This is a genomic window from Variovorax paradoxus, from assembly GCF_009755665.1.
Lineage (GTDB): Bacteria > Pseudomonadota > Gammaproteobacteria > Burkholderiales > Burkholderiaceae_C > Variovorax > Variovorax paradoxus_G.
Genome location: NZ_CP046622.1, coordinates 2,583,806 through 2,641,476, shown reverse-complemented (window position 1 = coordinate 2,641,476; position 57,671 = coordinate 2,583,806). Strand labels below are relative to the sequence as shown.

General features: G+C 65.4%; 39 protein-coding genes, 2 tRNA genes, 1 other RNA gene and 1 pseudogene (2 of these 43 running past the window's edge). 17 read left to right on the top strand and 26 right to left on the bottom strand.

All coding sequences use genetic code 11. The features are described from left to right. Positions 1-367, bottom strand: the 5' portion of a protein-coding gene (gene dnaX / locus GOQ09_RS12240) for a DNA polymerase III subunit gamma/tau (RefSeq protein ID WP_157613656.1). 1,499 nt of this gene lie to the left of the window's left edge; 367 of the gene's 1,866 nt are visible here — the first part of the coding sequence; the start codon lies at positions 365-367; its stop codon lies beyond the left edge, outside the window. A 179-nt stretch (positions 368-546) separates the two neighbouring features. Between dnaX and ffs the strand changes: the two genes are divergently transcribed. After that, an RNA gene (gene ffs / locus GOQ09_RS12235) (signal recognition particle sRNA small type) lies at positions 547-643 on the top strand. Between the two features lie 77 nt (positions 644-720). On the opposite strand, the gene GOQ09_RS12230 is transcribed toward ffs, so the two are convergent. Continuing rightward, entirely contained in the window at positions 721-1,593 is an 873-nt protein-coding gene (locus GOQ09_RS12230; RefSeq protein ID WP_157613655.1) for a class I SAM-dependent methyltransferase, read from the bottom strand. A gap of 109 nt (positions 1,594-1,702) precedes the next feature. On the opposite strand from GOQ09_RS12230, the gene GOQ09_RS12225 reads away from it, so the two are divergent. After that, the gene (locus tag GOQ09_RS12225; RefSeq protein WP_207309951.1) at positions 1,703-2,392 is read left to right on the top strand and encodes a winged helix-turn-helix transcriptional regulator; all 690 of its coding nucleotides are present in this window, start codon (positions 1,703-1,705) and stop codon (positions 2,390-2,392) included. A 30-nt stretch (positions 2,393-2,422) separates the two neighbouring features. Here the strand turns inward: GOQ09_RS12225 and GOQ09_RS12220 are convergent, their stop codons facing one another. Genes GOQ09_RS12220 through GOQ09_RS12210 form a run of 3 tightly spaced genes read right to left on the bottom strand, consistent with a single transcriptional unit; the run spans position 2,423 to position 9,518 of the window. Next, complete coding sequence (locus tag GOQ09_RS12220; protein ID WP_157613654.1) at positions 2,423-3,667, bottom strand: TIGR03862 family flavoprotein; 1,245 nt, start codon at positions 3,665-3,667, stop codon at positions 2,423-2,425. After that, on the bottom strand, positions 3,664-6,924 hold the full coding sequence (locus GOQ09_RS12215; RefSeq protein ID WP_157613653.1) for a UvrD-helicase domain-containing protein: 3,261 nt from the start codon (positions 6,922-6,924) through the stop codon (positions 3,664-3,666). The genes GOQ09_RS12220 and GOQ09_RS12215 overlap by 4 nt, the downstream gene beginning before the upstream one ends. Next, a complete protein-coding gene (locus GOQ09_RS12210) occupies positions 6,921-9,518 on the bottom strand; it encodes a PD-(D/E)XK nuclease family protein (RefSeq protein ID WP_157613652.1) in 2,598 nt (865 codons plus the stop codon). The genes GOQ09_RS12215 and GOQ09_RS12210 overlap by 4 nt, the downstream gene beginning before the upstream one ends. Before the next feature lie 157 nt (positions 9,519-9,675). Here GOQ09_RS12210 and trxA point away from each other — a divergent pair, with 157 nt between their 5' ends. Then, a complete protein-coding gene (gene trxA / locus GOQ09_RS12205; RefSeq protein ID WP_012747433.1) occupies positions 9,676-10,008 on the top strand; it encodes a thioredoxin TrxA in 333 nt (110 codons plus the stop codon). A gap of 179 nt (positions 10,009-10,187) precedes the next feature. Then, positions 10,188-11,453: a transcription termination factor Rho gene (gene rho, locus GOQ09_RS12200; protein ID WP_012747432.1), complete on the top strand. Its 1,266-nt coding sequence runs from the start codon at positions 10,188-10,190 to the stop codon at positions 11,451-11,453. A 52-nt stretch (positions 11,454-11,505) separates the two neighbouring features. On the opposite strand, the gene GOQ09_RS12195 is transcribed toward rho, so the two are convergent. Beyond that, positions 11,506-12,579, bottom strand: a complete 1,074-nt coding sequence (locus GOQ09_RS12195; RefSeq protein WP_157613651.1) for an oxidoreductase — start codon at positions 12,577-12,579, stop codon at positions 11,506-11,508. A gap of 153 nt (positions 12,580-12,732) precedes the next feature. Between GOQ09_RS12195 and GOQ09_RS12190 the strand changes: the two genes are divergently transcribed. The 3 genes from GOQ09_RS12190 (at position 12,733) to GOQ09_RS12180 (ending at position 16,167) form a co-directional block, all read left to right on the top strand. Then, positions 12,733-13,002, top strand: coding sequence for a type B 50S ribosomal protein L31 (locus GOQ09_RS12190; protein WP_019653042.1), 270 nt, complete (start codon positions 12,733-12,735; stop codon positions 13,000-13,002). Between the two features lie 81 nt (positions 13,003-13,083). Then, complete coding sequence (locus GOQ09_RS12185) at positions 13,084-14,820, top strand: hypothetical protein (protein ID WP_157613650.1); 1,737 nt, start codon at positions 13,084-13,086, stop codon at positions 14,818-14,820. Between the two features lie 3 nt (positions 14,821-14,823). Beyond that, positions 14,824-16,167 (top strand): MATE family efflux transporter, encoded by a 1,344-nt coding sequence (locus GOQ09_RS12180; protein WP_157613649.1) that lies wholly within the window; start codon positions 14,824-14,826, stop codon positions 16,165-16,167. Here GOQ09_RS12180 and phoR read toward each other — a convergent pair. The 7 genes from phoR to pstS are packed head-to-tail and all read right to left on the bottom strand — an operon-like array spanning position 16,156 to position 22,814. After that, on the bottom strand, positions 16,156-17,493 hold the full coding sequence (phoR, locus tag GOQ09_RS12175) for a phosphate regulon sensor histidine kinase PhoR (protein ID WP_157613648.1): 1,338 nt from the start codon (positions 17,491-17,493) through the stop codon (positions 16,156-16,158). The genes GOQ09_RS12180 and phoR overlap by 12 nt on opposite strands. Positions 17,494-17,537: 44 nt before the next feature. Continuing rightward, positions 17,538-18,230: a phosphate regulon transcriptional regulator PhoB gene (gene phoB / locus GOQ09_RS12170; protein ID WP_157613647.1), complete on the bottom strand. Its 693-nt coding sequence runs from the start codon at positions 18,228-18,230 to the stop codon at positions 17,538-17,540. A 27-nt stretch (positions 18,231-18,257) separates the two neighbouring features. Continuing rightward, entirely contained in the window at positions 18,258-18,959 is a 702-nt protein-coding gene (phoU, locus tag GOQ09_RS12165) for a phosphate signaling complex protein PhoU (protein WP_126746519.1), read from the bottom strand. Between the two features lie 16 nt (positions 18,960-18,975). Further along, positions 18,976-19,755: a phosphate ABC transporter ATP-binding protein PstB gene (gene pstB, locus GOQ09_RS12160; RefSeq protein ID WP_021007056.1), complete on the bottom strand. Its 780-nt coding sequence runs from the start codon at positions 19,753-19,755 to the stop codon at positions 18,976-18,978. A 20-nt stretch (positions 19,756-19,775) separates the two neighbouring features. Then, the gene (gene pstA / locus GOQ09_RS12155) at positions 19,776-20,666 is read right to left on the bottom strand and encodes a phosphate ABC transporter permease PstA (protein WP_157613646.1); all 891 of its coding nucleotides are present in this window, start codon (positions 20,664-20,666) and stop codon (positions 19,776-19,778) included. Beyond that, positions 20,663-21,742, bottom strand: coding sequence for a phosphate ABC transporter permease subunit PstC (pstC, locus tag GOQ09_RS12150; protein WP_157613645.1), 1,080 nt, complete (start codon positions 21,740-21,742; stop codon positions 20,663-20,665). The genes pstA and pstC overlap by 4 nt, the downstream gene beginning before the upstream one ends. A gap of 34 nt (positions 21,743-21,776) precedes the next feature. Beyond that, positions 21,777-22,814 (bottom strand): phosphate ABC transporter substrate-binding protein PstS, encoded by a 1,038-nt coding sequence (gene pstS / locus GOQ09_RS12145; protein ID WP_157613644.1) that lies wholly within the window; start codon positions 22,812-22,814, stop codon positions 21,777-21,779. A gap of 246 nt (positions 22,815-23,060) precedes the next feature. Between pstS and GOQ09_RS12140 the strand changes: the two genes are divergently transcribed. Continuing rightward, positions 23,061-24,581 carry a Ppx/GppA phosphatase family protein gene (locus tag GOQ09_RS12140; protein WP_157613643.1) on the top strand — a complete coding sequence of 507 codons (1,521 nt, stop codon included), beginning with the start codon at positions 23,061-23,063 and terminating at the stop codon, positions 24,579-24,581. A 6-nt stretch (positions 24,582-24,587) separates the two neighbouring features. Here the strand turns inward: GOQ09_RS12140 and GOQ09_RS12135 are convergent, their stop codons facing one another. From GOQ09_RS12135 to GOQ09_RS12120, 4 genes are all read right to left on the bottom strand, one after another. Continuing rightward, on the bottom strand, positions 24,588-25,367 hold the full coding sequence (locus GOQ09_RS12135) for a hypothetical protein (RefSeq protein ID WP_157613642.1): 780 nt from the start codon (positions 25,365-25,367) through the stop codon (positions 24,588-24,590). 227 nt (positions 25,368-25,594) lie between these two features. After that, positions 25,595-26,056: a SixA phosphatase family protein gene (locus GOQ09_RS12130; RefSeq protein ID WP_207309964.1), complete on the bottom strand. Its 462-nt coding sequence runs from the start codon at positions 26,054-26,056 to the stop codon at positions 25,595-25,597. Positions 26,057-26,075: 19 nt separating this feature from the next. Then, entirely contained in the window at positions 26,076-28,394 is a 2,319-nt protein-coding gene (gene ppk1 / locus GOQ09_RS12125) for a polyphosphate kinase 1 (RefSeq protein ID WP_157613640.1), read from the bottom strand. After that, positions 28,391-29,266 (bottom strand): GNAT family N-acetyltransferase, encoded by an 876-nt coding sequence (locus tag GOQ09_RS12120; protein WP_157613639.1) that lies wholly within the window; start codon positions 29,264-29,266, stop codon positions 28,391-28,393. Before GOQ09_RS12120 ends, ppk1 begins: the two co-directional genes overlap by 4 nt. 170 nt (positions 29,267-29,436) lie before the next feature. On the opposite strand from GOQ09_RS12120, the gene GOQ09_RS12115 reads away from it, so the two are divergent. The 3 genes from GOQ09_RS12115 (at position 29,437) to GOQ09_RS12105 (ending at position 32,063) form a co-directional block, all read left to right on the top strand. Beyond that, positions 29,437-31,116: an FAD-dependent oxidoreductase gene (locus tag GOQ09_RS12115; protein ID WP_157613638.1), complete on the top strand. Its 1,680-nt coding sequence runs from the start codon at positions 29,437-29,439 to the stop codon at positions 31,114-31,116. Between the two features lie 129 nt (positions 31,117-31,245). Continuing rightward, positions 31,246-31,950, top strand: coding sequence for a glutathione binding-like protein (locus GOQ09_RS12110; RefSeq protein ID WP_157613637.1), 705 nt, complete (start codon positions 31,246-31,248; stop codon positions 31,948-31,950). 36 nt (positions 31,951-31,986) lie between these two features. Further along, a tRNA-Pro gene (locus GOQ09_RS12105) sits at positions 31,987-32,063 on the top strand. Between the two features lie 82 nt (positions 32,064-32,145). On the opposite strand, the gene GOQ09_RS12100 is transcribed toward GOQ09_RS12105, so the two are convergent. After that, entirely contained in the window at positions 32,146-32,679 is a 534-nt protein-coding gene (locus GOQ09_RS12100) for a YybH family protein (RefSeq protein WP_157613636.1), read from the bottom strand. Between the two features lie 143 nt (positions 32,680-32,822). On the opposite strand from GOQ09_RS12100, the gene GOQ09_RS12095 reads away from it, so the two are divergent. Then, a complete protein-coding gene (locus tag GOQ09_RS12095; protein WP_207309950.1) occupies positions 32,823-33,809 on the top strand; it encodes a LysR family transcriptional regulator in 987 nt (328 codons plus the stop codon). A gap of 81 nt (positions 33,810-33,890) precedes the next feature. On the opposite strand, the gene GOQ09_RS12090 is transcribed toward GOQ09_RS12095, so the two are convergent. Continuing rightward, positions 33,891-37,163 (bottom strand): autotransporter outer membrane beta-barrel domain-containing protein, encoded by a 3,273-nt coding sequence (locus tag GOQ09_RS12090; RefSeq protein WP_157613634.1) that lies wholly within the window; start codon positions 37,161-37,163, stop codon positions 33,891-33,893. A 389-nt stretch (positions 37,164-37,552) separates the two neighbouring features. Here GOQ09_RS12090 and GOQ09_RS12085 point away from each other — a divergent pair, with 389 nt between their 5' ends. From GOQ09_RS12085 to GOQ09_RS12070, 5 genes and pseudogenes are all read left to right on the top strand, one after another. After that, positions 37,553-37,825, top strand: a complete 273-nt coding sequence (locus GOQ09_RS12085; RefSeq protein WP_157613633.1) for a hypothetical protein — start codon at positions 37,553-37,555, stop codon at positions 37,823-37,825. A gap of 79 nt (positions 37,826-37,904) precedes the next feature. Beyond that, positions 37,905-38,465, top strand: a pseudogene (locus GOQ09_RS26505) (arginase family protein); the annotation flags it as partial. Positions 38,466-38,508: 43 nt separating this feature from the next. Next, complete coding sequence (locus tag GOQ09_RS26500; protein ID WP_347563379.1) at positions 38,509-38,799, top strand: arginase family protein; 291 nt, start codon at positions 38,509-38,511, stop codon at positions 38,797-38,799. Positions 38,800-38,943: 144 nt separating this feature from the next. After that, positions 38,944-39,020 (top strand) — tRNA-Arg (locus tag GOQ09_RS12075). Positions 39,021-39,199: 179 nt separating this feature from the next. Beyond that, positions 39,200-40,441 carry a tyrosine-type recombinase/integrase gene (locus GOQ09_RS12070; protein WP_157616681.1) on the top strand — a complete coding sequence of 414 codons (1,242 nt, stop codon included), beginning with the start codon at positions 39,200-39,202 and terminating at the stop codon, positions 40,439-40,441. A gap of 138 nt (positions 40,442-40,579) precedes the next feature. Here the strand turns inward: GOQ09_RS12070 and GOQ09_RS12065 are convergent, their stop codons facing one another. The 7 genes from GOQ09_RS12065 to GOQ09_RS12035 all read right to left on the bottom strand — a co-directional run. Beyond that, on the bottom strand, positions 40,580-40,837 hold the full coding sequence (locus GOQ09_RS12065) for a helix-turn-helix transcriptional regulator (protein ID WP_157613632.1): 258 nt from the start codon (positions 40,835-40,837) through the stop codon (positions 40,580-40,582). Positions 40,838-41,174: 337 nt separating this feature from the next. Next, positions 41,175-41,828, bottom strand: a complete 654-nt coding sequence (locus GOQ09_RS12060; RefSeq protein WP_157613631.1) for a 2OG-Fe(II) oxygenase — start codon at positions 41,826-41,828, stop codon at positions 41,175-41,177. After that, complete coding sequence (locus tag GOQ09_RS12055) at positions 41,825-42,403, bottom strand: hypothetical protein (RefSeq protein ID WP_157613630.1); 579 nt, start codon at positions 42,401-42,403, stop codon at positions 41,825-41,827. The genes GOQ09_RS12060 and GOQ09_RS12055 overlap by 4 nt, the downstream gene beginning before the upstream one ends. 13 nt (positions 42,404-42,416) lie before the next feature. Continuing rightward, positions 42,417-43,007, bottom strand: coding sequence for a 2OG-Fe(II) oxygenase (locus tag GOQ09_RS12050; RefSeq protein WP_157613629.1), 591 nt, complete (start codon positions 43,005-43,007; stop codon positions 42,417-42,419). A 21-nt stretch (positions 43,008-43,028) separates the two neighbouring features. Next, positions 43,029-43,361, bottom strand: coding sequence for a hypothetical protein (locus GOQ09_RS12045; protein ID WP_157613628.1), 333 nt, complete (start codon positions 43,359-43,361; stop codon positions 43,029-43,031). A 52-nt stretch (positions 43,362-43,413) separates the two neighbouring features. Then, positions 43,414-44,421, bottom strand: a complete 1,008-nt coding sequence (locus tag GOQ09_RS12040) for a hypothetical protein (protein WP_157613627.1) — start codon at positions 44,419-44,421, stop codon at positions 43,414-43,416. Between the two features lie 825 nt (positions 44,422-45,246). Then, positions 45,247-57,671, bottom strand: partial view of an Ig-like domain repeat protein gene (locus GOQ09_RS12035; protein ID WP_157613626.1) — the 3' portion only. The gene runs 6,664 nt beyond the window's last position; the window shows 12,425 of its 19,089 coding nt (coding positions 6,665-19,089); its start codon lies off the right edge, out of view — the gene reads right to left on this strand; the stop codon is at positions 45,247-45,249.

Sequence of the window (57,671 nt, the reverse complement as noted above, 5' to 3'; positions counted from 1 at the left end):
CCTGCACCGGCTTGTAAACCGCCTGCTCGAGCAGCGACTGCACCTCGTCCACGCCGCGGTTCGAGGCCGCGTCCAGTTCGGTGTAATCAACGAAGCGGCCCGAATCGATGTCCTTGCAGGCCTGGCACACCCCGCAAGGCGTGGCCGTGATGCCGCCCTGCCCATCCGGACCCTGGCAGTTGAGCGACTTGGCCAGGATGCGCGACACCGTGGTCTTGCCCACGCCCCGCGTGCCGGTAAAAAGGTAGGCGTGATGCAGGCGCTGCGTGGTCAACGCGTTCTCGAGCGCCTGCACCACGTGCCCCTGACCGACCATCTCGCCAAAGGTTTTCGGACGGAACTTGCGAGCGAGCACGAGATAAGACATTGGGGGCATTCTAAAAGGCGCGGAGCCGGTCCCCGGCCCTCCCCCGCAATCTAAAAAGCCCTGCCTTTTTCGCGGGATACCGCGGAGCCGGCTCCGCCGGCCGCCGGTATAGCCCGCCAGCAGAGGGGTGGGCGAAGCGACACGAAGTGCGCGCAGCCTGGGGGGTTACAATAAGTGCTGACGGGCCTCCCTGCATGGTGAAGTGGCCAACCGGGTCAGGTGGGGAACCAAGCAGCCCTAACTGCGTAGTCAGTGCCAGGGGTAAGGCTCGTCAACCTAACATCAAAAAACCGCGAGTTCTCAAGACAAGAACTTGCGCGTTGCAAGAGGGGCTCTAAGCCCCACTCCCACCCTCACGCGCTTCCCGCGCCGACCAGCATTTCGCATGGCCCGACGAAGCCTTCGCTGCCTTCGAACTGGCGCAGCGCCTCTTCGATGGCATCCCAGGTGCTCGCGCGCTCGGCCTCATCGAGCCCGACCATCATCTGGTGCAGCGCTCCGAAGGACTCGCGTTCGAAGCGCACGCATTCGGCCGCACTCGCCAGCCGCACCGGCGACGGCACCCGGCGCACTTCGATGTCGCGCAAGCCGGCTTTGGCAAACGCGGCCTCGAGCGCGCCCTCGGCACCGAGCGAAAAGGGCCCGGGCTGACCCGGCAGCGGCGCAGGGAGCCGCGCGCGTTCGCGAATGATCTTCACGGGGATCGAGAAGAACGCGTTGCGCTCGGGGGTCGAGTAGACGACCGCCGACACCCGCCCGCCCGGACGCAAGGCGCGCCGCATGCCGGCAAGCGCGCGCTGCTGGTCGGGGAAGTAGATCAGGCCCACGCGGCTGATTGCCGCGTCGAAGCTGCCGGCAGGCAGCGTGTCGAGCGCCTCGCCGTCGAGTTCGAGGGTCTCGAGGTTCGACAGTCCCGCGGCCTTGGCATCCGCCGCCGCGCGCTCAAGCAAGGCCGGCGCGATGTCGGTGGCAAGCACGTAACCACTGGCGCCCGCGCGCCGCGCGGCACCGATCGACTGCTCGCCCGCGCCGGCGGCAACGTCGAGCACCCGGCTGCCGGGCCCGATGCGGGCCAGATCGAACATGGTTTCCGTCGCATCGCCCAGCCAGCGGCCGAGAAACGGTCCCCAGCGGTGCCAGGCCTCGGCGGCGGCCTGCCACTGAGCGCGCGTGGTGGTCTTGAAGGCGGCGGCGTTGAATGCCGGCGCGGCTGTGGCGGTTTCCATGATGTGTCTCCATCGAGTGAGGGAGTCTCAAGAATGGCCGCGCGGCCCAAGCTTCGCCAGTCCAGAATTTGTACTGGCCTCGGCGCGCCTCAAGGACTAAATTGACGCCATGATCGACTACGGCCAGTTTTGTACTGTGGCGCGCGGCGCCGAGGTGCTGTGCGAGCGCTGGACGCCGCTGGTCGTGCGCGAACTGCTGTGCGGCAGCACGCGCTTCAACGACATCCGGCGCGGCGTGCCGCGCATGTCGGGCTCGCTATTGGCCCAGCGCCTGCGCAAGCTGGAGGAAGTGGGCGTCGTCAAACGGGTTAATGGCGACGGAAGCACGGCCGAATACCACCTGACCGCAGCGGGCGAGGAGCTGCGCCCCATCGTGATGGCGCTGGGCCATTGGGGTGCGCGCTGGATCGGCAGCCGGCTCAAGCGCGACCAGCTGGACGCCGGCTTCCTGATGTGGGACGTCCGCCGCTTCGTGCGGATCGACGAGTGCCCGCGCGCACGCTGCATCGTGATCCACTTCCGCTTCACCGACGCGCCCGACGGCGAGCGGCGGTGGTGGCTGGTCGTCGACCAGGGCAGCGCCGACCTCTGCCGCGACAACCCTGGCGAGGAGCCGACGCTGATTGTCGAATCAACCGTGCGGACGCTGACCGAGATCTGGACCGGCGACCTCGACGCCGGGGCTGCGTTGCGCGAGCGGCGCTTGCGCGTCATTGGCACTGAATCCGATACCCGCGACCTGTGGCGCTGGCTGGGGCGCAGTGTTTTTGCCGACACCCGGGCCGCAGCGCGGCTCTGAGGCTTGCCGCGCCGCAGCCGGGATAAACCGTTAGACGTTCAGCCGTTTGATCGCTCCGCGCGCCGCGGCCGCGCCGCTGGCCATGGAGGCCGTCAGCAGGTAACCGCCGGTCGGCGCCTCCCAATCGAGCATTTCCCCCGCAAGGAACACGCCCGGCAATGCGCTTGCCATGAGCCCTTCGTCGAGTGCATCGAAGCGAACGCCGCCCGCGGTGCTGATGGCTTCATCGATGGGGCGCGCCGCAACCAGGCGCAGCGGCACGGCCTTGATGGTCGCCGCCAATTGGGCAGCGTCTTGCATGGCCTCGCGGTTCAGCACTTCGTGCAGCACACCGGTCTTGATGCCTTCCAGGCCGAGCCGGCTCTTGAGGTGGCTGCTGAGCGAGCGGGCGCCCCGCGGATGGGTGACGGCAGCCAGCACCTGCTCGGCACTTCGGTCGGGCAGCAGATCGAGCAGCAGCGTGGCGCTGCCGTGCGCGGCGATCTCGTCGCGCAGGAATGCCGATGCTGCATAGATCAGGCTACCCTCGATACCGGTGGCAGTCGCAACGAACTCGCCCTTGCGCGCAAAGCGGCGGCCTTGGCTGTCGGTGAATGAAATGGCGACCGACTTGAAGGGCTGGCCCGCAAAGCGGCTGGAGAAATGTTCACTCCACCCTGCTCCATCGAAGCCGCAATTGGCGGGCAGCAGCGGCGCGACGTCGACGCCGCGCGCCTGGAGCCACGGCGCCCAAGTGCCGTCGGAGCCCAGCCGCGCCCAGCTTGCACCACCGAGCGCGAGCACTACCGCATCGGCCTTCACGGTGGCTTCACCGCCCGGGGTGGCAAACCGCAGCGAAGCCGCAGCTATCGGCGCATCTCCGTCGACAAGCCAGCGATGGCGCATATGAAACTGCACGCCCGCTGCGCGCAGCCGCTGCAGCCACGCACGCAGCAACGGCGCGGCTTTCATGTCGGTCGGGAAGACGCGGCCCGATGTGCCCACGAAAGTCTCGATGCCCAGGCCTGCTGCCCATTGGCGCACCTGCTCCGGTCCGAACTGGGTGAGCATGGGTTCGAGCTGTGCGCGCCGGTCGCCGAACCGGCTCATGAAGATGTCAAAGGGCTCCGAGTGTGTGAGGTTCAGCCCGCCGCGGCCGGCCAGCAGGAACTTGCGGCCCACGGAGGGCATGGCGTCGTAGACGTGCACCTGCACGCCGGACGCGCTCAAGACTTCGGCCGCCATGAGGCCGGCAGGTCCGCCGCCGATCACGGCAACGGTATGGGAAAGAGTCATTCGAGATGTACCAGTTCGCCCTGCCCGGTCAGGAACGCGGCGCGCACCGTGGCACCGGGGTAGGCATGTTGCACGGCGGCGCGGTAGCGCTGCATCTGTGCGATGAGTGCCGCGTCGCGCTCGGGGCGAGCGGCAGATTTGTAGTCGAGGATCCACCAGGCGCCGGTGATGCGCTCGCGCACCAGTCGGTCGATGCGCAACGTTTCGCCTTCGTGCACCAGAGTGACTTCATTGCCGTGCCAGTCGATCATGCGCTCATTCCACGCCCATGCCCCGGCGCCGCCGCGAATGCGCTCGGCGAGCACCGCGGCGCCGCGTGCCTGCTGCGCATCGAGCAAGAACTCGCGCGCGGCGGCTCGCACGTGCGCAGCCGGCAAGGGCTCGCCCGGCTCGGCCCATTCGAGCAGACGGTGCATCGCCTGGCCGAACGCGGCAGCGCGCGCATCGACGGTAGTGTCAGCGGCTTTCTTGATAGCCACGGGTTCCTTGACCGCTGGCGCGAGCACCGGCATCTGCTTCATGGGGAAGCTGCCTGTGCCGGAAGCCACCGGCAACACGATCAGCGGCTCGTCGGCTTCGACGGGTTCGCAGATCGATTCGAGCCGCGTCCACCAGCTGCCCTCGTTCGCGCGGGCCGGCTGCACCGACGACAGCACAAGGCGCTCACGCGCCCGGGTGGTCGCCACATAAAGACCGTTGAGCTCCTCACGGTGGCGTGCGCGCTGTTCTTCTTCGAGCAATGTGGTGGCGCAGCCCGGCGGCGTTTTCTCGCTTGCCAGGAACACGAAGCGCGTGGGTGCACTGTCGCTCCCCTTCCATTCGACCAGCACACCCATGGTCTGGGCGCGCGGCGGCGGCGCGTCGCAGTCGAGCATGAGCACGGTGTCGGCCTCGAGGCCCTTGGCGCCGTGTACCGTCAGGAGTTGCACCGCATCTGGCACCGCGACGGACGGTGCCCTGACGCCCCCGGCGCGCAATACGCGCACCAGCGCATAAGGCGTGGCGTAGCGGGCGCCTTCGATCTCGAGCGATGCCGCCAGCAGCCCGCGCAGATTGGCCAAGGCACTCTGTCGCATGGCCGAGGGCATGGCGGCACCGAACCTGGCGAGCACATCGCCATCGTGAAAGATCGCATCGAGCGCATCGTGCGGGGGCAACGCAGCAAGCCAGCGCCGCCACTGCTTGAGCTTGGCGCCCGCCTCGACCAGTTCCTGCGGCAGGTCTTCGCCCTTTTGAATCAACGCGAACCAACTCGACGAAGGTTGCTCGCGCTGGCGCAGCGCCAACTGCACCAGCGCATCGTCGCCGATGCCGAACAGCGGCGACTTGAGCGCGCGTGCCAGGGAGAGGTCGTGCGCGGGCGATACCAGCGCATCGATCAGCGCGACCACGTCCTGCACTTCAGGCGCATCGTGCAGCTCGTTCTTTTCAGGTTGCTGCACGGGAATGTGCCGCTGACGCAGCGCGTCTTGCATGGCGGACAGCCGGTTGCGGCGTCGCGCCAACACCATGATCTGCCGCGGCGGCGTGCCGTCGGCAATGCGTTGCGCCACCCAGCGCGCGGCCTGTTCGCATTCCTTTTGCAGCAACTGCTCTTCGGGCAACACGCGCGGCGTAACGAGGCTGTCGCGCCAATGCAGCATGCCGTCGTCGGCAGGTGCTGCTGCGGCCGTGCTGACTGCATCGCGGTCGATGGGCGGGAGCTTGAGCAGTTCGCCCTCGTCGCTCCGCTCGGTGGTGTGTGCGCGGTAGCCGTCGAATTCTCCCGCCTCTTGCGCGGCCAGCATCGCCTGGTTGACAAGACCGACTACCGCACGCGCGTTGCGGTGGGTGTGGTCGCAGTTGAGCAGTTCGCCGCCCAAGCCTTCGCGCACGAACTTCTTGGCAGCGATGAACACCTGCGGCTCGGCACGGCGAAAGCGGTAGATGCTCTGCTTCGGGTCGCCCACAATGAAGACGCGCGGTGCCTTGCCGCCCGCGCCGGTGTAGGCGCTGAGCCACCCGTAGAGCGCCTGCCACTGCAGCGGGTTGGTGTCCTGGAACTCGTCGATCAGCAGATGGGCGATGCGTGCATCGAGCCGCTCCTGCACCCAGCCCGACAGCGCCGACTGGCCGAGCAGCAATTGCGCGGCCTGCTCGACGTCGTTCATGTCGACCCATCCGTGCGCGCGCTTCACGTCGGCAAAGGCGGAGACGAGGATGCGCGTAAGGCGCGTCATGCGCTGCTGGTAGAGCCACGCCGCGTGCTGGGCCTGCGCCATGCACAGAGTCTGGAGCTCGGCTTCGGCTTCTTGCGCGGCGGGGTATTTCTGCAGGTTCTTGGTGAGCCGGTCTTCCGTCGCGACGAAGAAGTTCTTGCGCAGGTGCGCCAGGGCGGCGGCGCGCGATTCCCGCGGCGGTTCGCCGGTGCCGAACACGTCGATGATCGCCTCGGCGGCCTTCTGCGGCGTCTTGTTGGCCTCTCGGCCGAGCGCTGCGGCGCGATCGAGCCAGCGGCGCCTGACAAGGTCTCCATTCAAGGCATCGGTCGGTTCCCCGAGCCCTGCGAGCGACGGATGCATGGCGCTGAAGTGCTGCACGGCCGACGCCGGATCGGACAGCGAAAACTCGACACGGCGCGTGAGCGCTTCGCCCAATGCCTTGGCGGTCTGCGACCGGCCGTAGGTGGCCACGACGGCGTAGTAGTCGGCCAGCGCCTCCTTGTCGGCCGTCACGGCTTCGAAGAACGGGCGCCAGGTGCGCGCGCGCGCCTCCGCATCATCTTCGAGCAGTTCGTAGTTCGCGGGGAGGCCGAGTTCGCGCAGCACCGCCAGCGGCGCGTTGCGCAAAAGCCCCGCAAACCAGGCGTGAAAGGTGCGGAACTGCACCGGCCGACCGCCTTCGAGCAACCGCCTGTAGAGGCCTTTCAGGCGCGGCACGGCGGCAAGTGCCGCCGGGGGATCGACACCGCGCATCACGAGTTCGCGCACCAGCTCTTCGGGGCTGCGCTCGGCGAACTGCTCCAGCCATTGGTCGAGCCGCTCGCGCATCTCTCCAGCAGCCTTCTTGGTGAAGGTAATGGCCAGGATCTCGTGCGGCTCGCAGGCGGATTCGCCCTCTTCGAGCAGCGCGCGCAAGATGCGGGACACCAGCATCCAGGTCTTGCCCGCACCGGCGCAGGCTTCGACCGCAACGGAGCGGCGCGGATCGCAGGCGACGGTGTAGAACGCCTCGCGCGTGACGTGCCGGCCGTTGTGTTCGTAGGCGGCGCCGTTCATCGGGCAGGCCCTCCAGCCACAGCGTCAGTCGAAGGCGGAGGTTGTTCGATTTCCCAGAAGTCTTTTCTGCAAAGCCCCCGTGCGGCGCAGTAGTCGCAGATGGCGCCCTCCCCCAACGGCGGGAGCGCCGCACCCTCGGCGATGCGGGTGAAATCATCGAGGATGCCCGCGACCAGCGCATCGCGCGCCTCCACCACCACGGGCTGTTCGACGGTCTGCGTGCCGGACGATTTTTCGCCGACGTTCACGTAGGCGGCGCGCAGCGTGTCGTCAGCCACCAGCGCGGCATAGAAGGCAAGCTGCGTGTCCTCGGTCGGATCTTTCACGCGCTCCTTGGTGACCGCGGCCGATTCGGTCTTGTAGTCAATCACGAAGGCCTGGCCGTCGGGCATGCGGTCGATGCGGTCCAGCCGGCCGACCAGCTGCAGGTTGCCCAGCGGCTGCTCCATCCACGGTTCCGATTCGGCGAAGACCGCGCCGCTTGCTTCATGGCCGGCAAGCCACTGCAGGTAACCGTCGCGTACCGCCGGCCAAGCCGCGGCGAACGGCAGGAACTCGGCGTCGGAGAGCGCGAACTCGTGCGTGGCGCGCTCGGCCGCGGCGGTGATGTACGCCACGCGTTCCGCCGTGTCGTCGGTGGGGGTTTTCTTCAGCGCCTCATGAAAGTGGCCCAGCACGGCATGCAGCCAGTTGCCGAAGTCGCGCTTGTCGACCTCGGCGTCGAGCTCGTCGGCACTGCGAAGGCCCAACTGCCGCAACGCGAAAAAGCGGTAGGGACAGCGGCGCAGGTCTTCGTAGACGCTGGTCGAAATGTTCCGCAGCGGCAAAAGCGCTCCAGAGGGCGTCGGGTACAAGGTCGGCTGCAGCGCAACATCGCGCGGCGTGCGTGGGTCCGGCGCCATTTGCAACGCATGGTCGAGTTGCAGCGACTGCACCAGCGGGCTCGGCCGCACGGGCTCGCCGCTGGCATCGGATTGGCGCCAGAGCAATTCGCAACAAGGGTTGCACAAGGCCGCGGCCCAGGCCGAACGTTGCGCGGCCTCGAGCGTTTCGCGCGCGGGCAGGCCGAGTTCTGCGCGTTGGGCGGCGCTCCAGTTGCCAGGTGGCTCGGGCGAGGCAGGCAGGCGCCGGTCGTCGCACCCGGGAATGACCACCGCGCCGAACGCCCGGCCCAACAGCTGGTGCAACGGCAACACCACCACCTGGGGCACGTCGCCGCCGGCTGGCGGCACAAAGCTGGCGTCTTCGAGCACGTCGCGCACCCAGGCGGTGAACTCGGCCAGCGTATGGCGTCCACCGGGAAATTCGTCGTCGTCGCCGTGCGCGCCGGCATCGAGCCACAGGGCACCGATCACCTTGCCACCGGCCATGTCGGCGGCGAGCGGCTCCCACTGCCCGCCGGCTTCGAGCAGCTCGCGCAAGGCGCGAAGCCAGTCTGCGAGCGGTCTGGAACGGGCCAAGGCCATGCGGCGGCCTTCCACGGCTTCGGTGAAAGGCAGCAATGCGATGTCTTGCGGCTTTTCGCTGCGAGCGGCCTGCCCGCACCAGGCCGACCACTCGCGCACGCCTTCGCGCCGCAGTCGCGCCTCGAGCGCCTGAACGGCGAGCGCATCGCCGTCGGCGCTGCTCTTGAGCCATTCGAGCACCTGGTCGCTGCCGGCGTCGTGCGCGCAGGCGCGCAGTGCACTCATCACGGTGGCGGCGGCGCGCGTGGTGGAAAGCTTCCAGCCGGTTTCGTCGTGCGCCGTGATGCCGTGCGCCTGGAGCTGTGCGCCGATGCGGCGCGTGAGCGCGCGGTCGGTGGTGATGAGCGCGACCGGCGCGCGGCCCTCTGCCAAGTGCCGCAGCACGCAGGCGGCGGCCAGTTCCGCCTCGTCCTCCAGGTCGTCGGCAACGTGCGCGCTCGCAGCCGCGGCGGGTGGCGCCGTGGGCACCAGCGAGAGATGAATCGCGCGGTCGCCCCACAGATTGCACAGCGTCTGCGTGAGCGGATCGGTCTGGAAGCCTTCGAGCACGATGAGCGCATCGACCTGCTTACGCACGTTCTCGCGCAGCAGCACATCGGTGGCATAGCCCGAGTTGGCGGCCCAGGCCACCGCAACACGGATCAGCGCGCTTTCGATGCGGAACCACTCCGACTCGCTGCCCGCTTCGGCCACGTGGGCCGCCTTCTGCGCCCATTCGCTGCCGCGCTCTTGCGGCAACGCCGCGGCCGCCAGCGGAGCCAACTGGTAGGCCAGCTCGACCACGCGGCCCGCCAGCGCAAAGCGTTCGGCGGCAAAACCGGCCTGGGAGAGCAGCGCCTGGGCCGTGACCAGGTCGCGCGCCATGTCGAAGGCAATGTCGTAGCCCGTGGGCAAGAAACCGCCCGAACTGCGCGCCCAGTTGCGCGTGGTTTCGAACCGCGGCACGAAGCCCGCGCTGCCGCAGCGCCCCCACATGCCGCGCGCGACTCCCATGAGCTGCGCATAGGGCACCAGGACCACGGTGCGCGCCGCGTGCAGCTGCCGCTGTGCAATAGCGGCGGCAATGCGCGCAACCACGCCGTCGGCGGGGTCGCACCACAGGGCCTGGACGGGGTGGCCTTCGTTCATGTTCTATCGAGAGGTTGGAGGGCGTGGGGCGCGACGCGCAACGGGCTTTTGCTATCGGCGCCATAGCGTTCCCGCACGGCACCCCACCCCTTGGTTTCTGTCACAATGACCAGCACTTTAGCTGCACCGAAACTCTCCGCGCACAAGGACACATCACATGGCCAGCGACCTGATCAAACACATCTCCGATTCTTCCTTCGAAGCCGACGTGCTCAAGTCCAGCCAGCCCGTGCTGGTCGACTACTGGGCCGAATGGTGCGGCCCCTGCAAGATGATCGCACCCATCCTGGATGAAGTGTCGACCGCCTACGAAGGCAAGCTGCAGATCGCCAAGCTCAACGTGGACGAAAACCGCGACATTCCGGCCAAGTTCGGCATCCGCGGCATCCCCACGCTCATGCTGTTCAAGGACGGCCAGCTCGCCGCCACCAAGGTCGGCGCCATGAGCAAGGCGCAACTCACGGCCTTCATCGACCAGCAGCTCGCCTGAGACATTTCAACCGGCCAGCGCGCAATGCGTTGGCCGGGCGATTTTTCCTGTCATAATCTCCCACAGATCACCGGCCCTTTCAGGCAACCGGTTCGAGTTCCCCGGTTAGTGAAGCAGTTCTCGCTTCACGTTTAACCTCCCCCCGTTTTCCGATCGATTACCCCGCGAGGGGTCATTCCATGCACTTAAACGAACTCAAGGCACTCCACGTGTCTGAAGTCCTCAAGCAGGCTGAAGCGCTTGAGATCGAAAACGTCGGCCGCATGCGCAAGCAAGAGCTGATGTTCGCGATCATCAAGAAGCGCGCCAAGGCCGGCGAGCAGGTCTTCGCCGACGGCGTGCTCGAAATCCTGCCCGACGGCTTCGGCTTTCTGCGCAGCCCGGACACCAGCTTCACGGCCAGCACCGACGACATCTACATCTCGCCGAGCCAGGTGCGCCGCTTCAACCTGCACACCGGCGACATGATCGAAGGCGAAGTGCGCACGCCCAAGGACGGCGAGCGCTACTTCGCGCTGACCAAGCTCGACAAGGTCAACGACGGTCCGCCCGAGCAGAACAAGCACAAGGTGATGTTCGAGAACCTGACGCCGCTGTTCCCCAAGGAGCAGATGAAGCTCGAGCGCGACGGCATCAAGAGCGACGAGAACATCACGGGCCGGATCATCGACATCATCGCCCCCATCGGCAAAGGCCAGCGCGCCCTGCTGGTGGCGCCGCCCAAGAGCGGCAAGACGGTGATGATGCAGCACATCGCCCACGCCATCAGCGCCAACTACCCCGAAGTGCACATGATGGTGCTGCTGGTGGACGAGCGGCCTGAAGAAGTGACCGAAATGCAGCGCACCGTGAAGGGCGAGGTCATTGCCTCGACCTTCGACGAGCCCGCCGCGCGACACGTGCACGTGGCCGAAATGGTGATCGAGCGCGCCAAGCGCCTGGTCGAGCTCAAGAAAGACGTGGTGATCCTGCTCGACTCGATCACCCGCCTCGCCCGCGCCTACAACAACGTCGTGCCCTCGTCGGGCAAGGTGCTGACCGGCGGTGTCGACTCCAACGCGCTGCAGCGCCCCAAGCGCTTCCTGGGCGCGGCGCGCAACGTGGAAGAAGGCGGCTCGCTCACCATCATCGGCACCGCGCTGATCGACACCGGCAGCCGCATGGACGAAGTGATCTTCGAAGAGTTCAAGGGCACCGGCAACTCCGAAATCCACCTGGACCGCCGCCTGTACGAAAAGCGCGTGTTCCCGTCGATCCAGCTCAACCGCAGCGGCACGCGCCGCGAAGAGCTGCTGCTCGCCCCCGAGATCCTGCAGAAGACCCGCATCCTGCGCCAGCTCATGTACAACATGGACGAGATCGAGTCGATGGAGCTGATGCTCAAGAACATGAAGGCGACGAAAACGAATGTCGAGTTCTTCGACATGATGCGTCGCGGCGGCTGAGCACCACGCTCGCCGCAAAGCGCGTTGACCCTTACAGGTCAGCGCGCTTTTTTCATGGGCGTTCGACGATGCGAATCGCCCGCCCCTCGGCCGCGCTCTGCTGGCCGATGTCGAGCAATTCCATCAGCGCGACGGCCTGCTCTGGAGGCACCGGATTCGGGCCATTGCCAAGGATCGCGTGGCGCACCGCAGCGTAGTAGTCGACGTAGTTGCCGGCCCGCGTGGGCCAGATACGGCGTTGCGGCTCGCCGCCGTCGCTGCCGGGCACCACGAGTTCGCCGTCTTGCGGGTCAGCGCCCCACCCCGCCATGGGCGGCCGCTGTCCGGCGCGCAGCGCGTCTTCCTGCGGATCGACGCCATGCTTGATGTAGCTGCCGCGCGTGCCGTGAACGATGTAGCGCGGCGCCGCATGGGCCGCCAGCGTCGTGGCGTGGAGCACCACGCGCAGCGGCGCGTGCGGACCGCTTTCGTAGCGCAGCACGGCATGAAAGTAGTCTTCGACCTGCGCCCCGTCGCGCAGCGCCGCGGTGTCGAGCTGCAGCGAGTCGGGCTTTCCAAACAGTTGGACAGCCTGGTCGACCAGATGCGCACCCAGGTCGACCCACAGGCCAGCGCCGGGCACCTTCTGCTCGCGCCAGCGGTCCCGAACCTCGGGGCGAAAGCGGTCGAAATGCGATTCGAGGTACACCGGGCGGCCCAATTCACCACTGGCCAGCACGTCCTTGAGCGTGAGGTAGTCGGCGTCGAAGCGCCGGTTCTGGTAAACCGCCAGCAACCGGTTGTTGCGCCGAGCCAACGCTTCCAGATCCCGGGCCTCGGCCACGTCGAGGGTGAAAGGCTTGTCCACCACCACGTGTTTGCCGGCTTCCAGCGCCGCCTTGGCAACCGGATAATGCAGCGCGTTCGGGGTGGCGACCACCACCAGGTCGATGTCCGGCCGGGCTACCAGTGCCTCCACATCGGGCATAACGGCTGCATTCGGCCAGTCGGCATTGACTTTTTGCGGCTGCGAGCTGGCGACGGCCCCTAGCTCAAGCCCCGGCACGGCCGAAAGCACGGGCGCATGGAAGGTCTGGCCGGCAAAGCCGTAGCCGACGAGGCCGGCGCGCAAGGTTCTGGAGGTCATCTACGGAGGCCTTTCGCTCGAAACGGCCAGTATGCGATAATCGGCGGCTCCGCGAAAAGTGCGGCTGGGCGTTTTGCCCGGCGCTTCCCCAAGGAACAGCTTGCCCCCTGCCGGCACGCTTGTGGCTCTCGCATCGACCCCAAAGGAAACACCATGGCAAAAGAAGGCATTCACCCGAATTACCGCGAAGTTCTGTTCGTCGACATGTCGAACGGCTTCAAGTTCGTGACCCGTTCGTGCGCGAACACCAAGGAAATGGGCAAGACCGACGACGGCCGCGAACTGCCGCTGTTCAAGCTCGACACCACGAGCGAATCGCACCCGTTCTACACCGGCACGCAAAAGTCGGTCGACAACATGGGTGGTCGCGTCGAGAAGTTCCGCAACCGCTTCGGCAAGACGACCGGCGCTGCTTCCAAGTAAAGCACGCGCTTTCGCACTGAGGGCAGCCCGGTTTACCGCGCTGCCCTTTTTCATTCCCAAAACTGCCGTTCGCTCATCTTTGTGAATCAACCCACTCCTGCGATCGTTGCCCAGAGCGCCGTGCGCCGGTTGCCGCGCATTGCGTTGCTGTTGCTATGCGCCGCCTACCTCCTGCCGGGCCTCGTGGGACGCGGCCCGTGGAAGAGCGCAGATATCACATCTTTCGGCTACATGGCCGAGCTGGCACGTACCACCGAAGGCATTGCGCGCTGGTTCGATCCCATGCTGCTGGGGCTGCGGCCTGAAACGCCGGCGCTGATTCCGTACTGGATCGGCGCCTGGGCCATCAAGATCGCGCCCTCGTGGCTGCACCCCGACCTGGCCGTGCGCATCGTCTTTGCGCTGATGCTCTGGGGCACGTTCACCGCCACCTGGTACGCGGTTTACTACCTCGCCCGCACCTCGCGGGCCCAGCCCGTGGCCTTTGCCTTCGGCGGCGAGGCACGCCCCACCGACTACGCCCGCGCCATCGCCGACGGCGGATTGCTGGCGCTCATCGCCTGCCTGGGCCTGGCCCAGCTCGGGCACGAAACCACGCCGGCACTGGCGCAGCTGTACTTCGCATCGCATCTCTTCTACGGCGTGGCCGCGCTGCCGTACCGACGAATCGGCCCCGTTATCGCGTTGATCGTCGGCACGGTGGGCATGACACTGAGCGGCGGTCCCACGGTCGGACTGGCGCTGGCGATCGGTAGTGCGCTCTTCATGGCCTACGAGCGGCGCACCGCCCGCAAGGCCGACACCACGACGGACGAAGGCCCCGGCTACACACGGGGCGCGCTTGCGACGATGGTTGCAGTCGCGCTGGTGGCCGCGGCGCTGGCCATCGGCCTGGGCCTGCTCGAATGGAAAATCCAGCTGCCGGGCAAGCACCCGAGCAGCACCTCCGTGCTTGGCGACGTGCGCAGCCAGGCCAAGCTGCTGGTGTGGTTCACCTGGCCGGTGTGGCCCCTCGCCATCTGGACGCTCTGGCGCTGGCGCCGGCAGCTCACTGCACGCCACGTGGCCCTGCCCTTCTGGTTTGCGCTGGTGCCGCTGGCCGCCACCTGGACCACCGACTATTCCGACCGGTCGCTGCTGCTGGCGCTGCCCGCATTCGCCACGCTGGCGGCCTTCGCGCTGCCGACCTTCCGGCGCAGCGCGGCGGCGCTGATCGACTGGTTCAACGTGCTGTTCTTCAGCGGCCTGGCCGTGCTGGGCTGGGTCTACTGGATCGCCATGCAGACCGGCGTACCGCCCAAGCCGGCGGCCAGCGTGGCACGCCTGGTGCCGGGCTTCGTGCCCGAGTTCTCGATCGTCCCGCTTGTTCTGGCGCTGGCCGCAACCATCGCCTGGTGCTGGGTAGTGCGCTGGCGCACCGGGCGGCACCAGGCCGCGCTCTGGAAAACGCTGGTGCTCCCGGCGGGCGGCACCGCGCTGTGCTGGATGCTGCTGATGACGCTCTGGCTACCTTCCATCGACTACGCGCGCAGCTACGTTCCGCAAGTTCGCGCGGTGGCCGAACGCGTCGGGCAGCCGAGCTGCGTTGCCGAACTGGCGCTCAGCCGCGCGCACATTGCGGCCCTGCAGCACCACGGCCGCTTCAACCTGCAGCCGCTGCTCCTTGGCACCAATTGCCCGTGGCTGCTGGTCAGTCCCGAAACCATCGAGCGGCTGCACACCATCATTCCCCTGGAGCAATGGCGTTTCAGCGGCACGCTGCGCCGCCCCAGCAGCGCGACCGACGACCTGCTGCTCTACCAAAAGATCGCACCGTAGCAAGTGGCTGGCGAAAGAGGTCTGATCGCGCGGCACGCCGGCACGGTGCTGGTCGGCCAACTGGCCGTGATGGCATTCGGCGTGACCGACACCATCGTGGCCGGCCGCTATGCCGAAAGCGCCCTCGCCGCGCTGTCGGTGGGCGCGGCCGTCTTCATCAGCGTGTTCGTCTCGCTGATGGGTGTGCTGCAGGCGCTGCTGCCGGTGTGGGCCGAACTGCACGGCGCCGACCGCAGGAGCGAAGTCGGCCGCTCGGTGCGGCAGTCGCTTTACCTGAGTGCCATCACCATAGCCATCGGCATGGCGGTGCTGCTGTTCCCCGGCGCCGTGTTGCGCTGGACCCAGGTGCCTCCCGAAATGCGAGCCGGCGTGGAGGCCTATCTGGCGGTGCTGGCCTTTGCGCTACCACCTGCCCTGCTCTTTCGCTTGTTCAGCACGCTGAACCAGAGCCTTGGCAAGCCGCAGGTAGTGACCTGGCTGCAGCTCGGCTCGCTGTTCGTGAAGCTGCCGCTGTCGATTTGGTTCACCTTTGGCGGCGCGGGCTTGCCGGCCATGGGCCTGGTGGGCTGCGCCTGGGCCACGCTGTGCGTGAACTGGGCCATGCTGGCATGTGCGGCATGGCTTCTGCGCAACAGTTCCTTCTACAAGGACTACCGGCTGTGGGAACGCATCGAGGCGCCCGACTGGCGGCAGATCCGCCAGTTTGCAAGCCTTGGCATTCCCGGCGGGCTGGCGGTGCTGGTGGAAGTGACCTCGTTCACCTTGATGGCGCTGTTCATCGCCCGCCTCGGCACGGCCGCGGCCGCCGCGCACCAGATTGCCTCCAACCTGCTGGCGGTGGCCTACATGGTGCCGCTTTCGCTGGCCATTGCCACGAGCGCACGTGTGAGCTTCTGGCTGGGCGCCGGCCATGCTGCCAGGGCCCGCCGCGCCTGCCGCATGGGGTTTGAACTCACCGCCCTGTGCGCGCTGTTCTTCGCTGGTGCCATGGTGGCATTGCGCTTCAAGCTGGCCCACGTTTATTCGGACAACCCGGCAGTGGTGGCAATTGCCGCGGCGTTGCTGCTGGTGGTGGCGGTCTATCACTTTGCCGATGCGCTGCAAACGCTGTGCGTCTTCGTGCTGCGCTGCTACCGCGTCACGCTGGCGCCGCTCGTCATCTATTGCACGCTGCTATGGGGCCTGGGCCTTGGCGGCAGCTATCTGCTGGCCTACCGCGGCCTGGGGCCCTGGCCCGCGATGCAGTCGCCGCTGGCGTTCTGGCTCATGGGTTCCGGCGCGCTCACGGTCACTGCCGTGCTGTTTGGCGCCCTGCTGCGGTGGACGATGCAGCGTTCACTTCGCTAGCAGCCGCGCTTCCCGCACCCGGTTCGGCGGAAAAACGAGGGCGAAGCGGGAGCCCTTGCCTACGGTGCTTTCGATGCGCAGTTCAGCCCCGTGCCGCTGCGCAATGTGCTTGACGATGGCCAGCCCCAGCCCGGTGCCGCCGGTCTCGCGCGAGCGGCTGCGGTCGATTCGGTAGAAGCGCTCCGTCAGGCGAGGAATGTGCTCGGCGGCAATGCCGGGGCCGGTGTCGCGCACCGCGTATTCACCGCGCCCGTCGGGCAGCAGCCGCCAGGTCACCGCCACTTCGCCCCCGCCGGGCGTGTAGCGAATGGCGTTGGTCAGCAGGTTCGACATGGCGCTTTGCAGTTCGGTCGGCGCACCCGAGATTTCGGATTCGGCCTCGATGGTGAAGGTAAGCCGGTGCCCCTGCGGCACCAGCCGGCCGGACAATCCGCGCCCTTCGTCTTCGCACTGCGCAAGCAGCGCGCGAATGCGGATCCACTGGCTGCCCGAAGGCGGCGCGCTGCCTTCGAGGCGCGAGAGCGTCAGCAGGTCGTTCACCAGCGTTTCCATGCGGTGCGACTGCTGGCTCATCAGCGAGAGATACCTTGTGCGCTCCTCCGCATCGAGCGGAAGGTTCTGCAGCGTTTCGACAAAGCCGGCCAGCACCGTGAGCGGCGTGCGGATTTCATGCGAAACATTGGCGACGAAATCGCGCCGCATCGCCTCCGCCTGCTCGACCGCGGTGATGTCGCGAGTGAGCAGCATGCGGCGGTTGCCGGCATAAGGGTGCACCTGCACCGAAAGCCGAACCGGATGGCTGCGCTGCTGCGCCTGGCCGTGGCCCGAGGCATCGATGACGACGTCGCGGCTGTAGTTCCACGAGGCCAGGTAGGCCACGAAGGCCGGGTCGCGCACCAGGTTGGCAAGGTGCTGCAGAAGGTCGCGCTCGGCATTGATGCCGAACTGGGCGGCCGCCGTCTGGTTGCACCATTCGATTCGGCCCTGCTCGTCGAGCAGGATCACGCCGTTGGGAGAGGCCTGGATGGCCGCCAGAAACTCCTGAAGGCGCTCTTCGGCCTGCCGGGTCTGCTGCTCGCGCTCGCGCAGCAGCTTGCGGATGCGTTCTGCGAGCTCGCCCCATACGCCGGCCCCGCGCGTCGGTAGCCCCGATGCGTTGTTGCGCAGCACCCTCAGCAGCCGCTCGGCCCGCCATGCATCCATCGCGAGCCAGAGCACCGCGCCCAGCCAGGCGCCCAGCCATCCGAACTTCCAGCCAAAAATGGCTCCAGCGCCCAAGCCAAAAGCGATGGACGCTATAAGAAAAGTAGCAATACGGAAAGGCATGGCGCGCGATTATCCGCGCCCGCGGCCGATGAACACCGCGCTCTTCAAACCGTGACTTGGGCCGTCAGGCGATAGCCGGCACCGCGCACGGTTTCGACCATGGGTGCCGCGGCACCCAGCGATTCGCGCAGGCGCTTGACGTGCACGTCGACCGTGCGTTCCTCGATGTAGACATGGTCGCCCCAAACCTTGTCGAGCAACTGCGCACGGCTGTGCACGCGCTCGGCATGCTGCATCAGGTACGCCAGCAGCTTGAATTCCGTCGGCCCGACCTTGAGCGCGTTGCCCTGCCAGGTGACGCGATGCGTGGCGGTGTCGAGCGCGAGCTCGCCGATTTCGACACGCTCGGCCACCACCTCGGGCGCGCGGCGGCGCAGCACGGCGCGGATGCGCGCGAGCATTTCCTGGGTGGAGAACGGCTTGGTGATGTAGTCGTCGGCGCCTGCGTCCAGGCCGGCCACCTTGTCGGGCTCGTCGCCGCGCGCGGTCAGCATCAGGATCGGGATTGCCTTGGTGCGCGCGTCCTTGCGCCACTGGCGGGCGAGCTGCAGGCCGCTCTGGCCCGGCAGCATCCAGTCGAGCAGGATCAGGTCCGGCAGGAAAGCGTCGATCTCGCGCTGGGCTGCGGCACCATCTTCCGACCAGATCGGCTCGAAGCCGTTGTGGCGCAGGTTGACGGCGATCAGCTCGGCGATCGACGACTCGTCTTCGACGATCAGGACTCGGGGTTTCTTCATGCTTTCTTGGGAGTCTGGCGCTCGTAGTTACTGCAGCGCCGATTCGATTTCCTGCATCGAAGTGTGCCGCACATCGGCGCCCTTGACGATGTAGATGATGAACTCGGCGATGTTCTTGGCGTGGTCGCCGATGCGTTCGATGGCCTTGGCCAGGAACAGCAGGTCGAGGCTGGCCGAGATGGTGCGCGGGTCTTCCATCATGTAGGTGACCAGCTTGCGCACGAAGCCGTCGAACTCCTTGTCGATCAGGTCGTCGTCCTTCAGGATCGACAGCGCGGCGGCCGTGTCCAGGCGCGCAAACGCGTCGAGCGCGGTGCGCAGCAGGCCCGAGGCCAGGTCGGCGGCAATGCGCAGTTCGTTCGACGGCAGCGCGCGGGCCGAGCCGCTCTCGATGATCGACTTGACCATGCGTGCGATCTTGTTGGCCTCGTCGCCCACGCGCTCCAGGTTGGCGGTGGTCTTGGAGATGGCGATCAGAAGGCGCAGGTCGCGCGCGGTCGGCTGGCGCCGCGCAATGATCGACGACAGCTCGCGGTCGATCTCGATCTCCATCGCGTTGACGCGGTGCTCGGTTTCCATCACGCGGTCGGCCGCCTCGGGGTCGAACTGCAGCAGCGCGTACACCGCCTGGTGGATTTGCGCCTCGACCATGCCGCCGAGTTCCATCACGCGCGACGAAACGCCGTTGAGTTCGCTGTCGAACTGGCTGGAGAGATGTTTTTCAGTCATGTGTGCCTCCTTGGCATCAGCCGAAACGGCCGGTAATGTAGTCCTCGGTCTCCTTGCGCTGCGGCTTGAAGAACATCTGCTCCGTCGCGCCGAACTCGATCAGGTCGCCCAGGTACATGTACGCGGTGTAGTCACTGCAGCGTGCGGCCTGCTGCATGTTGTGCGTCACGATGACCACGGTGTACTCGTTTTTCAGCTCGGCGATCAACTCTTCGATCTTCGCGGTCGAAATCGGGTCGAGGGCGGAGCACGGCTCGTCGAGCAGCAGCACTTCGGGCTTGATGGCAATGCCGCGCGCAATGCACAGGCGCTGCTGCTGGCCGCCCGAAAGGCCCGAGCCGCTTTGCTGCAGCTTGTCGCGCACTTCGGTCCAGAGGGCGGCCTTCTTCAGGGCCCACTCGACGCGGTCGTCCATTTCGCTGGCGCTCAGGTTCTCGAACAGCTTCACGCCGAAGGCGATGTTGTCGTAGATCGACATCGGGAACGGCGTGGGCTTCTGGAACACCATGCCGACCTTTGCGCGGATCAGGGCCACGTCCTGCTTGGAGGTGAGCAGGTTCTCGCCGTCCAGCGCAATGGTGCCTTCGGCGCGCTGCTCCGGGTAGAGCTCGAACATGCGGTTGAAGGTGCGCAGCAGGGTCGACTTGCCGCAGCCCGACGGACCGATGAAGGCCGTGACCTTGTTCTCGGGAATCTCGAGGTTGATGCCCTTGAGCGCGTGGAACTTGCCGTAATAGAAGTTCAGGTCCTTGACCGAGATCTTCGAGCGCGACGGTTGTGCGACGGTGTTTGGCATGGTTGCTACTTCTTCTTGAATCAGAGTTTGTTGCGCGTAAGAACGCGCGCCAGGATGTTGAGGGCAAGCACGGCCACGGTGATCAGGAACACGCCGGCCCAGGCCAGCTGTTGCCAGTTCTCGTACGGGCTCATCGCAAACTTGAAGATCGTCACCGGCAGGCTGGCCATCGGCTGGCTCAGGTCGGCGGTCCAGAACTGGTTGTTCAGCGCGGTGAAGAGCAGCGGTGCGGTTTCGCCGGCAATGCGTGCCACGGCCAGCAGCACACCCGTGACCACACCGGCACGCGCGGCGCGCAGCGTGATGCTCAGGATCACCTTCCACTTCGGCGTGCCAAGTGCATAGGCCGCTTCGCGCAGGCCCGGCGGCACCAGTTGCAGCATGTTCTCGGTGGTGCGAATCACCACCGGAATCACGATCAGGGCCAGCGAGAGCGCACCCGCCAGGCCCGAGAAGGTCTTGAAGTACGCCACTACCACGGCATACACGAAGAGGCCGATCACGATCGACGGGGCCGACAGCAGGATGTCGTTCACGAAGCGCGTGACCGACGAGAGCCAGCCCTTGGGGTTGTACTCGGCCAGGTAGATGCCGGCCATGATGCCGATCGGCGTGCCCACGAAGGTGGCCAGCGCCACCATCACGAACGAGCCGAAGATCGCGTTGGCGATGCCGCCCGCCTCGTTCGGCGGCGGGGTCATTTCGGTGAACGTGGCAAGCGCCAGGCCGCCAAGGCCCAGGCGCAGCGTTTCCCACAGGATCCAGATGAGCCAGAACACGCCGAACATCATCGCGGCGAGCGACAGCGTGAGCGCGATCTGGTTGACGCGCTTGCGCGAGGCGAATTTGGCCTGACGGGTTTCGGCGAGCGCCTTGGCGCTCAGCAGGTTTTGGGCAGTGCTCGTATTCATGACTTGGTCCCTTCGCTCTTCTTCATCTGGGCCAGCAGCACCTTGGAGAGCGTCAGCACCACGAAGGTAATGAAGAACAGCACCAGGCCCAGGTACATCAGCGCGGCTTGGTGCAGGCCGGCGCCGGCTTCGGCAAACTCGTTGGCAAGCGCCGAGGTAATGCTGTTGGCAGCCTCGAACACCGACAGCGAATTGAGCTGGTTCATGTTGCCGATCACGAAGGTGACCGCCATCGTTTCGCCCAGCGCCCGGCCAAGGCCGAGCATGATGCCGCCGATGACGCCGGCCTTTGTGTAGGGCAGCACAACCTTCGAGACCACTTCCCAGGTCGTCGAGCCGAGCCCGTAGGCCGACTCCTTGAGCAGCGGCGGCGTTACCTCGAACACATCGCGCATCACCGAGGCAATAAACGGAATGATCATGATCGCAAGGATGATGCCGGCCGACAGAATGCCGATGCCCACCGGCGGGCCCGACACCAGTGCGCCGAGGTAAGGCACGCCGGCAAGCAGCTTCTGCAGCGGCTGCTGCACCCAGGTGGAAAGAATCGGGCCGAACACGAGCAGGCCCCACATGCCGTACACGATGGACGGCACCGCGGCGAGCAGCTCGATGGCGGTGCCCAGCGGGCGCTTGAGCCAGCCGGGCGAAAGCTCGGTAAGAAACAGGGCAATGCCGAAGCTCACCGGCACCGCAATCACCAGCGCGATGATCGAGGTGGCCAGCGTGCCGTAGATCATGACCAGGCCGCCGTACTCGTTCTGCACCGGGTCCCACACGCTGCTGGTGAGAAAGCCCGGGCCGTATTTCGAAATGGCGGGCCATGCGCCGGCGATCAGCGACAGCAGGATGCCGACCAGCATTGCGAGCGTGAGCAACGCGGCGCCCTTGGCGGCCCAGCCGAACAGGCGGTCGGCCATGGGGCCGGAGCGCGGTGCCTTGGCGGGCGGTGGAGCAGTGGCGCGGCCGCGCTCGGCAGCGAGGTCGAGCGCGGATGCGGAAGCAGGAAAAGTGGATGACACGGGTCGCTCCGGCAATGACGAATGCGGCGCATCCTGGAGCGGTGTGCTGCTCATGGATGCGCCGTTCTGGGCTGGGTGGGTGGGTTGCTTACTTGAACGCGACCGGCTTGCCCGATGCGTCCTTCACCTCGCCCCATGCCTTGGCAATCGTGGCCTTCACCGTATCGGGCATCGGCACGTAGTCCAGGTCGTCGGCGGTCTTGTCGCCGTTCTTGTAGGCCCAGTCGAAGAACTTCAGCACGGTGGTGGCGTTGGCGGGCTTGTCCTGGGCCTTGTGCATCAGGATGAAGGTCGCGCCGGTGATCGGCCATGCGCCCTTGTCGGCCTGGTTGGTCAGCACCTGGTAGAAGCTCTTGCTCCAGTCGGCAGCGGCGGCAGCGGCCTTGAAGGCGGTGTCTTCCGGCGAGACGAAGTTGCCGGCCGCGTTCTGCAGCTGGGCGTAGGTCATCTTGTTCTGCTTCACGTAGGCGTATTCGACATAGCCGATCGAGTTGGGCAGGCGGTTCACGAAAGCCGCGACGCCTTCATTGCCCTTGCCGCCCGCGCCGGTCGGCCAGTTCACGGCCGTGCCTTCGCCGACCTTGGTCTTCCACTCGGCGTTGACCTTGCTCAGGTAGTTGGTGAACAGGAAGCTGGTGCCCGAACCATCGGCGCGGCGAACCGGTGCAATGGCGGCGTCCGGCAGGGCCAGCGAGCCGTTCAGCGCCTTGATGGCCGGGTCGTTCCACTTGGTGATCTTGCCCAGGTAGATGTCGCCCAGCACCTGGCCATTGAGCTTCAGCTCGCCCGGCTTGATGCCGGGGATGTTGACCACGGGAATCACGCCGCCGATGACGGTGGGGAACTGCATGAGGCCCTTGGCCTGGAGTTCTTCGTCCTTCAGGGGTGCGTCGGAAGCGCCGAAATCGACCGTCTTGGCTTCGATCTGCTTGAGGCCGGCACCCGAGCCGACCGACTGGTAGTTGATCTTGACGCCGGTGCTCTTGTTGAAATCGGAAGCCCACTTGGCGTACAGCGGTGCCGGGAAGCTGGCGCCGGCGCCGGTCACATCTTGTGCAAAAGCGGGAACATGGGCGAAAGCCGCGGCCACGAGGCCGGCAGCTGCAAACTTGAAAGTCGTTTTCATAAGGCTTCCTTTTTTAGAAGTAAGAAGTAGTCCCTTTCGGGCTTGGGACGGACTCTAGAAAGCTTGTGTGACATCGGTGTGACACCCCGCCGTAGAGGGAAAAGCCGTCTTTGCACCAAGCGCTTTTGTGACGTTGTCATGGAACCGTCATGCACTGGCCCTAGCCTTCCACCCCTCGCCGCTACGCGACCGGGGCGGCGCCAAGCCATGGCGCTACGATCACAGCCCCGCCCTCTTCACTACAAAATGCAAAACGGCACCCGCCTCGCAGCGGTCGATCTCGGTTCGAACAGCTTCAGGCTGGAAATCGGACAGGTCGACCACGGTCAGATTCACCGCACCGAATACCTCAAGGAGACGGTGCGCCAGGGCAACGGCCTGGACAGCGCCCGCAACCTCACGCCCGAGGCCATGCAGCGCGGCTGGGACGCGCTCGCCCGGTTTGGCGAGCGGCTGGCCGGCTTCAAGCGCTCGCAAGTGCGCGCCGTGGCCACCCAGACGCTGCGCGAAGCCCGCAACCGCGAAGAATTTCTATTGCGCGCGCGCACCATCCTGGGGTTTGGCATCGACGTGATCCCGGGGCGCGAAGAGGCCCGCCTTATCTACCAGGGCGTGGCGCACATGCTGCCGCACACCGACGCCTCCGACCGCGAGCGCCGTCTGGTGGTGGACATCGGCGGGCGCTCGACCGAAATGATCATCGGCCAGGCGCTCGAAGCCGAGCTCATGGAGTCTTACCGCGTCGGCAGCGTGGCCTGGTCGATGAAGCACTTTGCGGAAGGCCTCTTCACCCCCGCCGCATTCCGTGCCGCCGAAGTGGCTGCCAAGGCCGTGCTGGACGATGCGCTTTCAAGCTACACCCGCGACCAATGGGACGTGGCCTACGGCGCCTCCGGCACCATCGGCGCGGTGGGCGACGTGCTGGCCGCGGCCGGTGGCGAGCCAGGGCTGATTACCCGCGACGGGCTCGACTGGCTGCTCGACCGCCTGCTCAAGGCCGGCAGCGCCGACAAGCTGCGCATCGACGGCATGCGCGAAGACCGCAAGCCGGTGATTGGCGGCGGCGTGAGCGTGCTGCGGGCGGTGTTCGACCTGCTCGGCATCGAGGAGATGAAGGTGGCCCAAGGCGCGCTTCGCCATGGCGTGCTCTACGAGTTGCTGGAACGAGACGAAGGCGTGGCCGATTTGCGCACCGCCACCGTGGCGCGGCTGGCTACCCGCTTCTCGGTCGATGCGGCTCAGGCCAAGCGCGTGGGCGAAACGGCCGCCGCGCTCTTCGTGCAACTGGCGCCGGCGGCACGCGGCGGCAGTTCCACCAGCCGCGCCGGGCGGGCGCTGCGCAAGCTGGGCTGGGCGGCGCAACTGCATGAAATTGGCACGCTGGTGTCGCACAGCGACTATCACAAGCACGGCGCCTACATTCTCGACAACACCGACGCGCCCGGCTTTGCCGTGAACGAACTGCACGCGCTCGGCCAGCTGGTTCTGGGCCAGCGCGGCAAGCTGCGCAAGCTTGAGGCCGCACTCGACGACGAGACCTTCGTGATGCAGTTGCTGTCGCTGCGTCTGGCGGTCATCCTGTGTCACGCGCGCCGCGATCCCGATCCGCAGGCACTGCATCTTGCGGCCCTGGGCGTCCGGGCGTTCACGATTGTCTGCGCGCCCGACTGGGCCGATGCGTATCCCCAGTCCGCCCACCTGCTGCGCGAAGAAGTGCTGGCCTGGCAGAAGACCAGCAACTGGCGCGTGGAACTCAACGGCGCCTGAGCCCGTTCACTTTGCCTCGAGTCCGGCGGTGCGGGTAGCCTCCGCGCTGGCCAGGCGGGACGACTCGTCTTCGCCGAACATGCCGGCATAGGCAGGGTGGAGGATCTTCGAAAGCCCCTGCCGCAGGCCGTCCTGCGCCTTGGCGTTGTCCTGGAGCAGGCCGTCGTACGCCAGGAAGGCCGGCTCCTCCATGTCGGAAGTGTGGGTCGTCTGGTAGAGAACGGCCTGCTGCTCGTTCTTGAGCGATTGCTCGATCGCTACGAAGGGCTTGAAGCTCGACGTCATGTCGGGCGCCGAATAGATGGTGGTGACCCGCACGGTCAATGTGCTGTAGCCGGGTGTGGGCTGGAACCCGACTGCCTGCAGCTGCGCGAGCTCGCCGTCCACGCGGGACGCCGGCGTCAGCTTCACTTCGCGGCCTCCGGTACGCAGGCGCGCCGCCAGCTGCTCGGCGAATTGCCGGTTGAGCGAGGCGGCCCCGCTGTTCTTCACGGCGGCCGTGAACTCGAGGGTGCGCCGCTCCATGCGGCTGGCCTTCGTCATCCGTGTACCCACCTCGACGCCAAGGGCCACCAAGGTGCCGACAGGTCCGAACACGCCGGCCCATCCGATGATGGCGGAGCCGCCGCCATCCATGACCGTGAGCTGGTCGGGTTCGTTGTAGACGAGTTCGATCTTCGAGATCGACCGGGTGGCGTCGTGGCGAATCTGCGGTGCAGGCTCGGGCGTGCTCGTGGCGCATCCGACCAGGAGGGCTGCAGCCAGCAGGAAAACGAGCGCTCTCATAGGGCATCCGCGGTGAGAGACGGCTGCAACAGCCTTCGACACCCGTCGCCCGGAAATCCGCGGCACACAAGGCACTTGCTGCGCAATCGCCTTGTGGTTGTAAGTTATGGATGCAATTTGTGACCAAATGCATCTGGCACGGCAATTGTGCCTACATATCGCTACAGTGCGGCCCGGATTTGGCCAATTAGTTTACAGACTTGGGCAAATTTCCCGCCCTGCCGCCCTTAGAGGAGCTCGGGCGACTGAACGGTAACCACCACGGTCTGCACATCGCCATCGCGCTCGCGTGTGCGAATCCACCACAGCGCGCCCTTGCGCACGGGGCAGCTGTCCTGCTTCAGCCCCAGCAGAAGCGAAATGGCCTGCCCCACCGAGGGCTGGTGGCCGACCATCAGCACCACCGACTTTCCGTTGGGCCAGCCGGCCGCGCCCAGCATTGCCTCGGCCGTGGTGTCGGGCGCAAGTTCGGAACGCAGCTTGTACTTGCGCCCGAGCGCGAGAGCGGTCTGCTCGCAGCGCCGCGCGGGGCTGCAGATGATGCGGGTTCCGTCGGGCAATTGCCGGTCGAGCCAGCTTGCCATGCGCTTGGCCTGCTTCTCGCCGCGCGCGGTGAGAGAACGCTGCAGGTCGTCGCAGCCCTCGGTCCAGTCCTCGGCTTCGGCATGGCGCCAGAAGATCAAGTCCATGCTCATCGTCTTTCGATGGTCAGTTGCTGGTTGCATCGGGGTGATGCCCTCGCGATGCATATCGGTTCATGAGCGCGGTCTGCGCGCCGTGCGCCTCGATGGCGCGCGAAGCACCCGCCTCGCCGCGATGGGTGTCGTGGTCGACGCGCGTGTAGATGCCATCGCCGCCAAGGTCCCATGCGTCGCGGCCGTCGTGCAGGTAGGCCACCAGGCATTCGTCGATCAGGCGCTGGCGAAGGCTCGGATCGGTGACCGGCCAGGCCAGTTCCACGCGCCGCATCATGTTGCGGTTCATCCAGTCGGCGCTCGAGAGGTAAAGCGACTCTTCCTCGCCGCTGCGGAAGTAGAAGACCCGCGAATGCTCCAGGAAACGCCCGATCACCGAGCGCACCCGGATGTTGCCGGTCAGCCCCGGCACTTGCGCCGGCAAGGTGCAGGCGCCGCGCACGATGAGGTCGATCTTCACGCCCTTCTGCCCCGCGCGCATGAGCGCGGCAACCAGCTGGTCGTCGGTCAACGCGTTCATCTTGGCGACGATGCGCGTGGTCTCGCCGGTTGCGGCTGCCAGGCCCAAGGCGTCGATTTGCGCAATGAGGTTCTTGTGCAGGTCGAACGGCGCCAGCCACATGCGGTTGAGCTTGGGCAGGCGGCTCTGGCTTGCCAGGTGCACGAACACCGCCTCCATGTCGGCCGTCAGCAACGGATCGGCCGTCAGGTGGCTGATGTCGGTGTAGAGCTTGGCGGTGCGCGGGTTGTAGTTGCCGGTGGAAAGATGGCCGTAGCGGCGCATCTGCTTGCCTTCGCGGCGCGTCACCAGCAGCATCTTGGCGTGGGTCTTCAGGCCCACCACGCCGTACACCACTTGCGCGCCAATCGACTCGAGCATTTCGGCCCAGTTGATGTTGGCCTCTTCGTCGAAGCGCGCCTTGAGCTCCACCACCACTGTCACTTCCTTGCCGCGGCGCACGGCTTCGCGCAGCAGGTCCATCAGCTCCGAATCGGCGCCGGTGCGGTAGATGGTCTGCTTGATGGCCAGCACCTGCGGGTCTTGCACGGCCTCTCGTAAAAAAGCGAGAACGCCGTCGAAGCTTTCGAAGGGCTGGTGGATCAGCACGTCGCCGCGCTGCAGCCGCTCGAAGAACGACTGCGCGGGAGACAGCGTGACCGGGTACGAAGCGGAGTACGGTGGAAAGCGCAGTTGCGGTTCGTCCAGCAGGTCGATGAGCTGGGTGAGCCGCGCCAGGTTGACTGGGCCGTGCACACGGTAGAGCGCCTGCGGAGGCAGGTTGAACTGCGCCAGCAGAAAACTCGCGAGCGACTCGGCGCAGCTGGCAGACACCTCGAGCCGCACGGCCTGGCCGTAGTGGCGGTGCTGCAGCCCTTGGCGCAAGGCGGTACGCAGGTTCTTGACGTCTTCCTCGTCGACCGCAAGATCCGAATGCCGTGTGACGCGGAACTGCGAAAAGTCACCCACCTCGCGGCCCGGGAACATGCTCGACAAATGCGCGCGCACCACGCTTGAAAGCGCCACGAACAGCGTCTTGCCGTCGGACACCTTGGCCGGCATGCGAATGACGCGCGGCAGCACGCGCGGCACCTTGACGATCTGGATCGGGTTTTCGCGCCCGAATGCGTCCTTGCCGCCAAGCCGCACGATGAAGTTGAGCGACTTGTTGGCCACCTGCGGAAACGGGTGTGCCGGATCGAGCCCGACCGGAATCAGCAACGGGCGCACTTCACGCTCGAAATATTCGCTAACCCATTTGCGCTGCGCCGCATTGCGCTCGCCGTGCGAAATGATGTGGATGCCGTGCTTGGCAAACGTGGGCATCAGCTCGTCGTTGTACAGCGCGTACTGGCGGCCTACCAGCGTGTGGGCAGCTTCGGACAGGCGCTCGAACGACTCGGTGGTGTAGGTGCCCTTCTGATCGCTGGCGCTATTGGCAATCAGGTGCGGCGCGGCGCGGACTTCAAAGAACTCGTCGAGGTTCGATGAAACGATGCACAGGTATTGAAGGCGCTCGATGAGCGGCACCTCGGGCCGGTGGGCCCAATCGAGCACGCGCTCATTGAAAGACAGGATGCTGTGGTCGCGGTCGAGCAGCGTGAGCGCCGATGCCCCGGCCGCAAGTGTCCGGTCAGCGGTGGCAGGTTGCATGGGCACTGATTCTGGGGCAAGGGGCACGGGAGCACACGTAGGCGGAAATATGACAGTCTCGTCCTTGTTTGTGACGATTCCGTGACGCTCCTGTGACGCTGGGGCGCCAGCGCCCGACTCTCCCGAACCGGGCGAAGAAGCAGATGGCCTGGCGGCGGGCCGGGCGACCGCTGGTTTCATGCGCCCAGAAAATGCTTGCGGTAGCGCGCCGGCAAGTCGTCGATGCGCATCAGCATCGGCAGGTCCGCGGTGTTGAAATCCGGGTCCCATGCCGGAGCGCCCAGCACCTTGGCGCCCAGGCGCAGGTAGCCCTTGATAAGCGCCGGTGGCTCGACGTCGAGCGCGCTGTCCAGGCGCTCGACCGGCAGCGGCAGTCTCGGCTGCACCTGGTATTGGATCGGCGCCATGTGGCTGGCCGACAGCTGGCGCCAGATGCTGGCCGCCGCGTCGCCGTTGGTCACGCCGTTGTGTGACATGGGAATGCTCGCGCAGCCGATCATTGTGTCGAGCTTGTTGCGGTGCATGAAGCCGGCCAGCGCGCCCCACAGCGCAAGAATGACCCCGCCCTGCCGATGATCGGGATGCACGCAGCTGCGACCCAGCTCCACCATGCGCTCGCGCAGGTCGCGCAGCCGGGTCAGGTCGAACTCGGTGTCGCTGTAGGTGCTGCCCACGCGCCGGGCCTGGGCCGGGGTGAGCACGCGGTAGGTGCCAATTACTTGCTGCGTGAGTTCGTCGCGCACCAGCAGGTGCTCGCAGAAGTCGTCGAACAGGTCGATGTCGTGTCCCGCCACCGGCGTGCTCACACGCGCGCCCATTTCGCCGACGAACACTTCATAGCGCAGGCGCTGCGCGGCGCGCACGTCGTCGAGGTGGCGTGCCCAGCTCACCGAGATGCCCTGCTTGGCATCGACGACCGGCGGCACCAGAACCGTGGCGGGCGCCTCGGGAACCGACGTGCGCGCAGCGTTTGCAATGGCAGGGACGGGCCACAAGGCGGCGCGCAGTCCGATCTGCGACAGCGGAAACGTCGGATTGGGCAGTTCTTTCATTGGGAACCCTTTCTGCCGATGGAGTCTCTGCACTCGCGGTGAAACCGGCATGTCAGTGGCATTGCATTTGCATGACGGTGTTACAGCGTGTTGGCGCCCATTCCGGGGCTGCCCCATTCGGCCCGCCAGGCTGTCTAATGCGGTGGGTCGCGACACTGGAGTTTCTTTAAATGGCCACAGACGCAAGCAGCAATTTCGACAACCGCCTTCACCAGACCTTTCCCGTTCTCAGCGACGCCGAGATTGCGCGCATTGCACGCTTCGGAACGGTGCAGCGATTTGCGCGCGGGGAAAGGCTCTTCACCGCCGGAGAAACAGGCCCGGGCATGTTCGTGCTGCTGAAGGGCGTGGTCGCCATCACCCAGCGCGACGGCCTCGGGCATGTGGTGCCCATCGTTCGCCAGGGGCCGGGCGAGTTCCTTGCCGAGGTGGGCCAGCTGAGCGGCCGCCCTGCCCTTGTCGACGGCCATGCCGACGAAGAAGTCGAAGCGCTGGTGGTGCCGCCTGCGCAATTGCGCGCCTTGCTCGTGGCCGAAGCGGACCTTGGCGAACGCATCACCCGCGCGCTGATTTTGCGGCGCGTGGCGTTGATCGAATCAGGCGCAAGCGGACCGGTGCTCATCGGCAAGCCCGAGTCGCCCGACATGGCGCGGCTCGAGAACTTTCTGCGCCGCAACGGCCATCCCTATCACCTGGTCGATGCGGCGGAAGATCCCGACGCCGCGGCGCTGCTCGAGCAGTACGGCACCTGCAAGCTGCTGGCGGTGTGCCCCGACGGCTCGGTGCTGGTCAACCCGGCCGAAGATGCATTGGCCCGCTGCCTCGGCATGGTGGACACCGCCGAGCGCGACGAGTTGTTCGACGTGGCCGTAGTGGGTGCCGGCCCCGCCGGCCTGGCCACCGCGGTTTATGCGGCCTCCGAAGGCCTGCACGTGATCGTGCTCGATTGCCGCGCCTTCGGCGGCCAGGCCGGCGCCAGCGCGCGCATCGAGAACTACCTTGGCTTTCCCACAGGCATCTCGGGGCAGGCCCTCGCGGGCCGGGCTTTCGTGCAGGCCCAGAAATTTGGCGTCGAGATGCTCATTCCTGTGAAGGTCACATCGCTGGACTGCACGCGCAACAACCCGATGGGCAGCCTGCGCATAGCGCTTGCCGATGGCCGCACCATCAATGCGCGCACCGTGGTGATTGCCAGCGGCGCGCGCTACCGGCGACCGGATGTGCCGCGGCTGTCCGAATTCGAAGGCCGGGGCGTCTGGTACTGGGCGTCGGCCATCGAAGCAAAGCTCTGCTCGCAGCAAGAGGTGGCGCTTGTCGGCGGCGGCAACTCTGCCGGACAAGCGGCGGTATTCTTGTCGCGCCATGCAGCCAAGGTCAATGTGCTGGTGCGCGGCCCTTCGCTTGCGGCCAGCATGTCGCGCTACCTCATCGACCGCATCGAGGCCACGCCCAACATCGAACTGCATCCGCACACCCAGCTGGTCAAGCTGAACGGCGGCTCCGACGAAGGCCTTACCGGCGCCAGGTGGCGCTGCCAGACCACCGGCGAAGAACACGACTGCGCGGCCCGCAACATCTTTCTCTTCGTTGGCGCCGAGCCTGAAACCAGTTGGCTGGAGGGCTGCGGGGTTTCGGTCGACAAGCACGGCTTTGTGCTGACAGGCACCGCGGCGAGCAGCGGCTTTCCGGCACGGCCCTCCACCGCGCTTGAATCGAGCGTGCAAGGGGTGTTTGCCGTGGGCGACGTGCGCTCGGGCTCGGTCAAGCGGGTGGGCGGCGCCATCGGCGAAGGGGCTGCCGTGGTGGCATTGATTCACCAGCACCTGTCGTCCAACTCGGCCGTCGCCTGAGCGGCTTCGCAAGGCGGTACGCGGCGCACTGCAATTCCCGGCGCTGCACGCAATTGAGTGGCCGCGTATATGCTGCCTGCCTCGAATCACAACCCGCAAATTACAACCCGCATACCGGAGCCCCGAGACATGCCTGCATCGCCTATCGAGGTTTATTCCTGGCCCACGCCCAACGGCCACAAGATTCACATCATGCTGGAGGAGTGCGGCCTGCCGTACAACGCCCGTCCGATCAACATTGGCAAAGGCGACCAGTTCGCGCCCGACTTCCTGCAGATCAGTCCGAACAACAAGATTCCCGCGATCACCGACCCCGACGGCCCGGACGGAAAGCCGATCTCTCTTTTCGAATCGGGCGCCATCCTCGTGTACCTGGCGGGCAAGACCGGCAAGCTGCTGCCCAAGTCAGACCGTGAACGCTACGACGTGCTGCAATGGCTCATGTTCCAGATGGGCGGAGTCGGCCCCATGCTCGGGCAGGCTCATCACTTTCGGATGTATGCGCCTGAAAAGATCAGCTACGCCATCGAGCGCTACAGCAACGAAGCCAAGCGGATCTACGGGGTGATCGACAAGCAGTTGTCGAAGAACAAGTTCATTGCCGGCAAGACTTATTCGATTGCCGACATCGCCATCTTCCCGTGGCTGCGCAGCTGGGACAAACAGGGCATCACCCTCACTGACTACCCGCACCTGAAAGCCTGGTTCGACGCCATTGCCGCACGGCCGGCCGTGCAGCGCGGCGTGAAAGTGCTGGCCGATTTGCGCCAGCCGATCACCGGCGACAAGGAGCGCGAGATTCTTTTCGGCAAGACGCAGTACGAGAAACGCTGAGAGCACCCGATATTCAAGCTAGAATAGAAGGCTTGTCGGGGTGTAGCGCAGCCTGGTAGCGCATCTGGTTTGGGACCAGAGGGTCGAAGGTTCGAATCCTTTCGCCCCGACCAAAAAAAACGTAATGCGAACAGTCACTCAAGTGGTTGTTCGCATTTTCGTTGGTAGATACCCGTTTCTGGCGACCGGCCATCTTCACCTTGCTCTCGCGAGCCCTGCGGCCTCGGCCACGCTGATGCCGGCGCCGAGCGGGTCCGCATGCCGGTGGGCCAATACCCAGCGCGAGTTTTCACGCCGATAGACCAGCGTCACCCGCAGCATCCAGTCCTGCGGCGGCAAGCTGCCCACTTCCAGGCCTTGCGCATGCTCGATCACGGCCAGCACCACCATGTCCTTCGCGGCGTAGGCATGAACCAACTCCATGGACAGCCTGCCGTGGCGAAAGAAGGTGCGCATCGCCTCCCATTGGGCCTCCGTGGTGCGTCCTTTGGACGGCTTGCCGCCAAAGGGGGACATCAAAGTAAAGTCATGCGCCATCGGCACCAGCTCACGGTATCGGTCGACGTCGCCGCGCATCAGCGCATCGTTCGCGTCCGCGGACAGCTTGAACAGCAACGCCACGTCGCGAGGGCTGCCCGAGTCCTTCGAGCATGGCTCTGCGCCGGTCGACTCCAGGGTGGCCAAGCCGGCGCCGGCTCCGGCCAGCAGCGCTCTTCTTGAGGGAGACATCGATCTTTTCCTTTGCGGTTCATAGGCCTGGGCTGCCGCTGGTTGCGAGCGCCTCGGCACGAAGAATCGCTTTGGCGAAGCGATGAGTCCAACGATATGATTTCAGCGAGATGCTGAATCAAATTGATCTCTCCCGAGTCGACTTGAACCTGCTGGTGCTGTTCGAGGCAGTTCTGCAGGAGGGCCATGTCGGCCGCGCGGCGCAGCGCATGAACCTCACGCCTTCCGCGGTAAGCCATGGCCTCGGCCGGTTGCGCCACCTGCTGAACGATCCGTTGTTTCTGAGAACGCCCAAAGGCGTGGTGCCCACTGAACGCGCCAGCGAGTTGGCCGCGCCCATCGCCGAAGTGCTGGCCCGGGTGCGCAGCGTGGTGGCCTCAGCAGAGCCTTTTGACCCGTCGACGTCCACGCGCCGCTTCACCATAGGGGCGCCCGATGGCGTGTCCGCAGTGCTCTTGCCAGCGCTGCTGCCTCGGTTGCAATCGGCTGCGCCAGGTGTCGCGCTCAGTGTTCGGCAGTTGCTGCCGGCAGCGGGAGAGACCTTGCCGGGCCCTGCATGGCGGCCCGCCTACGAGCAATTGGAATCGCGTGTTCTGGACATCGCCGTGGTGCCCACGCCGGACGTGCCGGCGCGGTTTCACCGCCGCTTTCTGTATGAAGAAGACTTCGTCGTGGCGCTGCGCTCAGGTCATCCGCAAGCGCGCCATCTCTCGCTGGAGCGGTACTGCGCGCTGCAGCATTTGATGGTGTCGAATACCGGCGATCCGCATGGGTTCGTCGACACCGTGTTGGCCGAGCACGGCCGCACGCGCAGAGCCGCGCTCACCGTACCCAACTTTGCTTTTGCGCTCATGCTTGTGGCAGACACGGATTACGCATGCATGCTGCCCCGGCGCTTTGCCAGGCTGCATGCGCAGCGCCATGACGTACTGCTGCTCGAGCCACCAGTGCCTTTCAGCAGTTTTCGCATGCACCTGGTTGTTCCGGAGGCGGCGATGAGGGACGAGGGTCTTGCGTGGCTGGTCGGAATGCTCGAGGCTGCCGACTACGCACCGGGCAAGACCCGTTCATCTCCCGGAAACGCGGCCGGTCGAAAAGCCCGAACGACGCGCACACCGCCATCCGGGTGACCGGAACCAGCCTGTAGACCGCTCCACGGCACGCTTCCGTGTCACCTTCACCCGCCACGCCATGTCGACAGAGCGACGGGCTCACCACTTCATGCGCAGCCCCAGCGAGCCCTGCACCGTGCTCTTCACCCGCGCGTCGCCGCCCGAGGCCCAGAGCTTGCCCACTTCACCGTAGACGCTTGTCGTCTGGTTCAGCGCCAGCGTGAGGCCGCCGGCCAGTTCGCTGAACGTCGAGCCGGTGCGGCCCGTGATGTTTGTCGCGCCGGCGGGCCCGATGAAGCGGGCCACGTCGGCACCGCTGCTCGCCTTGTAGAGGTTGAACCGGCCGTACGGCTGCAGCGTGCCCAGGCCCGTGGCCACCTCGCCCTTCAGCCGCACGCCGACGCGTGCGATCCAGCCGTCGTCGCTGTCCTGCCGCACATTCGCGCCGGAGATCGCGATGGTGTCCAGGCTGAGGCGCTGGTGAATCAGCTGCACCTGCGGCTCGATCTTCCAGCCGCTCGCGCCAAGCGCAAAGGCCTGGCCCACTTCGATGGAGGCCATCAGGCTGTCGCCCTTGCCCCCGCTGCGCAGCCCGGACAGGGGTTCGGCGGTGTAGCGGTGGCGTCCGGCCTGCAGCACGGCGTCGGCGTAGAAGCCCGAATCGGCGGTCCAGGTGCCGTAGGCACCCAGGTACTGGCTGCGCAGGTCGTTCGAGCCGACGGCCAGGTCGGCGATGCCGCTTGCAAAGCCGTTGACGCCGATGCGCCCGTCGAGCTGGCCGACGTACACGCCGGCGCGCCAGTTCGACGTGGCGAACAGGTCAGTGCCGGCCTGGAAGCCCTTGACGTTGCCCTTGCTGTGCGGGTTGGCGGTGCCTTGCTGGCGGATGTCGATGTCGGCGGCGATCACGCGGCCCCAGGCCCGGCGCTCGCTGCCGCTCGATGCGGCGGCGCTGGCGGTCTTGGCGTCGTCGTCGCCGATGCGCTGGTGCAGGTTGCCGATCATCGTCAGGTCCATCTGGCGCAGCTGGCTGGGCAGTGCCGACAGCAACGGGACTTCGGCGCGGTAGGTGGGCACCTGCACGGTGATCGTGCCCGCAGTGCCGCCCGAACCGCCCGAGCCTGTCGCGGGTGGGGTGGTGGGCGTCGTCGGGGTGACCGGTGTAGTCACCGTGGTCGTCGAGCGCAGGTACCAGTTCTCGCCGGCGCCGCTCGCGTCCGCCGCATGCAGGCGGTACTCGTAGGCGCCGGCGTCGACGTGGCCGCCGCTCAGGGCGAAGGCGTCCTTGCTCGTCTGCGCGGTGGTGGTGGCGCCATTGAGCGCCGAGACGACCTCGATGCCGTTGCCCGTGGTCAGCGCGCCCAGGCCGCCGAGTTGGGTGATCTGCACGCTGGTCTTGCCGCTCGCCGAGGCGCCCGCGCCGTCGAGCACCAGGCGGTCGCTCACGCTGGAGCTGTCGCCCAGGAAAGTGCCCAGCCGCAGCACGCCGTTGCTGCCTACGTAAGCGCCGTTGACAGTGAGGGTGGTGCCCGGAGTGGTGCCGACCGTCGAGACCGTGCCGCTGTTGGCAAGCGAAGCGACCGTCTGGCTGAAGCCCGCCAGGTCGAGCGTGGCGCCGCTTGCCACGGTGTGTGCCGAGGCCGCGCTGAACGTGCCAGTGGCACCGGCCCTGAGCGTGCCTTCAGCCACATTGGTGGCGCCGGTGTGGGTGTTGGCGCCCGAGAGCGTGAGCGTGCCGCTGCCCAGCTTGGTGATGAAGCCGCCGCCGCTGATGTTGCCGCTGAGCGTTTCGCTGAAGGCGCCGGTGTCGATGACCGGATCGTTGTTGCCGGTCAGCTCAATGGCGTTGGCGAGGTTCAGGCCGTCGGCCACGAAGCCGAGCGTGGTGCCATCGTCCATGGCCAGCGTGCCGGTGCCCAGCGCCAGGTTGTGGCCGACATTCAATCGGCCTTCCTTGAGCGCGGTGCCGCCGCCATAGCTGTTGGCTGCTGTGAGCGTGGTGGTGCCCGCGCCTTGCTTCACCAGCGAGCCCGTGCCGCTGATGGTGCCCGAGAGCAGCAGCGCATCCGAGCGGTTGACGGCCAGCGTCGCGTTGTTCACCACGTCGCCCACGATGCTGCCCGAGGTGCCGCCGTTGCCAAGCTGCAGCGTTCCCGCAGAAATGGTGGTGAGACCAGTGAAGGCCTGGTCCGCGGTCAGCGTGAGCACGCCCGCGCCGGTCTTCTCGATGCCGCCGGAGCCGGTGACAAGCCCGGCGTATGTTGCGTCGGTCGGCTGGGCGAAGCGCACCAGCCCTGCATTGCTGATCGCACCAGGCGCGAACTCCGCCGTGCTCTGCAGGACGCCCGCCGCTGCGACATTCATGCTGCCCGTGTAGGTGCTGGCGTTGGCACCCAGGATCAGGGTGCCGCCATTCACGGTCGTGCTGGTGATGCCCGAGCCCGGCAGCGAGACATTGAAGGTCCAGATGCCGGCATTGCTCTGCAGCGTCTGGAAGCCGCTCAGAGAGAGGGGCGCAAAGGTCGATGCCGCGCCATCTTCGCTCTCGAGCGTGAGCAGATTGGCACCGTCGCCACCAGTGATGTGGCCGGTGATCGACGAGCCCGTGAAGGCATGCAAGGCATCGTTTCCGTTGGCGAAGTTGAGCGATCCGATGACGCTGCCCTTGTTGGTGAAATCGACCGCCGAGGTGCCGTTGGCGCCGAACACCGTGTCGGTGCCGGGGTTGCTGCCGCCCGCCACATAGCCCGCTTCCATCCTGCCGGTGTTGAGGATGGTGTTGTTGCCCGAGTTCGCCTGGAACCAGATCGCCGCATGGGTCGACCGCACGGTGCCGTGATTGATGATCGTGTTGCCGCTACCGAGCGGATTGACGGCCTCCGAATTGCCGGCGGTTCCATCGGCAAAGACGTTGGCGTTCCGCTCGATGAGGAGGGTGCTGTTGCTGTTGAACTCGATCGTATTGGCGCCGATGCTGCCACCGTATGGGCTGTCTGCGCCCGTGGAGATGTTCTGGACCGTGGCGCCGCCGCGAACCGTGATGGCGGCATTGTTGCCAAGGCTGATCGCGGTGCTGTTGCCCGTCCTGATCTCCGCATCTGGCTGAACATCCACCGAGGTGTTGGCAGCCGTGGTTGGCCCGGTTCCGACCGTTGTGCCCTGCGTTCCGCCGACCGTGCTGCATGTGATGGCCGCGCCCGCGGCCACACAATCCGCCGCTGCGGGCATGGACAAGGTTGCCAAAGCCAGGACCACCGCCGCGCCTGCCGTGCTGGCGGCGCTGCTGGCCTTCGCGTGACCGCGGCTCAGCTCCGAGACGACCGTCCACGCTGCAAGCGCGTCATTCCACACGATCCGAAATACTTTGTTCATGATGTTCCTGGTTGGTCCGCCGCCGCGGTGGAGTGGCGCTGTACCAATCAGGAGCAGGAAGTCCGGGCATTGCCGAACAAACCCTCTGAGCCGGAGCGCCGAGCGTGAGCGCGCGAGCTTATGTAACAAGTGCCCGGTTGGGCCTAATCATTGTTAACTTTTGAACTCATTCCATTAACTAGTTCACAAAGGTGCGATTTAGTACCCGTTCCAACGATCCGGTGACGTTGCTGGCAGGGTTTGCAGGTGCCTCTAAGCACCACTTGGGCTAAAATGTAGTTCCTTTGTTCTACTTTTACTGATCGCTGATTGTCTGATCTGCGCCAAAAGCGACAACAGAACAGCGCCAGCCCACCCGTATCAGGGCCGTGAAAAACGGCGGCATCCACATGAACCTAGAAGATCAATGGATCGCTTCCGAGGCGGCAGGGCGCATCGGCGAATCCGAAGTGTTCGGCGCGCAGATCAGCGCGATCGTTTCGATGCTGCGCGCGATGTACATGGCACACCCCGCCCCGGAAAGGGTCAGGCATCACTTCGATCAATTGATGGCTCAGTTGCTTTCAAGCCCGTATGTGAGCAACGACCCGGATCGGCAGCTGGTTCTTCAAGAGACCGCGGCAAGTTTGATTCGCCACCCGCGCGCAGCAGGACCGGGCTGACAGCCAAGAGCCCCAGCTGCCCACGCCGGGCATCGGCCAGTAAACTGCTCCGCAAGAGGTCGTCGCTTACGGAGGCGCCATGCCGACACGTCCCTATGCAATTCTCGAAGCCCCTTCCACGCTGGGCTTGGCGACAGACGGCGTGGAGCGATTGCCCGAGCGGCTACTGGGTCTCGGTCTTGCGGAGCGCATCCATGCGCGGCGCGCCGAGCGGCTGGCAGTGCCTGCGAAGGACCCTGCGCCCGACCCCGAAACCGGCATCCTGAATGCCAGGGCCATTGCGGCCTGGTCGCCCCGCCTCGCCGATGCGGTTGAAGCGGTGCTCGATGCGCGCGAATTCCCGGTCGTGCTGGGCGGCGATTGCACGATCGTGCTGGGGTCGATGCTTGCGTTTCGACGTCGCGGCCGCTACGGCCTCTTCTTCATCGACGGCAACGCCGATTTCTTCCAGCCCGAGGCGGAACCCAATGGTGAAGGCGCCTCGATGGACTTGGCTCTCGTCACCGGCTACGGCCCTTCGCTCCTGACCGACATTGAAGCGCGCGCTCCCCTGGTCCGCCCCGAAGACGCTGTCGCGTTCGCCTATCGCGACCACAAGGACCAGGAGGAGTACGGAAGCCAGCCGCTCCCCAAGGAACTGAAGGCGATCGACCTTCCCGCCGTGCGCGCGATGGGCATCGAGGCTGCGGCGCGCAAAGCGGGTCGACCACCTGACGCGAGAAGAACTGGACGGCTTCTTCATCCATCTCGACGCCGATTGCCTCGACGACGGCCTCATGCCGGCCGTCGATTTTCGTGTGCCGGGCGGGTTGTTGTGGAACGAACTGGTGACCGCGCTGCGGGTTGCCTTGGCGAGCGGTAAGGCGGCCGGCCTCGAGATCACGATCTACAACCCGCGCCTTGATGAGGACGGCAGCGCCGGGCGCGGCCTGGCCGATGCACTGGTAGCAGCGCTTGGAACAGCAGCGCCCTGAACATAGCTAGCAACGTCTGCTTTCCGGTGCGACCGACCGCATAGCGCGAGGCGCTAAACTCCTCCCCTCAATGTTTCCGCGCCAGAGGGAAAACGCAACCAGATTCCTTCTGTGTTTTCGTTCTGCCTCTGTCCGGCCCGGAATCTGCCCGTAGCTCAGTTGGATAGAGCACCTGCCTTCTAAGCAGGTTGTCGGGGGTTCGATCCCCTCCGGGCAGGCCAATGCCCCATTTCTCGCAGCTTCACGCTGACTCAGAACTCGCACTTCTCACAGGGGTGGCGGGGTTTTCTTTGCCTCGCGCGGCGTCGGGGCATAGCATTAAATCTTCGCAATTTGTCGGTACTTCTACAGGTACCTGCACATGGCCTGGATCCAGGTACCGACAGCACGGGGGATCAGCATGCCACTGACAGACACATTCGTGAGGCAAGTGAAGCACAAGGGCGCCGCCATCGGCGAGCGCTACGCCGATGGCGGCGGCATGTACCTGCGCGTCAAGGCGGCGGGCAGGTACTGGCGCATGGACTATCGCTTCCACGGCAAGGCCAAGACCCTCGCGCTCGGCGTCTACCCCGCAGTCTCGCTCGCCAAGGCCCGGCAACGGCGCGACAAGGCGCGCGAACTGCTGGCCGAAGGCGTCGATCCCAGCGCTGCCAGGCGCGCGGAAAAGCAGTGCCGGGCCACCGAGGCCGCCAACACCTTCGAGGCGCTGGCAAGGGAATTCCACGCCACCAAGGCCAGCAGCTGGAGCGCGTCCTATTCTGAGCGCTGGCTGCGCATCATGGAAAAGGACCTGTTTCCCTACCTGGGGCGACAGCCCATCGCATCGATCCGCGCGAAGGACCTCCTGCATGCGCTCAAGCGCATCGAAGCCCGTGGAGTCATCGAGACGGCGCATACCTTGCGACAGTGCGCCGGCCAGGTGTTCCGCTACGGCGTCCAGACCGGTCGATGCGAAAGCAATCCGGCGCCCGATCTGCATGGCGCCCTACGACCTGTGATCACCAAGAGCATGGCCGCCGTACTGGAACCGAAAAAGGTCGGCGAGTTGATGCGCGCGATCCAGGGGTATGGCGGCCAACCCATGACCCGCGCCGCCCTCCTGCTGTCCGCCCTCCTCTTCCAGCGGCCCGGCAACATCCGCGCGATGGAATGGGCTTGGATCGACTTCGAGAAGGCCATGCTCACCATCCCGGCGCAGGACATGAAACGGAGGCTCCACGAAAAGATCAACGGCCGGCCTCACCTCGTCCCGCTGGCAACGCAGGCACTGGAGGCACTGAACGCTGTGCATCCATTGACCGGACATGGCAGGTACGTTTTCCCAAGCATCCGTACCGGAGAGCGCCCCATGAGCGAGAACACCGTCAATGCCGCATTGCGCAGGCTTGGATACACCAACGACGAGATGACCGCGCACGGGTTTCGCGCGATGGCCCGCACCGTCATGGCAGAGCAACTGCATGGCATCCAGCCTGACGTGATCGAGGCGCAGCTTGCGCACGGCAAGAGCGGCCCGCTGGGTGCAGCCTACGACCGGGCGGAATTCATGGACAAGCGCAAAGACATGATGCAGCGTTGGGCGGACTATCTGGACCAACTTGCGGCCGGCGCGCAGGTCATGGCGCTCAAGGCAGCTTGAGGCGACGAGCGCTCATCGCTTTTCTGCCTTAGAAACCAGGCCCGGCGCATTTCTCTGCTAGCGGACAGGAGGCTATTCCGGCGCCTGCCTCACGGGCGTGCGGACCTAGCGGCGACCGGATCGCGCAGGCAACTGCACTCACTGCGCTGGCGATTGAGGTATGTTCGAATAGCTCTCCGGATCGTCAATCCACTGCTGAAGCGCTGCGCGCGGCCACCTGCAGGCCCGCCCTCCTATATGGACCGGCGGCGGGAACTTGCCTTCGGCAATTCTTCGATACACGGTCGCACGACTCAATGCGGTGATGCGAATCACGTCAGCCATGCGAAAAAATGCAGGTGTACCGACGGTCTGAGCACCGACTTCGCGGCGGTCGACATGGTGTTCGAGTTGCATGACAGATCCTTTATGGGTGCCGTGCTTTCAAGTCGTGATTGTTTGAGATGAAATGCCTCGCTTGAAGAGCCCGGATGGAAGTGGAACCAGTGCCCGGCCGCAGCAACAGTGCCGTCCGCGGGGCTGAACAATCGCAATCAACCCAGCGGCAGCCTTCTGTTCGAAATCGTCTCCCGCATGGATTTGCGTTAGCGTGCGACGAAGTGCATCCCTAGACAACTATCTCTTTTGACAGCCCCCGAAGGTAGCTCAGAACATTGGCGTCGCTCGTGCCGGCGAAATCTTGAGCTGAGGCGTCATCTAACGCGTGTCATACACAAACCGGGTGATCACGAATCTATCGTGTGGCGGCTTCGGAGGCCTCATTCGTGGTCAAAAAACTTGCAGCCCGTCCGTTCAGAATGCCATAGATGCGTTGGTACGAGTACCGCTGACCGCGCACGATCGGCCTCACCTCATGCGGGAAATTTCTGTTCGACGGAAAGATGACCAGCGTTCCCGTACTCGGTCGCAGTTCAAGGCCCTGCTTTGGAAAGTGGATCTCTCCGCCGTCAAAGTCTGAATTGAGATACAGGATGGCGGTGATTCCGCGTTGAACGTCCAGCTTCAAAATGCTGCCGTCGGCTCCACGTGCATGGTCGTCCGAGTGCATTTTCAGACCGACGCCCGGCGCGTACGCGAAGAATTCGGTCTGCGCGAGCACGAGGCTGTCTGAAGGATGCGCTGAAAAATTTGCCAGGAAATATTGGTAGACCGACTCGTAGATATGGAACGCCAGTTCCTCGTCATGGCGGGGCACGATGGCCTTGCTGTCCCGGTATCGCGTATCGATGATTGAATTGCCATCGCGGCCATAGACCTCGTGCACGCGATATTCGTTGGCAAGCAACTGGCTCTCGATGTGAGCCACGCAGGAATCGACAGGCAAGGCGCAAGCACCCTGGAAGATGGCAGCGTCCGGCTTTTGAATGGACTCGGCGTAGGTGATCACAGATCGAACCTCCAGGTGGTCTGCAACAAGCTCCGCGCGCCAGACCGGATCTCGGTCACGCCGTGCTTGTACTTGAAGTGCCCTGGGAAGGTCACCAGTTTTCCGGCGACGCCGTCGATCTGCAGGTTTGCGTTGGGAAAGTGGAGCTTGCCGCCTTCGAAGTCGATGCCCTCGGTGGACAGATAGAGCAGCGCCACCAGTTGGTTAGCCCAGTTGAACATGACCGTGCCCAAGCCATAGTCCTTGTCGGCCGGGTCTTGATCGTCGCAGTGCACGGGGCAGCCCGCGCCCTCGAAGTACAGCAGTATCTGGCTGGACGCGAGGCTGATGTTTCGGCCCGCATAGTTGTACTCGCCGGCCAGTGCTTCAACCTGCTGGCGAACAATTTCGACAAGCGCTTCTTTGCCCGGCATGTCGACATCGAAACTCATGCGGCCGCGCTCGCGGCCATGGTCGGTGTTGTATGTCTTCGAAGGCTTCGGGTTGGCCTTCCAGGCATCCTGGATGACCTGCCGATAGTCTTCAATGGCAAGGTGCCTGGTCCGGATGCCGTCGCGCCCGTCTGGCGTCGACACCGTGAAGCACGGGTTAAACAGCGGGCGTATCTTTGACATAGTAGTGCCGTGCAATGGCGATTCGCTTCCCTCTTGTCACCGGCGTCACCAGATGCGGGAAAAGATAGTTCGAGGGGAACGCAACCAGCGTTCCCGTCAGCGGTTTCACGGAGACGTCATGCGTCGGAAAAACCAGTTCCCCGCCTTCCAGGTCATCAGAGCTGACGTACAGCAGGCCCGCAAACTGGTTGAGCAAGTGCATGACGTACTTGTTGCGGCCGAACTGCTGCGGCGGCTTGAACTGATCGTCGACGTGCAGCCCGGCCCCTGCGCCTTCGGTATAGATCATGAATTGCTGCCGCGAAACTGATCCCGAATAGCCCTCTCCGCGCGTGTACAGCGACTGAAGAACGAATTCGTCCAGCATCTGATAGAGCGGCGCGAACCGTTCGGGCTGGCGGCTCTTGAGTTCCTTCGACCTGCGCAGCCTTTTGTCTTCGTCGCCGACATTCGAGTAGATGTCGAACGACAACTCGAGCTCCTCGGTCTCGAACACAGAAAAGCAACTCTGGATGAGTTCGGGCGGGATAGTGGTTTTCGAAACCTCTATCCCGCCGCTGACCATGTGAACCGGATTCGGGAACAATTAATCCCCACCCGCTCCGATGCTGCCGGTGGCACCTGCGCTGTTGCAAGCAGCAATGCCGTTCTGAAGCGCCATGAAGTTCGCGCTCGTCATCGAGTTGATGATGGCCGAGGTCAGTGCCGGTACGTTGATTCGCAGCGGATTCTCGGGTGTGCCATCGCCGATGAGGTAGATGCTCCCCACCACCACCGGGGCGTGGGAGCCCGTTGCAATCTCTCGAACGGCCGTTGCTGCTTCCCGCTTGAGCGGCAGCACGTTGCTTTCTGCGCTTGAAAACGCCGAAGCCATGTTTTCGCTTGCGTCCGCTGGTTGAATCTTTTGAAGTGTCTGCACGGTGAGCTCTCCTGAAGTGTGCTTCGACGGGTGCCGAAGCGGATGGCGGGCACTAACTGCCCAGAAAATCTGATGTGTCGGCCTGAGTTCCGAACAACGTGGAAAAGATGTGGGTATAACCACTGGGCGGCAGCGTGGGATTCGAATTCACTTCGAGCCACCAGGCGTTTCCGCTGTCATCGAGAACACCGTCCAGGGAATACAAGACCGGCGCGGAAAAGCGGGCTTCGAGATCGCTGGCGAGCACCTCGACCGCCTGCCTGGCCTGCTGCAGGAGGGTACCGGGTAAATTCGGTAATGCATTGTCTGCCGCCTCCGTGGTCGGTGGAGACTCATAGCCTCGCCCATAGCGAAAGTCGAGCCACACCGACTTTCCGCGGGGCAGCACCTCGTCGCGGGTGCACCCTTGGTACGCGAGCGACACCGCTACTGCTTCGGCATCGCCTCGAGGCCGGGGCATCTGAGGCGACTGGGCACGGGCGAGTTGCTCAATCAGCTCATCGACGCTACGGGTGCCATCGCCGATCACTGTCGAATATGGATGGGCGTGCACATGAAAAATGGTTCGCCCCCAGACCCACAGCTTGAGATTGACGCCTGGAACGAATTGCTCGGCATAGCGGGTCTCTTTCGGAGATGCGGAGCTGCCCAGTTCATCCGCCTGGGCAGCGTCAGCGCGAAATGGCCCGACGATATGCAGGCCGAAGGAACCCATGGCTCCTTTGAAGATGAAATCCTGATCGGGCTGCTCCGGCGGCAGCCACCAAGCCGGCGTGCGAAGCGCGTGCTCTGCCATGTAGGCCTTGAACAGGAGCTTGTCGGTCGAAAGCGCCCATCGCACCGGTTGATAGGGAAGCCAGCCCAAGAAACCCGTGGTCTCGTTCGAGAACTTGCTCACGTTGGCCAGCTGTCCGTTGATGCGAACCCGGAATTGGGGGTGCAGGGTGAAGAAGCGATTCCTTGCCTTCACCTCCATCTGAAACGAGTCGACATCGATCGAGGACTGCGCCGAATGTTTTTCACCCCACCTTTTGACCGCACGGATGTGGTTCGTGAGCATGGTCATGTACATGGAAAGAGCCGTCGACGGACGGTGAGAAAGAAAAAAGAGGTGCGATAGACCCACCGACTCAGGCTAGTCGGATTGGGCTTCAGACGTACATATCCGGGGATGCCGACCCTTGTTTAGCGTTTTCCGACTGCGCTGAATGGTCTTTCTACTGCCCGAAGCTTTTCAAGGCCGCCCCGTTTTGGCAAGCAGCCGCGACTGAGCATCGCGAGCTAGTGACTCAGCTGCTGCAGCTTCAGGCACGCGACCCATGCCCCGACAGCGGTTTCCCAAAAGGCCGAAGGGCTTGCGAGCCCTGCCCATTTAGCCCCTCGCGATGGAATCCCCCATGCATTGCCAAATGCATTGAGATGACAGGCGAGACCTCACTACTTCAAAGCTTGATGGGTGACCCACTCATACTCATGTGCGGCGATTCACCTGCAGCACGTAGTAGATCTAATATCCACGCTGACTCCCCTTTGGTACCGGTGTATGCAATACCAGGCAGCCCTTTGACTAGGGAGGACACCTGCTTCATGTCGAGACCTAAAGCTTCGCGCAACACCTTCCCGACTATCACTCCGGATTTCATATCCGACAGTTGAACTACCCATAATCCTTCGGTCGCGACCAAGCGTTGACGAATCTCCGCGGGGGGGAAGCCTTCCCCGTCCACTTCGGCATGCATGCCGCAGTTGGAGCAATTTATGCTCTCGTACCATCGAAGCGTGCCTCCGCGACTAGATTGCCCGACCTTGACCGCGTCATCGAACCCACATCTGGGGCAAGCCGTAAATTGACTCATATTTGTCGGATCCTGCATATCCATTTTCCTTACCAACCTCGCATGCGAATATAGCGCTCTACCGTCTCGTAAAACCGTGCCTCCTTTGCACTTCCTAGAGGATGATGATCATAAATACCACGTTCCCACCATCGATGATGTAGCTCCTCGTGAACTATCGTGTCTCGCAAAGATGCGCGCGACGCAAACGGCTTCTTGCCGATCTGCGTACCACTCCCTCTCTCGGCGACCCCATGTCCGATAAAGGGGCTGTACTTTGGCGTATAGGTCAATTGAAGATCTGGAAAATCTTCTTTAATTACCACCTCGATGGCTCGATTTCTCGCAACCGCACCACGACCGGTGACGTGAGTTAGGTCTGATACATAGACTTGAGTTCCACCGGCGAATTCGACATTCTGATTCTTAGTCTTGGAAGCCATAGCGGCGGTGGCCAACCCCAACCCAAATTCCCCGTATTCCGAAGCGGGGCTGTTATATGGCACTCGCAGCGAATTCAACATTGGTACGTAATCTGGCGCACCAGGAATAGCGCCCCACAAAAGATTCAGCCCCCCCTCAGCGGCACCCACGACGATGTTCCCCGGCATCTTCGGGATGTCGATCGAAAACTCTCCTAACTTTCGTTGGAATGGCGTCAACTCCTGACCCTGCAAACTTCCAAAATCCATTCCTTGCGCAAAGCTAGACGGCCCGCCCCTTACATCGAGCCCCCCCGCCCGGACCTGCTCAATTGTTGAGCCTCGCGCCATCGGTGATGACTGCTCAGCAACGCTCCATTGGGCTGGTGCTGCGACGGGTGCAGGAATCGCTGGGCTCTTCCCAAACACGCTCGCGACAAGCGCAATGTCGTCCGCGCGAGCCAACATACTCTGGCGCCCCTCGTTTCCATAGTTCTCGTTGCGCGAGATGGCTGCCTGTGCCCCGTTTGCCGTCCCGTGCGCTTGCGCATCAGCTCTGGCTTGCACCTGTGTCGCATAGACCCGATCAGCACCTCGTGCTAGCGCAAGGTTCTCCGGGGTGTTTGCATCCGGCACGTAGTAACGCTGCCCCGACTCCGCGCCATTGGCCAGTTCGGGATTCAAGGTCAGCAACTGGTTCTTGACCTGGTTGATCTCTGCGTTGCTCGCACCTTTTCCGACCAGGGAAGCGGCAATGCCCCAGGCCCCGCGTGACGCCTCGCGACCCGCGACGCCCACACTTCGCGGAGTGCCCATCAGATCCCAGTTGTCCGAGTCGACGTACGGCACCGCAGCGGGAGCTTGCGGCGTCATCTGCCGGATGCCCAGCCGGTCAAGGCCCGCTTGGCGCGCCTGCGCATCCTGCGAGAAATTCCGCCCGCTGACCATCGGCAGGCCGCCATTGACGTCCACCCCGCTGAAGTTGTCGTTCAGCGCGAGGAACGCATCCAGCGAGTCGCTGCCGCCAGCGCTTCTGGAACTCTGCCCGTTGGCCCCCGCGATGGAGTCCCCCAACGCATTGCCAAAGGCATCTATCGCAACCTGAGTCGCGCTGATGCGTCCGCCTCGCATCGCGGCCGTGGCCGCGCCAGCAGTCAGCCCTGTCACAAGTCTTTTACCGAATTGGTCTTCGAAGTTCAGGGCCTCGAAACCCGGATCATTCATGCCCAACGCGCCACCCACCGCAGCACCGACGCCCGCGCCTGCCGCGGATGCCGCAACACTTCTCCAGCTAAAGCTGCTTTGAAGTCCGGTTACGACCGAGAGGCCCTGGGTCACCGCGCTGGATAGCGCAGCTCGGCCAGCGTATGCAGCAAACCTGTCCATACCTTGCACACTCTGGCTGATCGGCCCAAGATAGCTCCCAAGGCCAGCGGTTACACCAGCACCAAGTGCGCCAAGAGCGACTCCTTTCCAGCTAAAGGAATCTTGTGCCTCGATTCCAATACCTACGCTTTGGCTCACGACGGACCCTACTGCGCCACCTACAGCAGCAGCAGCAGCACCCACTGCGCCGTAGCCTCCGGCAAGTGCAGTAAGCCCGCTTGCGAAGGTGGTGCCAGCAGTCGCAGCACTAGCTGCAGTGACCCCTGCAGTGGCGCCAAAGGAGGCACTAGATGCACCGAATGCCGCCGAAGCCGCCCCTGCGGTCCAGATCGTCACCACCACAGCGACAACGATCATGATGATCTGCCCGACGGCCCCGCAGCCGCCATCCTGGCCCTGCGGCATCGCCATCATGGTCGGGCTGGTGCCCTCCATGATCTTGCTCGGGTCGTAGGGCTTGAACGTGCCGCTGTTGTTCGCGTTGGACACATGCGCCGGTATCGTCAGCACCTGCCCCACGCGCATCTCGGCGTTGCCGCCCAGCCCGTTGGCGTCCGCGATCAGATACCACAGGTTCGCATCGCCATACGCCCCCTTGGCGATGCTCTGCAGCGTGTCGCCCGCGCCCACCGCGTAGGTGCCGGGCGTGCCCGCCGGGTAGTTGCCGTTGATGGGCTGGTAGCCGAAGCTGAAGCTCGCCTTCTGCGTGTAGGGCGTGAAGCCCGGCACCGGAAAGCTGATGCCCGCGTAGAGCTCGTCGGGCACCCAGCCATAGCGCCCCAGCACCTCTCCGTTGACCACCAGCTGCCGCTGGCCCTGGGTCGGGTTCGCCGGATCGCCGTAGTAGGCGTACAGCGCCGTACCGTTCGCGTCGTTGACGAAGAAGTGGTTCTGCGTGACGCTCTGGTTGCCCGGGTCTCCGGTGTGCGTCAGGAAGCCGTTGACGTCGTAGTTGTAGCCCACACCGCCCTGCGCACCCGGGGCACCCGTTGTGGCCGAGCGGCTCTGGCTGACACTGGTGAGCTGCCTGTAGCCTTCGGCGCGCTGCAGCGTGTTGGTGGTGGTGACGAAGGTCGGGTTCGCCGGATCCGCGTTGGCGGTGACGTAGCCCAGCACGTTGCCCGCGTCGTCGTAGGTGTAGCCAACGCCGCTGAAGCTCTGCCTGGTGGGGCTCACAAAGGGCGAGACATGGGCCAGCGTGCTCTGGTAGACGAGCCGGCCGTTGTCGTCGTATTGGCTCTGGCGCACCTGGAGCGGGTCGCTGCCGCCATGGTGTTGCGTGTGCAGCGCGGTGTACTGGGGATCCAGATCCGCCACGCCGCTGGCGATCACACGGCTGGCGCCGTCATAGGAGCGCGAGTCCACCGCCGTGCCGTCGCGGGTGGTGCTCGTCAGCCGGTTCATGCCGTCGTAGTCGTAGACCTCCTCGGTTTCGCCGCCCGCTTGCACGACCCACTGGCCGTCGCCCTGCTGCACGATGCGGATGCCTTCGTGCTTGTCGCTGGCGCGCAGACCGTTGTAGTCATAGGTCAGGCGATGACCGTCCGGCCCCAGGTAAGAGCCGTCGGCGGTGGCCGAATCCACCAAGGTCTGGCGGTTCATGGCGTCGTACTGGTAGTAGCGGTCGCTGTCCGGGGGCAGCGTGCTCACGCCGGCATCGTTCAAGTGGGTGTGGATGTGCGTGCGGTTGCCCACCTTGTCGTAGTCGATGGTGAGCACCGCGCGCGCATCGCTCACCCAGCGCATGCGCCCGAGCGCGTCATAGGCGATGTGATTGTCCTGGTAGGTGACATTGCCCTTCACGGTGACTTCGCGCACGCGGCGGCCCGACAGGTCGTAGCGGTAGCTGCTGGTCTGGCCGACGGCAACATCCTGGATGCGGGTCTGCTGGCCGGCTGCGTCGTAGCCGTAAACGCGGTTCTGGCCCCGGCTGTTGCTTTGCGCTACCAGTTGGCGTGCGTTGTCGTAGCTGTAGGCATAGTTGGCCCCGCCGATGTCGCTGTGGCCTTGCAGCTGGCCGAAGTAATCGTACTTCCAGGTGGCCAGCGCGCCGTTGCCGTCCACCTCCACAACCTTGCGGTTGAACGCGTCGTAGCCGGCCCGGGTGCTCTGGCCCAGCGGCTGCGTGGTCTTGATCAGGTTGCCGCGCAGGTCGTAATCGTAGCGAACAGTCTCGCCCGCGCCGTTGGTCTGCGAGAGCAGGCGACCGGCCTGGTCCCACCGCTGGCTTTGGCTGATGCCCACCGATTCGAAGGTGGTGCGTACCTGCCGGTCGAGCTTGTCGAACACGAACGCCGTTGCATAGTTCTTGGCATCGATGGTGCGAACCTTGTTTCCGAAGGCGTTGTAGGCATGCCTGACCACGCCGGTGTCGACACCGTTGCCATCCGCATGGAGTTCGCGTACGAGGTTGCCGCCCGCATCCCACTCCTGGCCGTTGACGTTGCCATTGGCATCGCGAACCGCCACCTGCCGCCCTATGGCGTCGTAGTAGATCCGGGTGACCGGCGCGTTGGCATTGCTGACGTTGCCGTTGGCATCCACGCCCGAGTTGCCGTCCGCGTCGGTCTGCACCTGGCGGACCATCTGGTTGTTGGCGTTGTAGCTGTAGTTCGTCACCCAAGCGGTGGAACGCGGGTCGTTGATGCTCAGCACGTTGCCCCAGCGGTCGAAGGTCTGCTTGACCAACGGCCGCTGGTAGCCGTCCAGGCCGTTCAGGCCGGCGCTCTGGCCGATGACGCGGCCGCCAAGCAGCGGATCCTGGCTGATCGGGTACGGACCCATGTCGGTCGCGCCCCATCCGTACTGCGGCGGTGTCGGCGGCGTGCCGGGGGTGCCAGGCGTCGCGGGAACGTAGGCCGGCGTGGTGTCGGTGATGGAAACGATTCCCGCACCATTGAGCGCCAGGTCGCCAAGGGCGTGAGCCGTGGCCGCCGCACCGAGGCCAGGATGAAAGCTGTAGACGTATTCGTAGAGGCCGGGAGACAGATGGGCGCTGGTGATGTTGACTTCCCAGCCGAAATCGCTCCGAAGCCGAACCTGAAGGGGCAGGAAGCCACTGCCGCTGCCCTTGATGCGCACGCCAAAGCTGCTGATAGAGCCTGCGGGCGGACCGGGCACCCGCACCACGAAGACCGTTTGATAAATGGGACCGGTCTGCTCGTCATTGCCGATCTGTTCTTGCCGGGATTCGACGTACAGGCCGTCGATGCGAGGCAGGCCTTGAGCAGGCGTGGGCGGCGTGCCGGGTGTGCCCGGCGTGCCGTCGACCTTGTGGATCTGGCCGGTGGCATGGGCATAGGGCCCGGCTTCGCCGGGATGAGTCCACAGAATCTCGTACTCGTATTGGCCCGCGCCCAGGCCCGAGAGATTGATGGTGCTCCAGTCGCTGCCTGCAGCTCGGCTGATGCCCCATGGCGCACTCCAGCCGCCGCCCACCGGGCGCACCCGGATGGTTTGCAGGTCTCCCGCGCCGGGGCCTTGCCAGTCGAGCGTCTGCGCCGACCCGTTGACACCGGCCACGCCGAATGTGGCCAGGGGCCGCGGCGTGATTTCGAAGACGCCCATGGAGGTGGTGCGGTCGCTTTGACCCGGTGCATGGGTGATGGCTTGGTATTCGTAGCGCCCCAACGGGATCCCCGAAAGGTCGCCTCGGGCCGCATCGCCGAACCGCACCGTGCTGAGCTCGCTCCACGCGCCGCTGCTGCCGGCCAGCCGGTATTGCACCTGCACCCAGGCGTTCGGATCGTCCGGGCTCGCCACCTGCAGGCTCTGGCCGGAATAGCCGACACCATTTTGCGAGATGAGCGTCTGCCAGTTGGCCTGGAGATCCTTCTTGGCCACCACGACGCGCGAGATGCGGCCAATGCCACCGTAGCCTTCGCCGGCAGCGGGATTCCAGCTGAAGCTGGCGCCGCCGTTGCCTTGCGTGGCGTTGAGCGTCTGGCTCTTGACCTGTTCGGGCCCCTCGTTGCCTTGTGCATCGATGGGGATGTAGTAGAGGTCGACGCGCACGTCGCCGCTGCCCAGGCCTCCGAGCGCGTTCCAGCCCAGGTTGACGGTGTTGGTGCCGCTCCAGCCTTGGCTGCCGCGAACAGCACGGGAGGCGATTCCGCCCACCAGCGCATCGGTACGCACACTGACCCCGCCCTGCACCTCCTGGCGTTCCGGCAGGGCCTGGCTCAGGATGTGGCCGATCAGGTCATAGGTGGTGTCGGTGCGTCGCACGTCCGACAGCTGCGCGACCTGCTGGGCGTCGGCAGCGTTGCGCAGGTTGATGTCGCCGCGCCCCGAGCCGGCACTGCGGATGTCGGCAGTCTGGCGGCCCTGCAGGTCGTACAGCGCGATCTTGTCCACGCCGTCGCCCGCGTTGGTGCGCCACAGGCGCCCGGCACGGTCGTAGTCGAAGTATTCGCCGAGCTGGCCATTGACGCGCTTGGCCGTCAGTTCGCCGAATGCGTTGTATTCCAGGGCGGTGTCCACTTTGGCGCCGGACACTCCGGCTCCCGCATTGAGCGTGTCCTGCCCGGTGGCTTCGGCCGGGCTGCCTTGCCAGAGAGTGACCCAGGCCGCGCCGTTCCATTGCAGTATGCGGATGGTCGTGACGCTGGCGATGGGCTCGTTGTCCGGGGAGATGGTCACGCCATCGGGCCGCAGCACTTCGCCCGGCGCCGAGAAGGTGCGGGAGTAGCTGGCGGCATGGCCGGGCACCGTGGACGGTTCTGTGTTCTCCGTGCCCGCGACGTCGTAGCTGGGCGTGATGAAGTCGAGTTGAACCTGAACCGCGCCGCCAGCGGCGTTGACCAGATTCGCCAAGTGCGACAGTGCGACGCTGCCGTAGCTGGCTATCGGCGGCGCATTGCCGTCGGGCGACGGCACCGGGTTACCGCCCTCGCCCTCGCCTGTGCCGCTGCCGTACGCGCCGGGTGTCACCACGGCGCGCGGCCGAGTGGTGTAGATCCCGTTGGTTGCGGCCGCGCCTTGGGTGTAGTCGGCGCTGTCGGTCGACGTGCCGGGATCGTAGATGTGCGTCTGCTGGCCCAGGGCATCGTACTCATACGCGCGGTACAGCGTGCGCACGGTGCCTGCGTTGTCGGTCACGCCCTGCCATTCCTTGGCGATCAGGCCCAGGCTGTTGTAGGAGCTGTAGTGGTTGACGCCCATGGCATCGGTGCTCTGCACCGTGTGGCCCAGCGCGTCGTACTGGGCATAGCTGGTGCGGTCGGTGCGGGCGAGCGTGTCGGCGTCGCCCCAGGCATCCACCGGCTTCCGGTCGGGCAGGTAGAGGTGGTCCAAGCCGGTCATGAACGACAGCGATGGCCCCACGTACCGTGTCAGCTGCGCATCGAAGGGGCCCGCTGCACTGCCTCCCAGATAGACGGGCTGCCCCTCGTCCACGACGTACGGGTATTGGGGGTTGCTGGTGAGCGCCTGGACTTCCGCCAGGCTGGTGGTGTAGACGACATCGACGAAGCCCGGCTGCGCGGATGTGAGCCGGTACAGCCTGATGCTGCCCGGTTGCTCGGCCGTGGCGACATAGCCCTGGATGCCCTCGCCCACCACGAAGGGCATTGCCAGCCAGGACTGGTACTCCGACAGGTTGGTGGTGTAGAGGTGCTTGCCGAAGTAGGTGTTGTTGATCCTGTACAGCGCCGTTCCGCCCTCGAAAGGAGCGCTTGCGATGTAGCCCACCACACCCTCCTTGGCCCAGAGGGGATTCCCCTCGATGAAGGCGACCTCCGTATTGGGCGCCAGTGCGTAGGGCGGCAGCGGGCTGGGTGCCAACGGATTGCCCTCGGCATCGGCGCCGTTGAGGTACTCGGTCTTCATGACCACGTTGCCGAAGGCATCGCGGCGGAAGACGGTCAGCGGCGTGACCGGGGTTGCGCCGTCGCTGCCCGCGCGCGTGGGCTCGGCCACGGCAGTGACGCGGCCCAGCGCGTCGTAGTAGCTGTAGGTGGAGGCACCCTTGGCGTCGGTGGTGCGCGTGAGATTGCCCACGGCGTCGTAGCCGTAGCTGGTGGTCAGGTCGCCGCGCGTGCTGGTGCCGTTGGACGCGGAGCTGTACTCCACGTTGCGCCGGATCTCGCTCGTCTTGCGGTTGTTGCGGTCGTAGGTGGTGTCCACGCGGCGGTCGTTGTTGGCGTCCGCCACGGGAGCCGGCGGCGTGCCGCCTGCGTTGACCGCACCGGTCCAGCCCGCCAGGCTGCTGGTGCCGGCCCAGCTCACCGCCTTCGCATATTCGATGCGCATGGTGGCGTTGCCCACCGCATCGAACGCCTGGGTGGTGAGGTAGCCCATCGCATCGACACTGGCAATCTGCTGGCCGCGGCGGTCGTAGAAGTGGGTGCTCAGGGTCCAGGTGCCCGCACTCTTGAGTTGTGCCACCTGGGTGAGTTCACCGAAGGTGTTGTAGGTGTTGCGGGTCGTCTTGCCCGCGAAGGTATCCTGCGCAGTGCTGCTGCCGCCCTCGTGAACGTAGGCAGCCGCCTCGCGCACCTCGATGCCCCGGCCCAGGCGGTCGTACGTGGTCGACAAGGTGCGATCGGCATCGTGAACCAGCGCATCGACCGTGGCCTGGACCTGTGCGCGGCCCAGGCTCGGCGGATGCCCTGCCGCCAGGCCGGTCGCGACGCCGTAGCGGGTGAGCACGGTCGCATCGCCGAAGATGTTGCGGCTGTAGCCGGTGACGAAGCCCAGGGCATCGACCTCATGGACCACGCGTCCGGCGAGGTCGTAGGTCTTGTAGCTGTAGTTGCCGCCGATGTCGCGGTTGGCAACGGCATTGCCTAGCGCGTCGTAGGTGGTCTGGGTGTAGAGGGTCTGGACGGTGTCGTGGCGGCCGTCCAGCCCATCGACGGCGAAGGTGTCGCCCGAGGGGTTGTACACGCCCACCGGCGGGTAGATGACCTTGACCTGGCGTCCCACCTGGTCGTATTCGTACGTGGTGGTGCGCTGCTCGGGCCGCCCCGCTCCTTCCGTGCGGCTGCGCAGGTTGCCGAAGCTGTCGTAGGCCAGCACGGTGATGACGTTGCCGATACCGCTCGAGCCGGCGTTGACCTGCAGCCGCCCATCGCCGCCGACCGTGACAGCGGTGAGCTCGACCGGCGGGGAGATCTCCCGCAGCATGCGGCCGCTGCGGTCGTATTCGTACTGCCACACCAAGGTCTTGGCATTGGTGTAGCTGGTCTTGTTGTCCAGCGCATCGTAGGTCCACGACTCGGTGAAGTCCCCGTCGACGCTGGACAGAACGCGCCCTGCGGCGTCGTACTGGAAGCTCTTGCTGCGGTCTTCGGCGCTGGTGACGACAGCCGCGGCAATGGCGGCGGAGGTGCTGGCGGTGCCGGCAGGGATGGACAGCGCATAGTGCAAGGTGGCGCGCACCTGCCCGAGCCCGTCGTAGTCGGTCTTGCTGACGAAGCCCAGGGGATCGACGCTGTAGATTTCTTGTCCGCCGGCATTGAAGACGTGGGAGGACACACGGTCGTTGGCGGCGTCAAGTGCCGTGCGGGAACGGATGTCGCTCACGCTGGCGGTGGTGCTCAGCCCGGCGACGTTGAGGGCCTGCGCATAGCCGCGGCTCTGGACGACCTGCCCCAGGCCGTCGTAGATGGATTCGGTGACCGCGCCCTGGGCGTTGACAGCGAAGACCTGGCGGTTGGCCTGGTCGTAGGCAAAGCGCTGGATGCGGTCGACGCCCGCGTTGGCAGAGACGGCGCCCTGCAGGGCCGCATCGGTGTAGGTTGTGGCGGCAGTGGGCGCAGCGATGGGGTTGGCGTAGCCGATCTGCTGGGTCACGTTGCCGAAGGCGTCGTAGACGCTGCGGGTGACGCCGCCCAAGGCATCGACCGTGAAGGTCCGATGGCCTGCGCCGTCGTGGGCGAACACAGACACGCGGTCGGCGCCGGCGTCGGGCTGAACAGCCGTGAGCATGGCGCTCTCGGTGAGCGGCGCAATGGTGTAGCCGTTTGCGACACCGCTGAAGCCCAGAACGTCGATGGGCCGTGCATATTGGGCAGTGCGCACGACGCGGCCGACGCCGTCATAGGTGTTGCGCGTGACCGCACCCACGCCGTCGACGCGCCAGGCCAGCCGCCCTGCGGCGTCGTACACCATGTACTGCGCCTGGTCCATGTCGGGCGCGACGGTGAGATTGCCGAAGACGGCATCGATGTCGTTGGGCACGGAGCTGAACAGCGGCCACGCATGCGCGGTCTGGCGCACCAGCCGGCCCACACCGTCGTAGTCGTAGGAGGTGACCTGGCGCATCTCGCCCACGCCCGACACCAGATCGGACGTATTGGTGTAGCGCAGTTCGTACCGCAGCCGGTTGGCGTCGTCGTACAGGTAGTCGGTAACACGGTCCTGGTCGCTCGCAACGACCTGAGCGGGATCGGTCCCCTCTCCCACCGGATTGCGATAGCTGGCGCGGCGCGTGATGTTGCCGTTGCCGTCGTACTCGGTCTTGCTGACCGCGCCGATGCCATCCACGCTCCAGGTCAGCCGGTTGGCTGCGTCATGCACGTTGCGCACGCGCGCATCGTGCGCATCGTCGGCCACCGGGGCGGGCGCCGTGCGACCGTCCCAGGCCGCAAGCGCTGCGGCCGTCAGAGGCGTGGCATAGCGGCGCTGCGCGTCGATGTTGCCGTTGGCGTCGTAGCTGTATTGGGTGACATTGCCCAGGGCATCGACATTCCACGTGGCGCGGTTGGCGGTGTCGTAGACGCTGCGACTCCGCTGGTCGCGCGTGGCATCGGCCGCCACAGGCGGTGCGGACGTGCCGTTCCAGTTGCCGAGCGCGGCACTGGTCAGCGCCGTTGCATAGGCACGCGACTCCGTGACGTTGCCATTGGCGTCGTGGAAGTACTGGACCACATTGCCGGCGCCGTCCACCTTCCAGGTGGCGCGGTTCAGGGCATCGTAGACGGTGCGCACGCGCTCGTCGCGCGCCGTGTCGGCGTTGACGGGCGGATCGCTGGCGATGTTCCAGGTCGCCAGGTTGATGCGGTTGGCATACGCCCGCGTCTCGACGACATTGTTGGCCTGGTCGTAGGTGTATGCGACGACGGCGCCGGTGCCGTCGACGCTGAAGCGCAGACGGCCATCGCGGTCGTAGCGGCGCGATTCGACAAGGTCCACACCGGCGCTGGCCACCACCTTGACCTGGATCTGCGCGACGGTGGGAGCATTGCCCAGGCCCGTGCTGTCGATGGGCAGCGCATACGAGGTGCGGCGCACGACGCGGCCTTCGGCGTCGTATTCCTGGCGGGTGACGTTGCCCAGCGCGTCAAGCGTGAAGACGAGCCGGTTGTCGGCGTCGTAGGCCTGGCGCGTGGCATGGCCGTTGGCATCGACGATGCGCACGACGTTGTTGGCGGCGTCGTATTCGTAACGGCGCGTGAGGTCCAGACCGTCGGGGTCGACCTGCTCCTTCACGCGGCGACCGGCGCCGTCGTAGGTGTACTGGGTGGTACTGCCGTTGGGCGTGGTCACGCGCAGCACCTGGCCGGTGGTGTCGTAGGCGTAGGTGGTGACGAGGTTCAGGCCCGCGGGGTCGACCGTCTGGTGCAGGACCTGGCCGTTGAGGTCGTACTGGGTGGCGGTGACCACGCCGCGCGCGTCGGTGACGCTGACGGTCTGGCCCTTGGCATCGTAGCCGTAGCTGGTGACGAGGTTAAGGCCCGTGGGGTCGACGGTGCGGGTGAACAGGCGGTTGGCCGCGTCGTAGGTGAAGTTGGTGAGGACGCCGTTGGCGTCGGTGTGGGTGAGGACGAGCCCGGTCTTGTCGTAGGTGCTGCCGGTGGCAACCGTGGTGGTGGCATCCAGCGCTGCGGATGTCTGCAGCAGGTTGCCGCTCTTGTCGTAGCTGTAGCTGGTGGTGTTGCCGCGCCCATCGGTCACGCTCTGGGTCTGGCCCTGGCGGGTGCGCACAGTGGTCAGGGTCACGCCTTCGGGCGTGGTGACGGTGGTGCTGCGGTTGGCGGTGTTGTAGCTGTAGCTGGTGGTGTTGTTGAGCGCATCGCGCTGGGTGAGCACGCGGTCGAAGGCGTCGTAGCTCGTGGTGCGGCTGGCGTTGAGCGCGTCGACGGTGGTGACGATGCGGCCGAGCCGGTCGTAGCCGACCTGGCTGCGGTTGCCGTTGCCGTCGAAGCGCTCGGTGACGCGGCCGAAGGCGTCGTAGGTCTGGCGCCGCGTGATGGCGAGGGTGGTCGCATCGCTCACGCTGCGGGTCAGCAGGCCGCGGCGGTCGTAGCTGGCGGTGTCGGTGACGACATAGCCGCTCTTGAGCGCGTAGGTGGTGGCGGTGGCCTCGCGGAAGGCGTTGTAGGAATAGCTGGTGGCACTGTCCAGCGCGTCGGTGGTGCTGGCGCGGGTGCCGGTGGCGTTGTAGGTGTGCAGGACGTGGGTGTCCTTGGCGGGATCGGCCACGGCGGCGAGCTGGCTGGCCAGGCTGGCGGTGTTCAGGCCGCCGGGGGTGGTGGCGCCGAGCGTCACCACATCGACGCGGCTGCCGTAGACGACCTCTTCGGCCAGTTGGCCCAGGGCGTTGTAGCGGCTCTCGGTGACTTCGCCCATGGCATTGACGGTGTAGGCCAGGCGCCCGATGGGGTCGTAGAAGAAGAGCGTGCGATGACCGTTGGCGTCGGTGGTGCTGGTGCGACGGCCGG

Excerpts from the sequence above, each read along its gene's own strand:
- phoB (WP_157613647.1), bottom strand. The coding sequence starts at position 18,230 with ATGAAGAAACCCCGAGTCCTGATCGTCGAAGACGAGTCGTCGATCGCC.
- GOQ09_RS12130 (WP_207309964.1), bottom strand. The coding sequence starts at position 26,056 with ATGGACTTGATCTTCTGGCGCCATGCCGAAGCCGAGGACTGGACCGAG.
- pstB (WP_021007056.1), bottom strand. The coding sequence starts at position 19,755 with ATGCCAAACACCGTCGCACAACCGTCGCGCTCGAAGATCTCGGTCAAG.
- GOQ09_RS12190 (WP_019653042.1), top strand. The coding sequence starts at position 12,733 with ATGGCAAAAGAAGGCATTCACCCGAATTACCGCGAAGTTCTGTTCGTC.
- GOQ09_RS12195 (WP_157613651.1), bottom strand. The coding sequence starts at position 12,579 with ATGACCTCCAGAACCTTGCGCGCCGGCCTCGTCGGCTACGGCTTTGCC.
- GOQ09_RS12110 (WP_157613637.1), top strand. The coding sequence starts at position 31,246 with ATGCCTGCATCGCCTATCGAGGTTTATTCCTGGCCCACGCCCAACGGC.
- pstS (WP_157613644.1), bottom strand. The coding sequence starts at position 22,814 with ATGAAAACGACTTTCAAGTTTGCAGCTGCCGGCCTCGTGGCCGCGGCT.
- GOQ09_RS12120 (WP_157613639.1), bottom strand. The coding sequence starts at position 29,266 with ATGAAAGAACTGCCCAATCCGACGTTTCCGCTGTCGCAGATCGGACTG.
- GOQ09_RS12050 (WP_157613629.1), bottom strand. The coding sequence starts at position 43,007 with ATGGTCAGCGGCGGGATAGAGGTTTCGAAAACCACTATCCCGCCCGAA.
- GOQ09_RS12040 (WP_157613627.1), bottom strand. The coding sequence starts at position 44,421 with ATGCTCACGAACCACATCCGTGCGGTCAAAAGGTGGGGTGAAAAACAT.
- trxA (WP_012747433.1), top strand. The coding sequence starts at position 9,676 with ATGGCCAGCGACCTGATCAAACACATCTCCGATTCTTCCTTCGAAGCC.
- GOQ09_RS12100 (WP_157613636.1), bottom strand. The coding sequence starts at position 32,679 with ATGTCTCCCTCAAGAAGAGCGCTGCTGGCCGGAGCCGGCGCCGGCTTG.
- GOQ09_RS12220 (WP_157613654.1), bottom strand. The coding sequence starts at position 3,667 with ATGACTCTTTCCCATACCGTTGCCGTGATCGGCGGCGGACCTGCCGGC.
- GOQ09_RS12090 (WP_157613634.1), bottom strand. The coding sequence starts at position 37,163 with ATGAACAAAGTATTTCGGATCGTGTGGAATGACGCGCTTGCAGCGTGG.
- GOQ09_RS12135 (WP_157613642.1), bottom strand. The coding sequence starts at position 25,367 with ATGAGAGCGCTCGTTTTCCTGCTGGCTGCAGCCCTCCTGGTCGGATGC.
- rho (WP_012747432.1), top strand. The coding sequence starts at position 10,188 with ATGCACTTAAACGAACTCAAGGCACTCCACGTGTCTGAAGTCCTCAAG.
- pstA (WP_157613646.1), bottom strand. The coding sequence starts at position 20,666 with ATGAATACGAGCACTGCCCAAAACCTGCTGAGCGCCAAGGCGCTCGCC.
- GOQ09_RS12225 (WP_207309951.1), top strand. The coding sequence starts at position 1,703 with ATGATCGACTACGGCCAGTTTTGTACTGTGGCGCGCGGCGCCGAGGTG.
- ppk1 (WP_157613640.1), bottom strand. The coding sequence starts at position 28,394 with ATGAAACCAGCGGTCGCCCGGCCCGCCGCCAGGCCATCTGCTTCTTCG.
- GOQ09_RS12230 (WP_157613655.1), bottom strand. The coding sequence starts at position 1,593 with ATGGAAACCGCCACAGCCGCGCCGGCATTCAACGCCGCCGCCTTCAAG.
- GOQ09_RS12065 (WP_157613632.1), bottom strand. The coding sequence starts at position 40,837 with ATGCAACTCGAACACCATGTCGACCGCCGCGAAGTCGGTGCTCAGACC.
- phoU (WP_126746519.1), bottom strand. The coding sequence starts at position 18,959 with ATGACTGAAAAACATCTCTCCAGCCAGTTCGACAGCGAACTCAACGGC.
- GOQ09_RS12140 (WP_157613643.1), top strand. The coding sequence starts at position 23,061 with ATGCAAAACGGCACCCGCCTCGCAGCGGTCGATCTCGGTTCGAACAGC.
- pstC (WP_157613645.1), bottom strand. The coding sequence starts at position 21,742 with ATGAGCAGCACACCGCTCCAGGATGCGCCGCATTCGTCATTGCCGGAG.
- GOQ09_RS12085 (WP_157613633.1), top strand. The coding sequence starts at position 37,553 with ATGAACCTAGAAGATCAATGGATCGCTTCCGAGGCGGCAGGGCGCATC.
- GOQ09_RS12215 (WP_157613653.1), bottom strand. The coding sequence starts at position 6,924 with ATGAACGGCGCCGCCTACGAACACAACGGCCGGCACGTCACGCGCGAG.
- phoR (WP_157613648.1), bottom strand. The coding sequence starts at position 17,493 with ATGCCTTTCCGTATTGCTACTTTTCTTATAGCGTCCATCGCTTTTGGC.
- GOQ09_RS12210 (WP_157613652.1), bottom strand. The coding sequence starts at position 9,518 with ATGAACGAAGGCCACCCCGTCCAGGCCCTGTGGTGCGACCCCGCCGAC.
- GOQ09_RS12115 (WP_157613638.1), top strand. The coding sequence starts at position 29,437 with ATGGCCACAGACGCAAGCAGCAATTTCGACAACCGCCTTCACCAGACC.
- GOQ09_RS12070 (WP_157616681.1), top strand. The coding sequence starts at position 39,200 with ATGCCACTGACAGACACATTCGTGAGGCAAGTGAAGCACAAGGGCGCC.